This window comes from Salaquimonas pukyongi (assembly GCF_001953055.1).
Lineage (GTDB): Bacteria > Pseudomonadota > Alphaproteobacteria > Rhizobiales > Rhizobiaceae > Salaquimonas > Salaquimonas pukyongi.
In genome coordinates this window covers 283,219-339,041 of record NZ_CP019044.1, presented here as the reverse complement: position 1 = coordinate 339,041, position 55,823 = coordinate 283,219, and the positions used below count along the sequence as shown (strand labels likewise).

55 protein-coding genes, 1 tRNA gene, 1 other RNA gene and 1 pseudogene (2 of these 58 only partly in view) are annotated in these 55,823 nt (G+C 58.0%); 22 read left to right on the top strand and 36 right to left on the bottom strand.

All coding sequences use genetic code 11. The features are described 5' to 3' along the window. The 14 genes and pseudogenes from BVL55_RS01750 to BVL55_RS01685 form a co-directional block, all read right to left on the bottom strand. A protein-coding gene (locus tag BVL55_RS01750; RefSeq protein WP_075995462.1) for a zinc metallopeptidase crosses the window boundary here: on the bottom strand, positions 1-327 show its beginning. 360 nt of this gene lie to the left of the window's left edge; 327 of the gene's 687 nt are visible here — the first part of the coding sequence; it begins with the start codon at positions 325-327; the stop codon falls past the left edge of the window. 8 nt (positions 328-335) lie between these two features. Further along, positions 336-926 carry a hypothetical protein gene (locus BVL55_RS01745; RefSeq protein WP_075995461.1) on the bottom strand — a complete coding sequence of 197 codons (591 nt, stop codon included), beginning with the start codon at positions 924-926 and terminating at the stop codon, positions 336-338. Between the two features lie 47 nt (positions 927-973). Then, positions 974-1,819: an ABC transporter ATP-binding protein gene (locus BVL55_RS01740; protein WP_075995460.1), complete on the bottom strand. Its 846-nt coding sequence runs from the start codon at positions 1,817-1,819 to the stop codon at positions 974-976. Between the two features lie 153 nt (positions 1,820-1,972). Then, entirely contained in the window at positions 1,973-3,271 is a 1,299-nt protein-coding gene (locus BVL55_RS01735) for an ABC transporter substrate-binding protein (protein ID WP_075995459.1), read from the bottom strand. A 75-nt stretch (positions 3,272-3,346) separates the two neighbouring features. Beyond that, positions 3,347-4,423 (bottom strand): branched-chain amino acid ABC transporter permease, encoded by a 1,077-nt coding sequence (locus BVL55_RS01730; RefSeq protein WP_075995458.1) that lies wholly within the window; start codon positions 4,421-4,423, stop codon positions 3,347-3,349. A gap of 17 nt (positions 4,424-4,440) precedes the next feature. Continuing rightward, positions 4,441-5,440, bottom strand: a pseudogene (locus BVL55_RS01725) (branched-chain amino acid ABC transporter permease). Positions 5,441-5,455: 15 nt separating this feature from the next. After that, complete coding sequence (locus BVL55_RS01720; RefSeq protein ID WP_075995457.1) at positions 5,456-6,295, bottom strand: ABC transporter ATP-binding protein; 840 nt, start codon at positions 6,293-6,295, stop codon at positions 5,456-5,458. Further along, the gene (locus BVL55_RS01715; protein WP_075995456.1) at positions 6,292-8,301 is read right to left on the bottom strand and encodes an AMP-dependent synthetase/ligase; all 2,010 of its coding nucleotides are present in this window, start codon (positions 8,299-8,301) and stop codon (positions 6,292-6,294) included. Before BVL55_RS01715 ends, BVL55_RS01720 begins: the two co-directional genes overlap by 4 nt. A gap of 359 nt (positions 8,302-8,660) precedes the next feature. Continuing rightward, positions 8,661-9,881, bottom strand: a complete 1,221-nt coding sequence (locus BVL55_RS01710; protein WP_075995455.1) for an EAL domain-containing response regulator — start codon at positions 9,879-9,881, stop codon at positions 8,661-8,663. A gap of 66 nt (positions 9,882-9,947) precedes the next feature. Beyond that, the gene (locus BVL55_RS01705; RefSeq protein ID WP_075995454.1) at positions 9,948-12,740 is read right to left on the bottom strand and encodes an ATP-binding protein; all 2,793 of its coding nucleotides are present in this window, start codon (positions 12,738-12,740) and stop codon (positions 9,948-9,950) included. Between the two features lie 99 nt (positions 12,741-12,839). Next, entirely contained in the window at positions 12,840-14,015 is a 1,176-nt protein-coding gene (locus BVL55_RS01700; protein ID WP_156892378.1) for a hypothetical protein, read from the bottom strand. Positions 14,016-14,212: 197 nt separating this feature from the next. Continuing rightward, positions 14,213-15,865, bottom strand: a complete 1,653-nt coding sequence (locus BVL55_RS01695; RefSeq protein WP_075995452.1) for an ABC transporter ATP-binding protein — start codon at positions 15,863-15,865, stop codon at positions 14,213-14,215. Continuing rightward, complete coding sequence (locus BVL55_RS01690) at positions 15,855-16,847, bottom strand: ABC transporter permease (protein WP_083649307.1); 993 nt, start codon at positions 16,845-16,847, stop codon at positions 15,855-15,857. The genes BVL55_RS01695 and BVL55_RS01690 overlap by 11 nt, the downstream gene beginning before the upstream one ends. Continuing rightward, entirely contained in the window at positions 16,844-17,824 is a 981-nt protein-coding gene (locus BVL55_RS01685) for an ABC transporter permease (RefSeq protein WP_075995451.1), read from the bottom strand. Before BVL55_RS01685 ends, BVL55_RS01690 begins: the two co-directional genes overlap by 4 nt. A 443-nt stretch (positions 17,825-18,267) precedes the next feature. On the opposite strand from BVL55_RS01685, the gene BVL55_RS01680 reads away from it, so the two are divergent. The 3 genes from BVL55_RS01680 to BVL55_RS01670 all read left to right on the top strand — a co-directional run bounded on the left by BVL55_RS01680 (position 18,268) and on the right by BVL55_RS01670 (position 21,599). Then, the gene (locus BVL55_RS01680; protein WP_075995450.1) at positions 18,268-19,872 is read left to right on the top strand and encodes an ABC transporter substrate-binding protein; all 1,605 of its coding nucleotides are present in this window, start codon (positions 18,268-18,270) and stop codon (positions 19,870-19,872) included. 345 nt (positions 19,873-20,217) lie between these two features. Beyond that, positions 20,218-20,571: a hypothetical protein gene (locus tag BVL55_RS01675; protein WP_075995449.1), complete on the top strand. Its 354-nt coding sequence runs from the start codon at positions 20,218-20,220 to the stop codon at positions 20,569-20,571. Between the two features lie 101 nt (positions 20,572-20,672). Continuing rightward, a complete protein-coding gene (locus tag BVL55_RS01670; RefSeq protein ID WP_244530560.1) occupies positions 20,673-21,599 on the top strand; it encodes a hypothetical protein in 927 nt (308 codons plus the stop codon). Positions 21,600-21,751: 152 nt separating this feature from the next. Here the strand turns inward: BVL55_RS01670 and BVL55_RS01665 are convergent. From BVL55_RS01665 to BVL55_RS01650, 4 genes are all read right to left on the bottom strand, one after another. Beyond that, positions 21,752-21,828, bottom strand: a tRNA-Arg gene (locus BVL55_RS01665). Between the two features lie 223 nt (positions 21,829-22,051). Continuing rightward, positions 22,052-23,551 (bottom strand): ATP-binding protein, encoded by a 1,500-nt coding sequence (locus tag BVL55_RS01660; RefSeq protein WP_083649306.1) that lies wholly within the window; start codon positions 23,549-23,551, stop codon positions 22,052-22,054. 3 nt (positions 23,552-23,554) lie between these two features. Further along, positions 23,555-24,982: a dihydrolipoyl dehydrogenase family protein gene (locus BVL55_RS01655; RefSeq protein ID WP_075995447.1), complete on the bottom strand. Its 1,428-nt coding sequence runs from the start codon at positions 24,980-24,982 to the stop codon at positions 23,555-23,557. 50 nt (positions 24,983-25,032) lie between these two features. Beyond that, positions 25,033-25,845 carry a TVP38/TMEM64 family protein gene (locus BVL55_RS01650; protein ID WP_156892587.1) on the bottom strand — a complete coding sequence of 271 codons (813 nt, stop codon included), beginning with the start codon at positions 25,843-25,845 and terminating at the stop codon, positions 25,033-25,035. Positions 25,846-26,244: 399 nt separating this feature from the next. Here BVL55_RS01650 and rpmH point away from each other — a divergent pair, with 399 nt between their 5' ends. From rpmH to yihA, 5 genes are all read left to right on the top strand, one after another. Next, complete coding sequence (gene rpmH / locus BVL55_RS01645; protein ID WP_075997813.1) at positions 26,245-26,379, top strand: 50S ribosomal protein L34; 135 nt, start codon at positions 26,245-26,247, stop codon at positions 26,377-26,379. Between the two features lie 85 nt (positions 26,380-26,464). After that, positions 26,465-26,902: a ribonuclease P protein component gene (locus tag BVL55_RS16910; protein WP_244530559.1), complete on the top strand. Its 438-nt coding sequence runs from the start codon at positions 26,465-26,467 to the stop codon at positions 26,900-26,902. A 4-nt stretch (positions 26,903-26,906) separates the two neighbouring features. Continuing rightward, on the top strand, positions 26,907-28,772 hold the full coding sequence (gene yidC, locus BVL55_RS01635) for a membrane protein insertase YidC (RefSeq protein WP_075995445.1): 1,866 nt from the start codon (positions 26,907-26,909) through the stop codon (positions 28,770-28,772). Between the two features lie 182 nt (positions 28,773-28,954). After that, positions 28,955-29,626 carry a CatB-related O-acetyltransferase gene (locus tag BVL55_RS01630; RefSeq protein ID WP_075995444.1) on the top strand — a complete coding sequence of 224 codons (672 nt, stop codon included), beginning with the start codon at positions 28,955-28,957 and terminating at the stop codon, positions 29,624-29,626. Next, the gene (yihA, locus tag BVL55_RS01625) at positions 29,613-30,338 is read left to right on the top strand and encodes a ribosome biogenesis GTP-binding protein YihA/YsxC (RefSeq protein WP_083649305.1); all 726 of its coding nucleotides are present in this window, start codon (positions 29,613-29,615) and stop codon (positions 30,336-30,338) included. Before BVL55_RS01630 ends, yihA begins: the two co-directional genes overlap by 14 nt. A 13-nt stretch (positions 30,339-30,351) precedes the next feature. On the opposite strand, the gene BVL55_RS01620 is transcribed toward yihA, so the two are convergent. Together BVL55_RS01620 and BVL55_RS01615 are read right to left on the bottom strand one after the other, a co-directional pair. Then, positions 30,352-31,236 carry an anti-sigma factor gene (locus tag BVL55_RS01620; protein WP_075995442.1) on the bottom strand — a complete coding sequence of 295 codons (885 nt, stop codon included), beginning with the start codon at positions 31,234-31,236 and terminating at the stop codon, positions 30,352-30,354. After that, positions 31,229-31,783: a sigma-70 family RNA polymerase sigma factor gene (locus tag BVL55_RS01615; protein WP_075995441.1), complete on the bottom strand. Its 555-nt coding sequence runs from the start codon at positions 31,781-31,783 to the stop codon at positions 31,229-31,231. Before BVL55_RS01615 ends, BVL55_RS01620 begins: the two co-directional genes overlap by 8 nt. A 163-nt stretch (positions 31,784-31,946) precedes the next feature. Between BVL55_RS01615 and argB the strand changes: the two genes are divergently transcribed. After that, a complete protein-coding gene (gene argB / locus BVL55_RS01610) occupies positions 31,947-32,852 on the top strand; it encodes an acetylglutamate kinase (RefSeq protein WP_075995440.1) in 906 nt (301 codons plus the stop codon). A 13-nt stretch (positions 32,853-32,865) separates the two neighbouring features. Here argB and BVL55_RS01605 read toward each other — a convergent pair whose 3' ends face one another. Next, positions 32,866-33,783: an EamA family transporter gene (locus BVL55_RS01605; RefSeq protein WP_075995439.1), complete on the bottom strand. Its 918-nt coding sequence runs from the start codon at positions 33,781-33,783 to the stop codon at positions 32,866-32,868. Between the two features lie 62 nt (positions 33,784-33,845). On the opposite strand from BVL55_RS01605, the gene BVL55_RS01600 reads away from it, so the two are divergent. Both BVL55_RS01600 and BVL55_RS01595 read left to right on the top strand, forming a co-directional pair. Then, complete coding sequence (locus BVL55_RS01600) at positions 33,846-34,556, top strand: pyrimidine 5'-nucleotidase (RefSeq protein WP_075995438.1); 711 nt, start codon at positions 33,846-33,848, stop codon at positions 34,554-34,556. After that, on the top strand, positions 34,553-35,407 hold the full coding sequence (locus BVL55_RS01595) for a DUF817 domain-containing protein (protein WP_075995437.1): 855 nt from the start codon (positions 34,553-34,555) through the stop codon (positions 35,405-35,407). The genes BVL55_RS01600 and BVL55_RS01595 overlap by 4 nt, the downstream gene beginning before the upstream one ends. 30 nt (positions 35,408-35,437) lie before the next feature. Here the strand turns inward: BVL55_RS01595 and BVL55_RS01590 are convergent, their stop codons facing one another. Then, positions 35,438-35,671: a hypothetical protein gene (locus tag BVL55_RS01590; protein ID WP_075995436.1), complete on the bottom strand. Its 234-nt coding sequence runs from the start codon at positions 35,669-35,671 to the stop codon at positions 35,438-35,440. A 378-nt stretch (positions 35,672-36,049) separates the two neighbouring features. Continuing rightward, a complete protein-coding gene (locus BVL55_RS01585; protein ID WP_075995435.1) occupies positions 36,050-36,880 on the bottom strand; it encodes an LOG family protein in 831 nt (276 codons plus the stop codon). A gap of 289 nt (positions 36,881-37,169) precedes the next feature. On the opposite strand from BVL55_RS01585, the gene dapD reads away from it, so the two are divergent. After that, positions 37,170-38,036 (top strand): 2,3,4,5-tetrahydropyridine-2,6-dicarboxylate N-succinyltransferase, encoded by an 867-nt coding sequence (gene dapD / locus BVL55_RS01580; RefSeq protein ID WP_075995434.1) that lies wholly within the window; start codon positions 37,170-37,172, stop codon positions 38,034-38,036. 296 nt (positions 38,037-38,332) lie between these two features. On the opposite strand, the gene BVL55_RS01575 is transcribed toward dapD, so the two are convergent. Further along, entirely contained in the window at positions 38,333-38,596 is a 264-nt protein-coding gene (locus BVL55_RS01575; protein ID WP_075995433.1) for a hypothetical protein, read from the bottom strand. A gap of 255 nt (positions 38,597-38,851) precedes the next feature. Between BVL55_RS01575 and BVL55_RS01570 the strand changes: the two genes are divergently transcribed. The 3 genes from BVL55_RS01570 to BVL55_RS01560 are packed head-to-tail and all read left to right on the top strand — an operon-like array spanning position 38,852 to position 41,215. Continuing rightward, positions 38,852-39,316, top strand: a complete 465-nt coding sequence (locus BVL55_RS01570; protein ID WP_075995432.1) for a DUF805 domain-containing protein — start codon at positions 38,852-38,854, stop codon at positions 39,314-39,316. A gap of 60 nt (positions 39,317-39,376) precedes the next feature. Continuing rightward, on the top strand, positions 39,377-40,579 hold the full coding sequence (gene dapE / locus BVL55_RS01565) for a succinyl-diaminopimelate desuccinylase (RefSeq protein WP_075995431.1): 1,203 nt from the start codon (positions 39,377-39,379) through the stop codon (positions 40,577-40,579). A gap of 12 nt (positions 40,580-40,591) precedes the next feature. After that, entirely contained in the window at positions 40,592-41,215 is a 624-nt protein-coding gene (locus tag BVL55_RS01560) for a pyridoxamine 5'-phosphate oxidase family protein (RefSeq protein ID WP_075995430.1), read from the top strand. A 37-nt stretch (positions 41,216-41,252) separates the two neighbouring features. Here the strand turns inward: BVL55_RS01560 and BVL55_RS01555 are convergent, their stop codons facing one another. After that, positions 41,253-43,115 (bottom strand): SLC13 family permease, encoded by a 1,863-nt coding sequence (locus tag BVL55_RS01555; RefSeq protein WP_162841425.1) that lies wholly within the window; start codon positions 43,113-43,115, stop codon positions 41,253-41,255. A 126-nt stretch (positions 43,116-43,241) separates the two neighbouring features. Further along, a complete protein-coding gene (locus tag BVL55_RS01550; protein ID WP_075995428.1) occupies positions 43,242-43,673 on the bottom strand; it encodes a CreA family protein in 432 nt (143 codons plus the stop codon). Positions 43,674-43,918: 245 nt separating this feature from the next. Between BVL55_RS01550 and BVL55_RS01545 the strand changes: the two genes are divergently transcribed. From BVL55_RS01545 to BVL55_RS01535, 3 genes are all read left to right on the top strand, one after another. Next, complete coding sequence (locus BVL55_RS01545) at positions 43,919-44,566, top strand: LysE family translocator (RefSeq protein ID WP_075995427.1); 648 nt, start codon at positions 43,919-43,921, stop codon at positions 44,564-44,566. A gap of 101 nt (positions 44,567-44,667) precedes the next feature. Further along, a complete protein-coding gene (locus BVL55_RS01540; protein ID WP_075995426.1) occupies positions 44,668-45,006 on the top strand; it encodes an ArsR/SmtB family transcription factor in 339 nt (112 codons plus the stop codon). After that, positions 44,999-45,514 carry an SRPBCC family protein gene (locus BVL55_RS01535; protein WP_083649304.1) on the top strand — a complete coding sequence of 172 codons (516 nt, stop codon included), beginning with the start codon at positions 44,999-45,001 and terminating at the stop codon, positions 45,512-45,514. The genes BVL55_RS01540 and BVL55_RS01535 overlap by 8 nt, the downstream gene beginning before the upstream one ends. 7 nt (positions 45,515-45,521) lie before the next feature. Here BVL55_RS01535 and truA read toward each other — a convergent pair whose 3' ends face one another. From truA to def, 3 genes are read right to left on the bottom strand one after another with little or no spacing between them, the layout of a single operon-like run. Then, complete coding sequence (truA, locus tag BVL55_RS01530; RefSeq protein ID WP_075995425.1) at positions 45,522-46,283, bottom strand: tRNA pseudouridine(38-40) synthase TruA; 762 nt, start codon at positions 46,281-46,283, stop codon at positions 45,522-45,524. Next, positions 46,283-47,227: a methionyl-tRNA formyltransferase gene (gene fmt, locus BVL55_RS01525; protein ID WP_075995424.1), complete on the bottom strand. Its 945-nt coding sequence runs from the start codon at positions 47,225-47,227 to the stop codon at positions 46,283-46,285. The genes truA and fmt overlap by 1 nt, the downstream gene beginning before the upstream one ends. Positions 47,228-47,231: 4 nt before the next feature. Further along, positions 47,232-47,873 carry a peptide deformylase gene (gene def, locus BVL55_RS01520; RefSeq protein WP_075995423.1) on the bottom strand — a complete coding sequence of 214 codons (642 nt, stop codon included), beginning with the start codon at positions 47,871-47,873 and terminating at the stop codon, positions 47,232-47,234. 145 nt (positions 47,874-48,018) lie between these two features. Between def and BVL55_RS01515 the strand changes: the two genes are divergently transcribed. Next, positions 48,019-49,251, top strand: coding sequence for a DNA recombination protein RmuC (locus tag BVL55_RS01515; protein WP_075995422.1), 1,233 nt, complete (start codon positions 48,019-48,021; stop codon positions 49,249-49,251). Between the two features lie 112 nt (positions 49,252-49,363). On the opposite strand, the gene BVL55_RS01510 is transcribed toward BVL55_RS01515, so the two are convergent. From BVL55_RS01510 to ffs, 7 genes are all read right to left on the bottom strand, one after another. Then, the gene (locus BVL55_RS01510; protein ID WP_075995421.1) at positions 49,364-50,110 is read right to left on the bottom strand and encodes a glutamine amidotransferase; all 747 of its coding nucleotides are present in this window, start codon (positions 50,108-50,110) and stop codon (positions 49,364-49,366) included. After that, positions 50,111-50,722 carry a recombination mediator RecR gene (recR, locus tag BVL55_RS01505; RefSeq protein WP_075997811.1) on the bottom strand — a complete coding sequence of 204 codons (612 nt, stop codon included), beginning with the start codon at positions 50,720-50,722 and terminating at the stop codon, positions 50,111-50,113. Positions 50,723-50,726: 4 nt separating this feature from the next. Beyond that, positions 50,727-51,209: a PIN domain-containing protein gene (locus BVL55_RS16330; RefSeq protein ID WP_156892377.1), complete on the bottom strand. Its 483-nt coding sequence runs from the start codon at positions 51,207-51,209 to the stop codon at positions 50,727-50,729. Beyond that, positions 51,206-51,502, bottom strand: a complete 297-nt coding sequence (locus BVL55_RS01500; RefSeq protein ID WP_075995420.1) for a hypothetical protein — start codon at positions 51,500-51,502, stop codon at positions 51,206-51,208. Before BVL55_RS01500 ends, BVL55_RS16330 begins: the two co-directional genes overlap by 4 nt. A 54-nt stretch (positions 51,503-51,556) precedes the next feature. Then, positions 51,557-51,880 carry a YbaB/EbfC family nucleoid-associated protein gene (locus tag BVL55_RS01495; protein ID WP_075995419.1) on the bottom strand — a complete coding sequence of 108 codons (324 nt, stop codon included), beginning with the start codon at positions 51,878-51,880 and terminating at the stop codon, positions 51,557-51,559. A gap of 51 nt (positions 51,881-51,931) precedes the next feature. Beyond that, positions 51,932-53,809 (bottom strand): DNA polymerase III subunit gamma/tau, encoded by a 1,878-nt coding sequence (locus BVL55_RS01490; protein WP_075995418.1) that lies wholly within the window; start codon positions 53,807-53,809, stop codon positions 51,932-51,934. 192 nt (positions 53,810-54,001) lie between these two features. After that, positions 54,002-54,097, bottom strand: an RNA gene (gene ffs, locus BVL55_RS01485) — signal recognition particle sRNA small type. A 107-nt stretch (positions 54,098-54,204) separates the two neighbouring features. Here ffs and BVL55_RS01480 point away from each other — a divergent pair. The 3 genes in view from BVL55_RS01480 to BVL55_RS01470 are tightly spaced (at most 13 nt apart) and all read left to right on the top strand, a layout consistent with a single transcriptional unit that may run on beyond the window. After that, positions 54,205-54,639 (top strand): HIT family protein, encoded by a 435-nt coding sequence (locus BVL55_RS01480; RefSeq protein WP_156892376.1) that lies wholly within the window; start codon positions 54,205-54,207, stop codon positions 54,637-54,639. Further along, positions 54,626-55,585, top strand: coding sequence for an NAD(+) diphosphatase (gene nudC, locus BVL55_RS01475; RefSeq protein ID WP_244530558.1), 960 nt, complete (start codon positions 54,626-54,628; stop codon positions 55,583-55,585). The genes BVL55_RS01480 and nudC overlap by 14 nt, the downstream gene beginning before the upstream one ends. Positions 55,586-55,598: 13 nt before the next feature. Beyond that, positions 55,599-55,823 carry the start of an SDR family NAD(P)-dependent oxidoreductase gene (locus BVL55_RS01470; RefSeq protein WP_075995416.1) on the top strand. 444 nt of this gene lie beyond the right edge of the window, so the window shows 225 of its 669 coding nt (coding positions 1-225); its start codon is at positions 55,599-55,601; its stop codon lies off the right edge, out of view.

Here is a 55,823-nt window from a genome sequence, read left to right as displayed (position 1 = left end):
CAGCCGCTCACCGCGGTGATGCTGGATGGCATGGCCGATTTCATGGGCTGCGATGGCAACGGCGGCAAGCGATTTGCCCTCATGATGCTGTCGTAGAAGACGCACGGAACGGGTTTGCGGATCGTAATGATCGCCTTTTTCAGTGGTCTCGACACCAACACCGGTCAACTGCAATTCACCGGCAAGATGTTCTGCCAGTTCGCCACCGGTTCCGGGCAGATCGGCGCGGTCGGTGCCGTGTTTTGTGATGACGTGCTGTACCCAATATTGCGGCAGGAAGATCACCGCTCCGAACAACACGACGCCAATGACAACCAGTGCACCCATTGCTGTCGTTACCGTTCCATCCTGACCGGCCGATAGGCGCTGATCGCCTCCAGTACCGGCTCTGCACCGCCTTCGAGCGCAGTCAGGCTGACCTCGTGGGTTTGCGGGCCTTCGCCCCCCTTGCTACCCCAAAGAACGATCTTCAGGGAGTATTCCTGTTCACGGCGTATCAGCAGCAGTTCCCGGATCGATTCCCATGGCATGACATCATCTGCAATGCGCGCATCGAACAGGCCGGTGGGCTGTACGGCAAGAATTGTCTCGTTACGAAAATAGCGCGCCAGCATGCGTGCAGAGACGAAGGCGAAGAAGATCAGACCGGTAAAAAGTGTCAGCAGGTTCATCTGGCGCGTGCCGAAAATGCCCAGCAGCAGCCAGACCAGGCCACAAACGGCGAAGGTCAGTCCAGCGGCGATGGCCAGCGTGCGGCGAAAGCTCTCGCGATGATAACGAAATTGCGTCGTATTGCCTTCGCCGATCAATTCTGCGCCGGTTAATTCTGCATTGGGGAATGCGACCACCACACCGCCCGATCCGTTGTGTGCGCCATTGGGTCTTTTGCGGGCTGCTTCAGGCCCATTTCCCGGCTGATCCGCCATGGAGGCCCCTTTGACAACAGTGTTCCGGCGCGATCACGCGTGCTGCATCATGCCAGCCAGCGTTTGCGGCGCTTGTAGTGTTTGACGTCCCGGAAGGATTTGCGGCCCTCGCCGCCAACGCCGAGATAAAATTCCTTCACATCCTCATTCTCGCGCAATTGCTTGGCTTCACCATCCATGACCACGCGGCCCGATTCCAGAATATAGCCATAGGTGGCATATTTCAGGGCAATGTTGGTGTTCTGTTCGGCAAGCAGGAAGGAAACGCCCTCGTTTTCGTTGAGATTCTTGACGATCTCGAAAATCTCCTCGACGAGCTGTGGTGCAAGCCCCATGGAAGGTTCGTCCAGAAGGATTGTCGTGGGACGCGACATCAGTGCACGGCCGATTGCGCACATCTGCTGTTCGCCGCCGGACGTATAGCCCGCCTGGGATTTGCGGCGCTCCTTGAGGCGCGGGAAATAGCGGTAGACCATTTCCAGGTCATCGGCGATTGCGGCCCTGCCATCGGTTCGCGTGTAGGCACCGGTCAGCAGGTTCTCCTCAATCGACAAATGGCCGAAGCAATGGCGGCCTTCCATCACCTGGATGCAGCCGCGCTTGACGAGGTCTGCCGGTGCCAGATCCTGGATTTCCTCACCCTTGAACAAGATATTGCCCTTGGTGACCTCGCCGCGCTCGGCGCGCAGCAGGTTTGAAACCGCCTTCAGTGTCGTGGTTTTTCCGGCGCCGTTTGCGCCGAGAATTGAAACGATACCGCCCTGGGGAACCGACAGCGAAACGCCTTTCAACACGAGAATCACATGGTTGTAGATGACCTCGATGTTGTTGATCTCGAGCAATGGTTTTGCAGCACCAGCGCTCTTGTCGGTTTCAGGTGTTTCTTTCAGCATGACGTTTCTTTCCAGTTGGCTCAACGGTGCCGGGTTTTTGAGCGGGGCAGTTTGCTGCTGCACCGGTCGAAAATCCGGGCTGGCGAAAATCCGGGCCGGATGGTGAGCACCGGCGGCAGCCCGCCGGTGCTCGTGTTTTCAAATCCGTGCAGCCTAGTTGCAGTCGCGCGGCGTGATGTTGTTTTCCTTGGCGAATGCCTCGGAGTCTTCGGCGATCAACGGATCGATCACGTCACGGTCGGCCGCAATCCAGTCGGTAACGACAGACCAGGTTTTGGCCGAAGCATCCCACTGCTGAACCTTGCCGACGCCCGAACCGCCATGATTGCTGCAGGACACGGCGAATTCCGGTCCGAAGTCCGGCAGGCCAAGAGCAGCCATGCCATCGGCCGTGATTTCGAGCGCTTCCATGCCGTCACGCATCTGGGCAGCGGTGATCTGCGCGGTACCGTGGATTTCCTGCGCCTTTTTGGCTGCCTCAACAGCAAGCAGGGCAGCATACATGCCACGATTGTAGAGCACCGTTCCGGCGTTGGAGCCGTCGCCTGCCGCTTTGCCGGCATCGTATACGTGCTTCTTCAGATCTTCATAGATCGGATAGTCCATGCCCGGATTTGCAAGCGCCAGAGCCTTGTAGCCATTGGCACCGTCGCCGGCAGGCAGTACGTCGTTTTCAGAGCCAGACCACCAGATGCCGATGAAGTGATCCATCGGGAAGCGGATATTGGCAGCTTCCTGAATGGCAACCTGGTTCATGACACCCCAGCCCCACATCAGGACCCAGTCAGGACGGTCGCGGCGAATCTGAAGCCACTGTGACTTCTGCTCCTGGCCGGGATGGTCGACCGGAATGGCGTTGAAGGTAAAGCCGTGTTTCTTGGAAAGTTCTTCCAGGGTACGGATCGGCTCCTTGCCATAGGCGGAGTTGTGATAGACCAGCGTGATCTTCTTGCCGGAAATATCGCCGCCTTCCTGGTCCATGATGTGCTTGACCGCAATGGAAGCACCATCCCAGTAGGTTGCGGGATAGTTGAAGATCCACTCAAACACCTTGCCGTTGGCGGCAGACGTACGGCCATAGCCCATGGAATGGACCGGAATGCCGTCGGCGGTCGCCTTGGGGATGAGCTGATAGGTGATGCCGGTCGAAAGCGGCTGATAGATCAGCGCGCCGGAACCGATCCCCTTGGTCGATTCATAGCATTCAACACCCTTCTCGGTGTTGTAGCCGGTCTCGCATTCCGGGTTATCGATCTTGACGCCGCCAACGCCGCCATCGCGTTCGTTGATCAGCGTGAGATAATCGGCGTAGCCATCGGCGAACGGAATACCGTTCGGCGCATAAGGACCAGTGCGGTAGCTCAGCGACGGGAAGACGAGTTCGGCCATGGCCGGACCCACTCCCATCGTGGCAGCTACGGCAGCAGCCAGCAACATCGACTTTATTTTCATGTCATATCCTCCTGGGGTTTTAAGACACACAAATTAACCTCTCCTCCCGAGAGGGCATTTCGGATGGAGCCAACCCTAGTACGGGAAGGGCCACAACCGCAATTTCTCCTTGGTGATCCGCCAAAGCTGGGCAAGTCCGTGGGGCTCGACAATCAGGAAGAACACGATCAGCCCGCCGATCAGCATGATCTGGATATGGGCTGCAAGGTCGGTTGGCCAGCCGAACTGGTTGACCATGATGTTTTTCAAAAGCACCGGCAACAGCACCAGAAATCCGGCACCGAGGAAGGAACCGAGGATCGAGCCAAGGCCGCCAATGATCACCATGAACAGAACGAGGAAGGACTTGTCGATGCCGAAGGCCTCGGTCACTTCCGCGGCGCCCAGATAGTTGGCAAAGAACATCGCACCGGCCATGCCGATATAGAAGGACGATACTGCAAATGCGGACAGCTTGGCCTTGAGAGGCGAAACCCCGATGATTTCCGCAGCAATGTCCATGTCGCGGATCGCCATCCAGGAACGCCCGAGCCTGCCACGGGTCAGGTTGCGCGCCATCCAGGCGAAAACAAAAACAATGGTGAGTGCAAACAGATAGGTCGCCCAGGGCTGGGTGTTCGGGCCGGTCACGGCATAGCCGAAGATGGTGCGCTCAGGCGCGGTGATCTGGCCGGAAGCCGAATAATTGTAGAACCAGGCGAACTTGTTGAACATCCAGACCAGGAAAAACTGGGACGCCAGCGTTGCCACGGCAAGATAGAAGCCCTTGATTCTGAGCGATGGCAGGCCGAACAGAATACCGACCGCCGCGGTTACCAGTCCGGAAAGAATGGTGACCGTGAACATGTCCATTCCGGGGAAAGCCGTCATCAGCTTGTAGGCGGCAAAGGCGCCGACCGCCATGAAACCGCCCGTGCCAAGCGATACCTGTCCGCAATAGCCGACCAGAATGTTGAGGCCCAGTGCCGCCATGCAATAGATCAGCAGGGGCATCAGAACAGCCTTGTTCCAGTAGTCGTTGATCAGGAAGGGAACGACCAGGAAGGCAAAGGCGATGAAAATCCAGAACAGCCAGCGTTCCGACTTGATCGGAAAGGTCTGCTGATCGAGCGAATAGGTGGTTTTGAAATCACCGGCTTCACGGTAAAGCATGACTGAACCCTCCTATCCTATATTCGTTCAATGATCTTGTCGCCGAAGAGGCCCTGGGGCCTGAACAGCAGGAAGGCAAGCGCCACCACATAGGCAAACCAGTTTTCAATGGCACCGCCGACCAGCGGGCCGATATAGGCCTCTGCCAGCTTTTCGCCGACGCCGATGATCAGCCCGCCGACAATTGCACCGGGAATGGACGTAAAGCCCCCAGAATCAGCACCGGCAGTGCCTTCAGCGCAATGAGCGACAGGGAGAACTGCACGCCGGATTTCGAACCCCACATGATGCCGGCAACCAGCGCCACGAACCCGGCGATGGACCACACGATGACCCAGATGGTTCTTAGCGAAATGCCGACGGAAAGCGCCGCCTGGTGATCATCGGCCACAGCGCGCAGCGCGCGGCCTGTCGCCGTATATTGGCTGAACAGGGTCAGTGCCGCCACCAGAATGATCGCAATGCCGGTCGCCGAAACGTCGAGCAGATCGACATACATTCCCCAATATTCGGTACCCTCGGCTGCCCATTCGCGGGTAACATCCTCCCACCAGAAGGACCCGCCGGAAGGCAGACCCACATCCAGCGTCTTGACGTCGGACCCCCACATGAGGTCACCCATTCCCTCCAGAAAATAGGCAAGGCCGATCGTTGCCATGAACAGAATGATCGGCTCCTGATTGACCAGATGCTTGAGCACGAAGCGTTCAATCGCCCATGCCAGTACAACCATGATCACCATGGCGAAGAGGATGGCCAGGAAGGTGTTCATACCCTCCCCCAGTGATGAATGTCGGTGCCGAAGATCGCATTGATCAAATGGGAAAACGGTATCTGGCCGGTCTGAAGGCCAACCAGGGTAAGCGCGGCAAACAGCGCCATCACGCCCTGGGCGAAGTTGAAGATGCCGGAAGCCTTGAAGATCAGCACGAAACCAAGGGCCACCAGGGAATACATGATGCCGGCCATCAGGCCGTTGAGAAAAATCTCGATGAAATTGAGAAGGGCGGGACTCATGATCTTTTTTCTCCCTTACTCATCGTGGCTGACGCCGAGATAGGCGTCGATGACGTTCTGGTTGTTGCGCACCTCGTCGGGTGTGCCGTCGCCAATCTTGCGGCCATAGTCGAGCACGACCACACGGTCCGACAGGTCCATCACCACGCCCATGTCGTGTTCGATCAGGGCGATGGTGGTTCCGAACTGCTGGTTGACGTCGAGAATGAAGCGGCTCATGTCCTCTTTTTCTTCAAGGTTCATGCCGGCCATCGGCTCATCGAGCAGCAGCAAAGAAGGTTCGGCGGCCAGCGCACGGCCAAGTTCGACCCGTTTTTGAAGTCCGTAAGGCAGGCGGCCGACCGGCGTTTTGCGGATATGCTCGATCTCCAGGAAGTCGATGACGTGTTCGACGGCTTCGCGGTGCACGAGTTCTTCCTTTTCCGCCGGCCCGCGCCAGAGCGCCTGCCAGAAAAGGTTTCTGTTCTGCAGGGTAATGCGCCCGGTCATGAGGTTGTCGAGCACGCTCATGCCCTTGAAGAGCGCAATGTTCTGAAAGGTGCGGGCGATGCCCTGGTGGGCAGCCACATGGGGGCGCATGCGTGAGCGTTTCTCGCCTCGGAAAGTAATGGTGCCCTGCTGGGGATGATAAAAGCCGTTGATGACGTTGAGCATGGACGTCTTGCCGGCACCATTGGGGCCGATGATGGCGCGAATTTCGCCCTTGAGGATGTCGAAGGAGACTTTGGTGATCGCCTTCACGCCACCAAAGGCAAGCGAGATATCGTCAACCACCAGCAATTGCTCGCCAGGCGCAATGCCGTCGTCGGGCCGGGTCATGCGGATTTCGTGAATGGGCTTGAGATGCGCGTTCATTCCGCTGCCTCCTTCACATCCTCGGCAACGAAGCTCGGGGGATATTCCTCCATGTCGCGAATTTCGACGGTTGCGGAGATCTTGCCCTTGCGGCCATCTTCAAAGACCACTTCGGTTTCGATGTGTTTTTCCTTCGAGCCGTCATACAGCGCATTGATCAGCGGCGAGTAGCGCTCGGCAATGAAGGAACGGCGCACCTTCTGGGTACGCGTCAGTTCGCCGTCATCGGCATCGAGTTCCTTGTGCAGCACCAGGAAGCGGCGGATCTGGGAACCGGCCATCAGTTCCTCGGAAGCAAGGTCCTGATTGACCTGATCGACATGGGATTCGATGGTTTTGTAGACTTCGGGATGCTGGGCCAGTTCCTGATAGGAGGCATAGGCAATGTTGTTGCGCTCTGCCCAGCTTCCGATGGAGGTCAGGTCAATGTTGACGAAAACGGCGCAGTAGTCGCGGCCGTCGCCAAAGGCTACCGCCTCCTTGATGTTGGGGAAGAATTTGAGCTTGTTCTCGATGTATTTCGGCGCGAACAGATTGCCGTTCTTCAGCTTGCCCACATCCTTGGCCCGATCGATGATCTTCAGGTGGCCTTCCTTGTCGAAGAAGCCAGCATCGCCGGTGTGAACCCAGCCATCCCTGGTCTTGGTTTCCTTGGTTGCATCATCGTTCTTGTAGTATCCCACAAAGACCCCCGGCGAGCGGTAAAGCACCTCGCCGTTGTCGGCGATCCGGATTTCGACATCCGGTGACGGCTTGCCTACGGTGTCGGCGCGGATTTCTCCGTCGGGCTGCGCGGTGATGTAGACGGAAGCCTCGGTCTGGCCGTAGAGCTGCTTGAGGTTGAGGCCCAGCGAGCGGTAAAAAGAGAAGATTTCCGGGCCGATTGCCTCACCGGCAGTATAGCCGACCTTCATGCGGGTAAAGCCCATGCGGTTCTTCAGCGGCCCGTATACCAGATACTCGCCGAGGAAATACTTGAACCGGTCCCAGGCGCCAACGGAATCCCCATTGAGGATCGGTTCGCCGACCTTGCGCGCATGGTCCATGAAATAATGGAACATTTTCTTTTTCAGATTGCCGGCATCTTCCATGCGCACAATAACGCTGGTCAGCAGGTTCTCGAATACCCGGGGCGGCGCAAAGAAGTAGGTCGGCGATATCTCCCGGCGGTCGGCATCGGCGGTTTCCGGGCTTTCCGGGCAGCAAACACAATACCCGGCGGTATAGTGCTGGGCGTATGAGAAAATATGGTCGCCAACCCAGGCCAGCGGCAGGTAGGCGAGCGTCTCTTCCGTCTCGTTCAGCTTGTCAAAAACATTGGCGTTTTCGGCACTGATACGCAGATTGTCGAAAGACAGCATCACCCCTTTGGGGCGCCCCGTGGTACCGGAGGTGTAGAGCATGACGGCAATGTCGCTGCCCTTGCCCTTGTTGATCCCTTCGATCCAGGCCTTGTCGCCATTGGCCTCATAATCTGCCTCGCCCAGTGCCTCGACACCGTCGATGGCGTGCAGGTCAGTATGGTCGTAATCGCGCAATCCGCGGATTTCGTCATAGACGATCTTTTTGAGCTTTTTCAGCTGATTGCCCATGGACAGGACCTTGTCGACCTGTTCCTGGTCCTGGCAGACGGCAAACTTTACCTCGGCATGGTTCAGGACGTAGACCATCTCCTCGGCCACGCTGTCTGCGTAAACGGGGATCGGAACACCGCCCAGCGCCTGCACCGCGCAGAATGCCCAATAGAGGCGGGGGCGGTTCTGGCCGATAATGGCAACCTTGTCGCCACGCTTTACGCCCAATGCGGCGAGCCCCATGGAGAAGGCGCGGATTTCGGTCAGCAGTTCCGACCAGGTCCAGCTTTGCCAGATTCCCAAATCCTTGTGACGCATCGCCGGGCGATCGGCCATCTTCCTGGCATTCGAAAGCAAGAATTTCGGGAACGTGTCCATTGCCGCGCCGGTGCCTGAGCCCTTGGCGGCAGCGGTATTGGTCTGCGCGTTCATACGCCGACTATCCTCCCTAAAATGAGTGCTGTCTGCACCCTTCACCGTTTTCTGCAAGCCCCTCCCGGCATAAGCAGATCAATCCAGGCCCGTGTTGTATTGTGAATATCACACGGCCCGAAGAAACCGCGCCTATTGTGCAACCGGCACGGCTGAAGTCAACGCAAAGCGGTTGTGCAAAATTGCCCACCCGTTGTTCGCAATGCCAAAATTATTGGGCACCAATAGGCAAGCTGCGGAAATCCGGCCTTTTTCACCGATGCGCCGTTTCAACGCATCCGACTAAAGTCATAGGTGATGGTGGCCTGCAATGAGGATGGAAAGCAGTGATTTGAGCGCCAGTATCGAACTTGCCGGACTCAGGCGGCCAGAACCAGCCCTTCGGAATGGTCGCTTGCAAAGCGGACAAAGGCTTCCGGCGGCATGGGTTTTGCCAGGAAATAACCCTGCACCTTCTCGATACCCAGGCTGCATACGAAATCCCAGGTCTCGCGGTCCTCAATGCCCTCTGCAACAACCGGGATCGCCAGTTCACGGGCAAGGTCGACAGCAGACGTCACGGTTCGGCGGGAGAAGGAGTCCTTCACCGCATTCAAGACGAATGAACTGTCGATTTTCAGTTCCGAGTACGGAAAGTCCTTGAGATTGCGAATGTTGGCGTGGCCGGTTCCGAAATCGTCAATGGATATCTCGAAATCGTAGATTCTGAGACGTGACAGGACTTCAAGCGTTGCGGCATCCAGATTGAGGGTTGCCGTTTCGGTTACTTCGAAACCGACCATGGCGGCAGGCAGGTGGTATTCGTTCATCATCGCACAAATGCGATCGGGAAGGCTGGTGTTTTGCAGCAGCGAAGCTGCCAGGTTGAAGGCATAGTGCAGTTTCCGGTTGGCCGCCCGGAACTGCTGCACATCCTGCAGGAAGATATCAAAAAGCTGGAATGTGAGTTCCTCTATCAGGTCATTGTTCTCGGCATATTCGATGAACTGCGCCGGGGGAAAAGCAAATGAGCCGTCTTCGCCGATCCAGCGGGCGAGGGCTTCAGCGCCGCAGACCTGGCGGGTGCGGGTGTCGACCTTGGGCTGGTAGAACAGCTTGAACCGGCGGTCGGCGAGCGCACGCCGGAATACCGCCTCATCCAGCACCGGTTCTTCCTCCTGCGGCGCAGGTGGTGCCGGTACATCCGGTTTTCTGCCTGACAGAAAAATGTTGTCGAGCCCCTGCTTGCTGACCGGTTTTCCCAGATGCCCAATGAGGTTCAACCCCTGCAGATTGGCCAGCTTGGCTGCATGGACAAGAAGATCGCCCTTGACGCCGGACATGATTGCCAGAGCGCCGCGGTAATTGCGGTCGTTAAGATGGCGGAGAAATTCCAGCCCGTCCATCTCCGGCATCTGAAGATCGCTGACGATGAGATCGACCGGCTGCTTTGATGAATCGAGCAATTCCAGCGCAATCCTGGAATTGGTTGCGCTTTGTACCTGCGGGGTTCCCAGGCCCGCAAAATAGGAGCCCAGGATGGCGATCTGCACGGGATCGTCATCAACCAGCAATACGTTTTTGTAGAATGGTTCGTTCACGCTTTAACTCCTGGGAGAACTATCGCCGCTGGGACTTAATTTTCCTGAAATCCTCAAGGTTAACGTTCAGCCAGCGGCGCTGGCCGCTTCCTGCTTTTTACTGCCACTGCCATTGCTGATCTTGTCGAGCTCAAACATGACAAGATCGTATTCCCGAGATATATCGGCGAACATCGCCGTCATGGTCTGCTCAGCGGCAGCGTTGCCGAGGGCAGCATCCTCAAGATTCTGACAGATCGCACCGAGACGGCCGGCGCCGATGTTGAAGCTCATGGATTTCAGTGCATGGGCCAGCCGCCCGATTTCACCCGCCTTGTCATGTTCCACCGCATGAGACAATTCAGCATAGAGCCCCGATGCATTGACCTTGTAGAGGGCACGCAACTGCTGGAGCATCACTTCAAACCCGTCGCCGGCAATATCGCGCAGGTTCTGCAACATGGCAGGATCGAACACACCGTCCTGCAACACGGGAGACGTTTCCTCCGGTGTTTGTGCCGATGTTCCTTCATCAGCCGCCAGGTCTCCGCTTTCAGTGCCCTGCCCGTGCCAAGCCTGCTTCTCAAGCCAGTTTGACAGACAATCGGTTAGATCGCCGATGGTAAACGGCTTGACCATGATGGCGTCCATGCCGGCGGCATCGGCACGGGTTTCAATGGTTTCTGCCTTGTGGGCTGTCAGCGCGACAATGGGCGCAGGCGCGGTACCGGCATCGCTTTCCTGCTGCCGGATCCTGCGGGTTGCTTCAAACCCGTCCATCTCCGGCATGCTGCAATCCATGAAGATCAAATCGAATTCATTATCAGACGCCAGCTTGATGGCATCGAAACCATTGTCGGCAACGACCGGCTCGATGGCAAAGCGCGACAAGGCCAGCAAGGCCACCTCCCGGTTAACGGCGTTGTCGTCGACCAGCAGCACCCTGGCATCAGAATAGGCAGTATGATGGGAAGCCTCCGGCTTTGAGCGATAGAGCTCTGCCCCAAGAGCCTTGCCCTGGGCAACCCGTGTGGCGGTTTGAAGAATCTGGGGCGTTGAGACAGGAAGCAGGATGGCATCCTGCACCGTACCTGCAGCAACCAGTTTCTCCATCATTGCATCTTCAAGCGCACCGATGGCAACCAGCGTTGCATCAGGTGGCAGGGAGGGCAGTTCGGTAATGAGCGCTGGCAGGGTATAAATCAGTTCGGCATGCTGAATATCGCGTTCCGTGACATCGCCAGGGCTTACAGCGGTTACCGTGTGCCCGACACGGCGCAGGCCATCAACGATGACACGGCGGCTGGCCGTGGGCGGCAGAATGACCATTGCCGGTTTTTCCCCAGCGGCACTATCCTTGACCGGCAAAGCTGCCAAAGCCGCCACGGGAAGGGTAAAGTGGAAGCTTGAGCCCTCACCTTCCTTGCTATCGACTCCGATCTTGCCTCCCATTGCCTCGACCAGTTGACGGCAGATTGCCAGACCCAGGCCGGTTCCGCCGAACTTGCGGGTGGTCGTCTGATCGGCCTGGCTGAAACTGTCGAATATCTGGGCAGCGTTTTGGGGTGGGATGCCGATGCCCGTATCGGTGACGGCAAAGCGAAGAAAGGCGCCTTCCTTGGTCTGTTCACCCTTTACGCTGATCGTCACCGCGCCCTTTTCAGTGAATTTCAGCGCGTTGTTGGTCAGGTTGGTCAGAATCTGGTGAAGCCGCGTTGGATCACCGATAACCTCTTCGGGAACGTTTGCGTCCACCTGGCCGCAGATATCCAGCCCCTTGTCGCTCGCCGGCTTGAAAAACAGGTCGAGCGCGTCTTTCACCAGGCCGTGCGTGGAAACGGGGATTTTCTCCAGGTCAAGCTTGCCGGCCTGGATTTTCGAAAGGTCCAGGATGTCGTTGATGATTGCCAGCAGGCTGCGCCCGGAACGTGCGATAATATCCGCATAGCGCTGGTGACGCGCATCAAGACCGGCCGAGGCCAGCAATTCGGAACTGACCAGCATCGAATTCATCGGTGTCCTGATTTCATGGCTCATGGTGGCCAGAAACTCGGACTTGGCAGCGTTGGCGCGGTCGGCTTCTTCCTTGGCTTCGGCAAGATCGCGGGTGCGTTCCTCAACCCTTGCTTCCAGGGTTTCCTGATATTCCATCAATTGCCGGTTGCGGGTTTCGATGTCCTCAAGCATTCGGTTGAAGGACTGCGCCAGCAGTCTGATCTCGCCCTTGCCCGCTTCGGACGCCCGGGCGGTATAGTCCGACTCGCGGCCCAATCGGGTCATCAACTGCGACAGGTTGAATATCGGCAGGGTCAGGTGGCGAATGACGATGCGGCTGGCGGCTGTCGCCAAAAGGGCGAGCAACAGGGAAAGCAGCAGGTTGTAGCCAATGTTGAAGAAAAAAGCGCTGCGGACGTTCGATATGTCGGCAAGCAGGCGCACCGTACCAACCTCTTGACCGCCATGGATCACATCGTCGCTGACCCACACATCGTCGGAAATCAGAAACCCCGAAAAATCGCCTTGAGGCAGTTCGCCGCTGCGGCGTTCCAACAGGGTATCGAAACCCATTTCGGCAAAAGCGTCTCCGTTCCTGTCCAGCACTTCTGCAAAGCGGAACGATTCAAGCCGCGATATGCTCGTAAGGGCCTGTTGGACCTGGCGCCGGTCACCTTTTGCAAGCGGCTCGGAAACCGTGGACCCGAACACCACAGCCGTGTCACGCAGCACCGAGACCTGTTGGTCAAACTCTCTGCGGAACTCCAGCCAGGTAAAGGTACCGGATGTAAGGACAACCGACGTGAAGATAATCAGCCCCGCCGCCCAGGAAAGCCGGTTGCCGAGCTTTTCGCTGTTTTTGAGTGTGAATTCCGCTGTGGACATGGGGACCCTCGAATGCGCCACCACCGAAATGTCGCATGCAAACCGTAAGAAATGGTGAACAAACGGTTGCGCCGGAACAGTGGTCCGAGGTCTTGAGAGTCAGCGCATCAGATGTGCTGAGGCATTGGGGCCAACGCCGTTGGGGACCGGAATGTCCGACTTGGCGTAGTCGGAGTTGATCTGAACGTTGGGGCCCACACCGATTTCTATTCTGTTGGCGATGATAGCCGTCCAGTTGGATGCAAGTCCCAACCGGCTTTCCTTGTCGATGAACAGTTTTCCGTTGGCAAGGTAAATCGTGCCTTCGAACCGCTCGGCATCCTTGCTCTTGATCTGGAACAGCCGGTTTTTGGATGTATTGCGATCTTCAAAAAACAAAATGCCCGCCAGAGCGCCGGACTTTGGCGCAGTCAGATGAACCTGGGTGGAAGTACCAAAGTGGAAGGTGGATGACTCACCCACAAGCGAGATGCCGACATATTTGCCGATCATGGAAGCGTCACCCTCAACAATCAACGGACCGTCCTTGATGGTATAGGTGCCAGGCAGCAGAACCACCTGCGCCAGCCCCCCAATATCGATGCCGCCGCAATAGGTGCCCGGCGATAGGGTGACAACGCCGGCGGTAACCTTCAGATTGTGGGCCTTGCAGTTGCCGGGCTTGGGTTGCTTGCGGCTTGCAAGAGGATCAGTCAATTGGGGGCTGTCGGTGATCGGGCGAGGGTCAAAGGCTTCGAGCGGACCGTCATAACCGCCGCTCGAATAAGAGCTTTCGGCAGAAAGGGACGCGCCCTTGACCAGGGAAATCCCGTCGCTGGATTTTGAGTTCGAGTAGACCGAGCAACCATCCGCATTCACGGAGGATTTACCGGAAAGCGACAGGGCGCCGCTGGAAGACGGATCCAGGGCCACAACGCAGATGCTCTCCTTGCCGGTCAGCTTTGCCGTGGCATTGACCTTCAGCGGCAAGGCATCTGGCTTGATGAAATGGAGCAGCATGGGCGTCCAGTAATACGCCATGGAAACGGTGAGTTCCCTGTCGGCGGAAGCGCTTGCGCCAACGGTGACCGAGCCGTCACCATCTGCAAGACTCAGTTTTCCGAAAACTGTGGTGTTGGCATAGTTTTTGGCTACGTTCTCGGCCGTTTTCCTTGACGTGCCTGCAATGGCGAGTTCCTTGACGCCAACCAGTGCAGCGCCGTCGGCCACTTCCTGCAGCGCACCTTCTGCGTGCTGCATCATGGTATAGTCCACCGCACCGCCGGTCACGAGCATCAACGGCACCGCGGCAATTCCAAGGGTGGTGGCAAAGTTGCCCCGCCGGCAATTCAAGAAAGACCTGAGAAATTTAAACACTTCCAGCCGCCTGTTTTGAATGTCAGGCGGAAATCTAGCGAAAAAACGTTAAGGAACCGGCAATTTCAGCCGCTGCATATGGGGAAGTTGGAAAGGAATTCTTAACCCGAAACCCCTTAACCGGCAGCCCTGCTTCCGGCCAGTCCGTCCAGCCAGTCAGGGTCCATCTCGGGAACCGACGACAACAGAAGCTCGGTGTAATCGGGGTGGGGCGGGGAGAGAATCTCGCTTTTCGGCCCCTGCTCAACCACCTTGCCCTGGAACATCACGACGATCTCGTCGGAAATCGCCTTAACCGTCGCGATGTCATGGGTAATGAAAAGATAGGTGATGTTGAACTCCTTCTGCAGGCGCAGCAGGAGCTTCAGGATGCCTTCCTGGACGATCTGGTCCAGTGCCGAGGTAACCTCGTCGCAAATGATCAGTTCAGGCTCGGCAGCAAGCGCCCTGGCGATGCATATGCGCTGCTTCTGGCCGCCCGAGAGTTCGCCCGGCAGGCGGTCGATGAAAGTCTCGTCGAGCTCAATCAGGTTGAGCAGTTCGATCACCCGCTTTTCAACATCCTTGCCGCGTTTGCCGAGATAAAATTCAACGGGGCGGCCAATGATTTCGCCAACGGTCTGGCGCGGGTTCATGGCGGTATCGGCCATCTGGTAGATCATCTGGATTCGGCGCAACTGGTCACGATTGCGGTCCTTCAGGGCGCCCGGCAAGGGTTCGCCATTGAACAGCACTTCGCCTGCTGATGGTGGCAACAGCCCGGTGATGACCCGTGCTGTTGTCGACTTGCCCGATCCGGACTCGCCGACGACCGCAACGGTGCGGCCACGCGGTATCTTGATGGATACATCATGCAACACCTTGACCGTGCCGCCATAGGCCGCATCGACATTCTTGATCTCAAGCGCAATGTCGTTGGAAATATCTTCCGGTTTTTCGATCGACCGGACCGCCCACAGGGATTTGGTGTAGGGCATTTCCGGCTTTGTCAGCATTTTGCGGGTTTCAGCCTGTTCAACTTCCTCACCGTACCGCAGCACCTTGATGAAGTCGGCCATCTGGGCCACGACCGCAAGATCGTGGGTGATGTAGATGGCTGCCGTATTGAACTGCTCGACGATGTTGCGCATCGCCATCAACACCTCGACCTGGGTGGTCACATCAAGGGCGGTTGTCGGCTCATCGAAAATGATCAAGTCCGGGCGCGGGGACATGGCCATGGCGGTCATCACGCGCTGCAACTGCCCGCCTGAAACCTGGTGCGGGTATCGCTCGCCAATGGTATCGGGCGATGGCAATTGCAGGGCTTCATACAGCTCGATCGCGTCGGAGCGGGCCTTGTCACTGGGCTGCACATTGTGGCCAATGGTGGCTTCGACCGTCTGGTCAATCAGCCGGTGTGCCGGGTTGAAGGCTGCCGCTGCAGATTGCGCCACATAGGCAATGCGGGAGCCCCAAAGCCTGCGCTTTTCAGCTTCACTGGCTTTTACCAGATCGATCCCGTCGAACTTTATGGAGCCGCCCACGAGCTTGCAGCCCGGCTGGGTATAGCCCATGGCGGCCTTCCCCAGGGTGGATTTGCCGGCTCCCGATTCGCCGATCAGACCCATTACCTCGCCGCGGCGCAGGGTCAGGTCCACACCCTTGATGATTTCGTGCCAGCGTTCGTCGGAGAAGCCGTCGATGCGGATGTCCCGCATCTCCACCAGGATATCGCCCTTTTTACTGGCCTTGGTCTTCTTGCCGGCGGTCTTGGTCTTAGTGGTCATCGCGCAATCCACTTGTCTTGTGCAGGAACCAGTCAACAACGAAGTTGACGGCAATGGTCAGCAAGGCGATGGCTGCAGCAGGCAGCAGGGGCGTTAACGCCGCCGTCATGTCATACTGGGCAAATTGAATGAGGGAAGCGTTGTCGCGCACCATCGAACCCCAGTCGGCGGTTGGCGGCTGAATGCCCACACCAAGGAAGGAAAGCGCGGCAATCGTGAGGAAGACGAAGCAGAACCGCAAACCGAATTCGGCCACCAGCGGCGGCATGATGTTGGGCAGGATTTCCCTGCGCATGACCCAGCCCAGGCCCTCGCCGCGCAACCGTGCCGCCTCGACATAGTCCATCACCACCACATTGACGGCGACCGACCGGGTAAGGCGGAAAACCCGGGTTGAATCGAGCACGGCGATAATGCCGATCAGGCTCCAGACCGTGGAGCCAAAGATCGACAGCAGCATCAGGGCGAAAATCAGGCTGGGAATGGCCATGAGAACGTCAACTGCCCGGCTGATCAACTGATCGAGCCAGGAACGGTTGATCGCAGCCATCAGACCGAGCCCGCCGCCAATCAGGAACGAAAGAAAGGTGGTGACGAGCGCAATACCCATCGTGTTGCGGGCGCCGTAGATCAGCCGGGAGAATACGTCACGGCCAATCTGATCGGTGCCGAACACATGTTCGCTGCCCCATGGCGCATAGGGAACCGGGAATACCGCTGCCTCTCCATAAGGCGCGATGATCGGTGCAAACAGGGCCACGAAACAGTAGATGAAGATAACGATCAAGCCGAACCAGGCGGTGAGCGGTGCCTTTTTCAACTCGATCCAGATGCGCTCCAGCCGGGTGCGGCGCTTGCGCACCGCGCCAACTTCCGCCGCCGCCGAATAACCCTCTCCGGCAGGCTCCGCAGAGAGCTGGAACGACTCTTCCTGTGCATCGGAAGCGGCAAACTCGTCTTTTGGTGTGTTCTTGCCACTCATCGCGGATGCAAAAGCCTCGGATTGGTTACGATGCCGATGATATCGGCGATCAGGTTCAAAATGATGTAGGTTGCCGCAAAAATCAGGGCGCAGGCCTGAACGACCGGTATGTCGCGCGTGGTCACCGCATCGACCATCAACTGGCCGATACCCGGATAGACAAAGACCACTTCAACCACCACGACGCCAACAACGAGATAAGCAAGGTTGAAAGCAATAACGGTCGCAATCGGCGCCCAGGCATTGGGCAGGGCGTGCCTGAGGATGACCTGTGATGCGGAAACACCTTTCAGCTTGGCCATCTCGATATAGGGGCTCGCCAACAAGGCGATAATGGCTGCGCGCGTCATGCGCATCATATGGGCCACAATCACCAGGGTGAGCGTCAGGGCGGGAAGCGAGGCCCGGTAAACGCGCTCCCAAAACGGCGTGTCGGCAGTCACGTTTGCCAGCGAGGGAAACCATGGATTGAGCGAGGCAAGCAGCAGGATCAGGATATAGGCAACGAAGAATTCCGGGGTGGAAATCGTCGTCAGCGTCGCTGCATTGACGAAACGGTCATAGAGGGAATTGCGGTAGAGCGCAGCGGTAATTCCCAGGAACAGCGCCAGGGGCACGGAAATGACGGCCGCATAGCCGGCGAGGAAAAGCGTGTTCCAAAGCCGCGGCGCCACCAGATCGACCACTTCGCGGGAACGATCAACACCGGAAGCAGCCCGGCCGGAAAAGGATGTTCCAAAATCGCCCTGCACCGCAGAAGTGATCCAGTCGACATAGCGCAGCCATGCCGGCTTATCCAGGCCAAGCTCCTTGCGGAAGGCTGCGACGGTGTCTTCCGTAGCGGCCTGGCCAAGGACCGCTTCACCGAAATCACCGGGCAGAAGTTCTATCGATGAAAAAATGATGAGGGAGACAAAGAACAGGGTAACAAAACCCAGCGCCAACCGCTGCAAGACCGTCACCAAGACAGGATGCACGCCATTCCTCCCGATTATGTTTACGCCCCTTTCCGGCACTGCTGAAACAGCTTGCCAAGTCCAAGGGCGCCTCCTCCGTTTCGTAAGGTAGACAGCCAACTTGCCCGATGTAAAGGGCTTTTGGAAAGGTTGTGGATATGTGGACACATGCGTCCAGTAACGCCCGCAAATTTTGGAAGCGTCATAAAGATGTTCAAATAACGACATAAACTGGCAGCAGGCTGGAGCGTATCATCCAGGGTTCTGGCGTACAAACAGTCGTGACCGGGTGGAGTTGGTTGCATCTCAACATCCGGCCAGCGCCGGGAGGAAACGGCCCGCACAACCAGCCCGACCTTGACGAAACGCACGGAATTGGCTGGGATGTCAGGAACGTTCGGTGTTTGGCAGGCGATGTTTGCCCTACCGGATCAATGGTGAATGTCACAAGGAGGAAACACCATATGAAGAAGCAAACCTATCTAAAACGGCAGGCTGCCATGCTGACGGCAGGTCAGATCGACCGGCGCCAGTTCATCATGGGCGCTTTGGCTGCCGGGGTTGTTCTGCCATCGGCAATGACCATGGCAGACCATGCCATGGCGATGACAGCCAACAAGGGCGGCCATCTGAAAATCGGTAAAGGCCATGGCTCGACGACCGACTCGCTGGACCCCGGCACCTATGAAAACGGCTTCATGACCGCGACCGGCTATGTGTACGGAAACCACCTTACCGAGGTCGGCGAAGACGGCAAGTTGCGTCCCGAGCTGGCCGAAAGCATTGACGCATCGGACGATGCGACCATGTGGACTTTCAACCTGCGCCCTGGCGTGGAATTTCACAACGGCAAGTCCCTGACCGGCGAGGATGTGGTTGCTTCCTTCAATCATCACCGCGGTGAAGATTCAAAGTCGGCGGCCAAAGGACTGTTGACGGCGATCAAGGATATCAAGGCAGACGGAAACAGCGTGACCTTTACACTGGATGCGCCGAACGCCGACTTCCCCTACATCGCCAGCGACTATCACCTGGTGATCATGCCTTCAGAGGACGGCAAGATCGACCCGACCTCGGGCATCGGCACCGGCGGATACATCATCGAGAATTTCGAACCCGGTGTACGCGTCGTTGCCAAGCGCAATCCGAACTATTTCAAGGAAAACGCAGCCCATGCCGACAGTATCGAGATGATCTCGCTGCTCGACGTGACCGCCCGCCAGAATGCGCTGATGAACGGCGAGGTGCATGCGATCGACCGCGTCGATCCCAAGACCGTGTCGCTTCTCGCCCGCAATCCGAATGTCGCAATTCTGGAGAAAACGGGTACGCTGCATTACACGTTCCCGATGCGCGTAACGGCGGCGCCGTTCGACAATTACGATCTGCGCATGGCGCTCAAGCTTGCCGTCAACCGCCAGGAACTTGTCGACAAAATCCTGCTCGGCCACGGTGCCCTCGGCAACGACACGCCGATTTCTCCGGCAACCAGCTTCCATGCAGAATTGCCGCAGCGTGAGTTCGACGCCGACAAGGCCGCAGAACACTACAAGAAATCGGGTCACAGCGGAACGATCCAGCTTTCTGCTTCCGACGCCGCCTTTGCAGGCGCTGTCGATGCAGCCCAGCTCATCGCTGCGTCCGCCAAACAGGCCGGCATCGACATCGAAGTGGTTCGTGAGCCGAAAGACGGCTATTGGTCCAATGTGTGGAACAAGAAACCCTGGTGTGCCTGCTACTGGGGCGGCCGCCCGACCTCGGACTGGATGTATGCTTCGGCCTACGTCAACGACACCGAGTGGAACGATACGGACTGGCGTACCGGCGAAGCCTGCGACCGCTTCAACGAACTGGTCAAGCAGGCCCGCGCCGAACTCGATGAGTCAAAGCGTGCTGCCATGTACAAGGAAACGCAGGAAATCCTGCGCGACGATGGCGGAGCGCTTATCCCGATGTTCGCCAACCATATCATGGGCCTTTCCAAACAGGTCGGTCACAGCGAAAACGTGGCCGCCAACTGGGAGATGGATGGCAACAAGGCTCACGAGCGCTGGTGGCTCAACGCCTGATCATTCCATCGGCAAGAATATCGGGAGGCGGCGCAGGAATGCGCCGCCTTTTGCTTGAGGTGAAGAACCTCAGGTCAGCCCAGGCCGAAAACCATGGTCGGGGGACTTGCTGAAATTCGCACCCAATGGGCTGGCAGGTCGAATGTCTACATGGTCGCATCGTCCGTTGCGTCGATGCTTTCGGCCAGTTCGGGACGCAACCTGCCGTCTTCGCCATGGCATGGTCTGCCATGGTCATTGCCGATGGCAGAACAACCCCGACAGCCAAAGCGCCCCTGATCAGTACACTGAACTGAAGACAATCTGGATTGACCTTTCAGATCCGGCTTCCGCAGACAAGGTGTCATGAGCGAAGCAATTGAAACCACGCGGGAAAACCTTGGCAAGGTCCGCCGCGGCGGGCGCGGTGCACGGCGTGAATGCTGCGTGGCACTGGTTCTCGCACACCAGCACACTACCCAGCTTTCCACGGACGTGCTGGAAGCGATTTTCGGCAATGTGGGAACACTCATGGTGTTTCGAGTCGGTGCCACGGATGCTGGACTGCTCGCCAATCAACTGGCGGCAGATATCCCCACGCCCCGTGATCTCATAAATCTGCCCAACTACCGGATGTTCGTGAAGCTGATGATCGAGGGGCGACAGAGCAAGCCGTTTTCGGCGAAGACTATTGCGCCACTGATACCCAGGCACATTTGATAATTGTGCACAATCAGCTAACTTTAACCTCGTGGTTGTGCATTTGGGTGGGGATGTGACGCATGGGATGGAGAGGAACCTTACGATCAGTCAATGCCGCCATGCGCGCGGCGGAGCGAGAGGCGCAGCGGCGATACAAACAAGAGCAAAAAGAAGCAATTGCCGCTGATGCCGCCCAAGCAGTGGATGATTGGGAAGAGCACATCCGCAACTTAGTCACTATCCACACCAGCCTCTCCGACACCGTTGATTGGCACTCAGTCGCTCACCTGGGCGAACCCCAGAAACCAAACAAGTGTACGCGCCATAGGGAGAAACTTGCTCCGGCGATGAAGAACTTCAAACCCCACTTTTTCGACAAACTATTTGGCGGCACCGAAAAGCGAAAACAAAAGCTCATCAACTCCTTTTTGCAGGCAAAAGAGCGCGATACAGAAGAGGATCAAAAAGCGCTCGAAAAATACCGCAGTGATTACGCCGAGTGGGTAAGCGACAACGCCATGGCGCGAAAACTACTAGCGGGTGATCCTGAAGCGATGAAGGAAGTCGTCGCTGAAATGCAGTCGCTGTCAGCGGAAGACAGGATTGGCTCATATATTGAATTCAGATTTGCACAGGGAATAGTCCACGCAATTGCCGAGGTTCACACCGATGAGGTGGTACCCGATTTTCGCCGGAAGCAACTGGCGAGCGGCAGGCTGTCAGAAACGAAAATGCCGGTAGGCGAGTTTAACGAACTGTATCAAGACTACGTTGCGAGCGTTGCCCTTAAGGTGGCTGGAGATTTGTTTCAGATTTTGCCGCTTGGTGAGGTGCACGTCACCTGTCGAACGAACATGCTGGATAGCCAAACGGGTCATATGAGACCCACCCCAATACTCTCGGTGAAATTTGTTCGTGAGACGTTTGCCAGCCTCAATCTGGAACACATAGACCCATCTGATTCACTGCGGAACTTTGTTCACCAGATGGATTTCAAACGCACCAAAGGCTTTGAAGCAATCCAACCAATCCTGCCAATTACATAGACAAGTCAGGCTTGAAGTTTGGCGCTCTCAGGCTGCGGGATTTCAAATACCGGTTAGGCTCACCACCAATAACCAGTGGAAAACCTATCACTAAGGTGAGCCTGGAACGAGTCCAGGATTGTCACCGAAATCCGCTAAGTCCTTGAAAAAATTGGCGCACCCGAAGAGATTCGAACTCCTGACCCCCAGATTCGTAGTCTGGTGCTCTATCCAGCTGAGCTACGGGTGCGCTGGGTCCTGAAACCGCTGTGTCAGGGAACGGACCTTGGGTCCATCATCCATGCCAAACGCCGGATGTCAGGACCGGCGAACAGGTAAAGGCAATGGCAGCGAAAAGCAAGCTTGGATTCAGCAAATTTCGATCCCGAACCCGCCGGCTCCCGGAGCTTCATACGCCGCTTGGTCCCGGCAGCGGGCCGCACGAGCGGACACCCGCACCGACCCGTGCGGGACTACCGGTCTTGCGTTGCAGCCGGGTTGCCGCCGGCCGGCAGATCAATACGAAAAACCGATCCGCCTGCGCCTGTTTCTTCAAGCGCAATCGAGCCGCCATGGCCGCGCACCAGTTCCTGGGCGATGGCGAGGCCGAGCCCGGTACCGCCGGCCTTGGCAGAGCTCTGAAAAGCGTTAAACAGCGTTTCGCGGACCTCCACCGGGATGCCGGGACCGGTGTCGGTGATGCGGATGGAGGTACCTTCCGGCGCTTCGGCGGCCGTTACTTCCAGTGACAGAGAGCGGCCATCCTGCGGCAGGGATTCCATCGCCTGTACCGAATTGCGGCACAAATTGAGAATGGCACGAAACAGGTTTTCCCGGTCACATCGAAGCTGCAGTTGCTGCGGAACCAGATTGCGCCATTCGATGTGGGCGGATTTTTCCACAGACAGGGTCTCGCCAACCTCCTCCACCAGGGCATGAAGGCTGTGGTCCTGAAGGTCGGGCGCACGTTCAACCGCCTTGCCGTAGGCAAGCACCGATCTTGTGTATTCCACGGCCCGGTCAATGGTCCTGACGAGTTTGGGGGCAAGGCGCTGAACCGTGGGATCGGCAACGCCGGTCAGCCGGTCGGAAAACAGATAGGCAGAGGCCAGGATATTGCGCAGATCATGATTGATCTTGGAAACGGCCAGGCCGAGTTCTGCAAGGTGTTGTTTCTGGCGCAGGGTTGCCTGAAGATCCTTCTGCAAGGAGGAGAGACGGGCCTCGGCAATGCCGATCTCGTCTTTTCGTCCGGTCGGGCGATAGACCAGCGCCGCCTCTTCCGGATGCCTTGAAAACGCATCCATGTTGGAGGAAATACGGATGATCGGCCGGACAATCAGCCAATAGAGCGCCAGGAAGACAAGCCCGGCAGTGATCAGGGAGATGACCAGCGAGATGAGCAGAATGTTGCGCGCGTAGTTGAGCATTGCATCGCGCAGATAGCTGTCCATCTGGACCAGTTCGATGACTGCATCGCCCGACTTCATCGGCCCGGAAACATGGTAGACACGGTCACCGCCAAACAACAGCGTCGAAAGGGCCGAACGCAGCGTGTTCATCGGTTGCATCGTTCCAAGCGTGATGCGCTCCGTGACAGGGCCTGGCGCAGGACCGGAAGCCATCAGCCTGTTGACAGCGCCTTCGCGAATGGAAACCTGAAGCGACTGGGTTGCCTTCAACAGGTATTTCTGCGCCTGCGGCGACAGCATGATGTCGCTTTCGTCAAGATAGACGATGGAGGCCGCCTCGGCGGTATCAAGATGGTTCTGCAGCCAGACATTGCGGAAATTCGCCACCGAGGGAACGAAGATCAGCACTTCGGCAATCATCACGAAGATGACCGTCAGCACCAGAAGGCGGCCTGAAAGGCCACGGGCAACGCTCTGCCGGAAATGACGTCCGCGAACGGTATCATGCCCGCCTTGCTGCGGAACATCGGTTTTGTTCTTGGCTTCGGGTTTTTCGAGCATCGCCTATCCGAACTTGCGCAAGAAGCCTATCAGGCTTCTGACGAAGGGCTTGCGGGTCATGGGAGCAAAATAGGTGATTGCCGCCCTTTTCCCAATCTCTGCCATGGTAGGATAGGGCGGAATGTAACCGGCCACATCCTTGACTTTCATTTTCTGCGATATCGCCAGCGCCCACATGTTGATCATTTCTCCGGCGCCGGTGCCGGCAATGCCGACCCCCAAGATGCGGCCCTTGCGGTCCGTAATCATTTTTATCATGCCGGCTGTCTTGCCTTCTGCAATGGCGCGATCGTTCTCATGATAGGGCCAGCGCAGCACGTGGATATCCTTGTATTGTTTACGGGCCTCTTCCTCGGTCAATCCGACATTGGCAAGCTCGGGGTCGGTATAGGTTGCCCAGGGGATGATGCGGTTGTCCGGCTTTGCCGTCAGCCGGAACAGGATGCCGCGAATGACGAGGCCGGCGTGATAACCGGCAACATGGGTGAATTGAAGGCCGCCTGCCACATCGCCAATGGCATAGACGCGCCGGTTGGACGTGCGCAGGTCCGCCTTTACCTCGATGCCCTTGCGGTCATGGCGAATGCCTGCCTCTTCAAGGCCTAGGCCCTCCACATTGACGGCGCGGCCGGTGGCGATCAGCAGGTCCGTGCCATCCACACTACCCTCTTTGCCATCAAGCTTGTAGTGAACCCGCACGCCGTTCTTTCCACGGCGGGCAACGCGGCTCACCATTGCCTCTTCCACTATCTCAAGACCCTCGCCACGCAGCTTTTCCAGAACGATGGCGGAAAGTTCCGGGTCGTCCTTGCCGAGCGCCTTCAGGCCCTCGATGACGGTGACTTTGGAGCCAAGACGCAGATGGGCCTGGGCCATTTCCATGCCGATCGGCCCGCCACCGATGACAATGAGGTGGCCAGGGCGCCGGGTGTTGTCGAACAGGGTTTCGTTGGTGAAATAGTCCACTGCATCGAGACCGGGAATGGGTGGCACGAAGGCAGATGAACCGGTGGCGACAACGAACCGCCGTGCCTTGATCGTGTATTCGCCGGCCTCAATGGTACGCGGATCCGTGAAGCGGCCGGGGGCCTCAATCACCTTCACGCCAAGGGCGGTGAACCGCTCCACGGAATCGTTTGGCGCAATGGCGGCGATGGCCGACTTGATATGCTGATTGACCTTGCGAAATTCCACCTTGGGTTTGCCGGCAAAGACCCCGAACCGGGCGGACTCTTCAATCGCATGGGCGTGCTTGCCGGCTGCAAGGATGGCCTTTGAGGGCACACACCCGTAGTTGAGGCAATCGCCGCCCATCTTGCCTTTTTCGATCAGCACGACTTCAACCCCGAACGAGGCAGCGGCAGCAGCTACGGTCAACCCGCCTGAACCGGCGCCTATAACACAAATGTCGGGGGTAAGTGTTTCAGTCATGACAGTCCTTCCAGAACGCTACAGCGATCACGCCATCAGGCGGCGGCGCTTTATTGCCGTTTGCCCCGCAGTTTTTTGACGACCACCGGCAACAGGGAAATGATGCCGAGCGCCACCATGGCGATAATCACGTCGCCGGTAATCAGCGAGGCGGGATCGATTTCGCAGGTTCCCTGCGCCGCGCAGCCGGGATTAGCCCGTTCCTGCGCCATGATGACGCTGTCGAGGCCCGAGCCGATATAGGAATAGGCAAGGGTGCCCGGAATGATGCCGATAAACGTCGCCAGCACATAAGGCGCCAGCCGCATCTTCAGCAGTGCCGGCACGATGTTTATAACCCAAAAGGGAAACACCGGCGTGAGACGCAGGGTCAGCAGATAAAGAAAGCTGTCCTCCTGAAACCCCTTGCGCATTTTCTCGACAAACCGGCCGGTGCGCTTTTCCAGTGTGTCGCCGAAAGAGGATCTGGCAACCTCGAAGATAATCGCCGCCCCAAGCGTGGCGCCGACAACGGTCGCCATGCCGCCAACAAGGCCGCCAAACAAGAAACCTGCCGCGATGGTCAGAAGCGAGGCACCCGGAAAGGAGATCGCCACCAGACCGGCATAAAGAAGAATGAAACCGGCAATGCCCAGAATGAAGTTCCTGCTGACGAAATCGCCCAGTGCTTCGCGGTGCATGATGATTGAGGAAAGAGAGATGTAGTCGAACAGCCCGGCAAACCATGCACCTCCCAGCAGGGCAGCGATTACCCCGACCGGCAGCCATTTACGCACGGAAGAAGGGCCGGCAGGGCCGGCTTCGCTCCCGCCATGGCCGGAGGCCGGGCTATCTGTCTTTGAGTTAGGTTCCGTGGAAGCCATCATCTCTCGCCATTGTGGTGTTCATAACATTCAACCTATGCGTGCTCCATGGCATTTGTGCTATTTTGTGTGGTTATGCTTAAAATAGTCCGCCTGAACACACCGGGTGGCGTTAAATCACCGTAAATCAGCGCGGATGCAAGGCTTCACGCCCATTCTCACTGCCATTTGACGTTGCCGTTACCTGCCATCACGGCGGCGTTACCGCTGCACAAATCCGTTGGCTGCGTAGGGTCGAGTTCGATTGACTTTCGCCCGGACTGACACTATAAGCCGCGCAACTTCGGAAATCTGCAAGCCATGCTGCGCAAAACAGCGATGGACAACCGGCCAGGTGCCGGGATTTCCGCTCCCGGAACGACAAACAAACCGAGGCCTGCCAGCGGGCAGGAAGAAGCGATGAAACGGACCTTTCAACCCAGTAAACTGGTGCGCAAGCGCCGCCACGGATTCCGCTCACGCATGGCAACCACCGGCGGCCGCAAGGTTGTCGCCTCACGCCGTGCCAAAGGCCGCAAGCGGCTGAGTGCCTGACGCCGAGCGGCGTTAACAGTGCTGCGGACAAACACGCAGACAAGTTTTAAGCCCGGCCCGTCCGGGCTTTTTGCTGGAAGAAGCGGTGACATCTGAACATCAACATCCCAGGCTTTTGCCAACCGTTCGCAAACGGGCCCGTTTTATCGCAAACCGGCGCTCGCCAAAAACCGTGCTGGAAAGCTGCACCCTGCTGGGCAACATAAAGCCATGCGAGGACGAAGACGGGCTGCAAGCCGGCTATACGGTAACTGCCAAGACGGGAAATGCCGTCGAGCGCAACCGCATGAAGCGCAGGCTGCGCCACGCAGTGGCAGCGGCGGCAGACAATGCAAAGCGTGAAATGCCTGGTCCGCAAAAGGCGATCTGCGGCGAGATTATTCTCATTGCACGGCGCCGTGCCTTGGACATTTCCCATCAGGCAATGGTTTTAGAACTGACAAAAGGCATTGACCGCCTGCTGTCAAAAAGCAAAAAGGCTGCAACGAGCAGCCAGAAGGCCCCGCGGCCCGCCAACGGATAATATCATGGACAGCCAGAACAAGAACACGATCCTTGCAATCGCGCTTTCAGTCCTGGTGCTGATTGCCTGGCAATTCCTCTATGTCAGCCCGAAGCTGGATGCCGAACGCAAGGCCGCAGAACTGGAAGCCCAGCGCCAGCAGGTTGAGCAGAGTCAGGCAAGCCAGAAGGATGAAACGGCTGGCAGTGAGAACATATCGGATGCGGGCGATCTGCCCAATGCCGGCACCTCCGGGGACATTCCTGCCGTTAATCCTGCCGATGGCGCTGTTCCGGGCGTATCGGCCACCACGCGGCAGGCAGCAATCGCCAATTCAGCCCGCATTGCCTTCGAAAACGATCACATCATCGGGTCGATCAATCTGAAAGCCGGGCGGATCGACGATCTGCGACTGAAGGATTACCACCTGACCATCGACAAGACGAGCCCGCTGGTCACCCTGCTCTCTCCCTCTCAGACATCGGAAGGTTATTTTGCCGAGTTCGGTTTTGTCGGATCGGCTGAATCGGGTGATGTACCGGGACCGGAAACCGAATGGCAGGTTTCCGGAAACGACAAACTCTCTCCCGGCAACCCGGTCGTGCTTGAATGGCGCAATGCAAAGAACGTCACCTTCCGCCGTACCATCAGCCTTGACGATATCTTTCTGTTCACGATCGAGGATACGATTGAGAACAATTCCGGCAATGCGATTTCCCTTTCGCCCTATGCCCGGGTTACCCGTTTCGGCACGCCCCAGACGGCCAACATCTTTGTGCTGCATGAAGGGCTCATTGGCGTCTTCGGCGAGGATGGCCTGCAGGAAGTCGACTATTCCGACGTAAAGGACGACAAACAGGTATTGAGCGAGACCCATGAACGTGGCTGGCTCGGCATTACCGACAAATACTGGGCGACGGCGCTTATTCCAGATGGCAGCTTCAAGCCGCGCTTTGCCTATTTCGATTCCGGCCGCGAGCGTTATCAGGCCGACTATCTTGGTGAAACGCTGACCGTCAATGCGGGCGGCACACAGCAGGTCGGGCACCGTTTCTTCGGTGGCGCGAAGAAAACCGAAGTGGTCGACGCCTATCAGGAGTCGGAGAACATCGAGAGCTTCGATCTGATGATCGACTGGGGCTGGTTTTATTTCATCACCAAGCCGCTCTTCAAGCTGATGAACTGGCTCTACCACCAGGTCGGGAATTTCGGCGTTGCCATCCTGCTGACGACAGTGGTCATCAAGGCAGTCCTGTTTCCGCTGGCCAACATGTCCTACGCCTCGATGGCGAAGATGAAAAAAGTCCAGCCGGAGATGGAAAAGATCAAGGCCAAGGCAGGCGATGACCGGCTGAAGATGCAGCAAGAGATGATGGCGCTCTACAAGCGGGAGAAGATCAATCCGGCGGCGGGCTGCTGGCCGATGCTGATCCAGATCCCGGTTTTCTTTGCACTCTACAAGGTCATCTACGTGACCATCGAGATGCGCCATGCACCCTTCTTCGGCTGGATTCAGGATCTTTCGGCGCCTGACCCGACCTCAATCCTCAACCTGTTCGGCCTGTTGCCCTTTGAAAGCCCGGCCATTCTGGCGATCCTTGCCATCGGCATCTGGCCGCTGATCATGGGCATTACGATGTTCCTGCAGATGCAGATGAACCCCGCCCCGCCAGATCCAACCCAGGCGATGATCTTCAAATGGATGCCGATTGTCTTCACCTTCATGCTGGCGACGTTCCCGGCCGGTCTGGTCATCTACTGGGCCTGGAACAATACCCTGTCGATTGCCCAGCAGGGTGTGATCATGCGAAAGCACGGCGTCAAGATCGAGCTATGGGACAATCTGAAAAGCATGTTCAACCGCCAGAAGGGCGACACACCCAGCAAATAGCCTGGGCATGATCGTGATTGCGGTTTAGACTTGGTACTTGAAAGCCCCAATTTCAGGAGTGTCCTGCCAATGAACCAGTAACGCTCGGCCCCATACCCTTCCCTGCCAGTTCAAAAGCCGGCATTGATCGCGGTTGGCCGCTTTTCATCTTTCGTGAAATGCAAGCGTTGCGGAGTTCCCAAATGCACGGACCTGACCCGAATACTCTCTACCCCCTGGAAGGCTTTGCCAGAACGGCATTCCTGAAAAACTTCATCACCCGTTCCAACATCGAGGTTGGCGACTACACCTATTACGACGACCCGCACGGCGCCGAACGGTTCGAGGACCGCAATGTGCTGTATCACTATGACTTTTATGGCGATCGGCTGATTATCGGGAAATTCACGGCCATTGCGACAGGGGCAACCTTCCTGATGAACGGTGCCAACCATGCCATGGGCGGTTTTTCCACCTATCCATTCAACATTTTTGGTGGTGGATGGGAAAAAGGCTTCGACCCGCGAGCCTGGGTTTCCCAGAGCCGCGGCGACACAGTCATCGGCAATGACGTGTGGATGGGCCGGGAATGCCTTGTCATGCCGGGCGTTACCATCGGGGACGGGGCAATTGTTGCAGCGCGCTCGGTTGTCGTTTCCGACATTCCGGCCTACGCCATTGCAGGCGGCAATCCTGCGAGGGTGCTCAAATTGCGGTTTGACAAAACCGGCATCGCCCGGCTGCTTGACCTGGCGTGGTGGCATTGGCCCGCTGACAAAATTTCGGCAGCCATTGACGCCATCCGGGGCGCAGATATTGATGCACTGCAGAAAGCCGCACCAGCAAAGGGCGACACCAACGATGGCGGAAGATAAACAAGCAGCGGCCAATGCTGCTCCAGCTGCCGTATCCCGGGCGGCGTCTGGTGCCGTGCCCGGCCCCGATCCGGTCCTTGCCGAGAAGGGCCGGCAGCTTTTCGCCAGGCCCTGGGTCTTCATTCGCGGCGTACCGTCAATGCCCTTCCTGCCACCGGAAGGCCCGGCGGAAATTGCCTTTGCGGGACGTTCCAATGTGGGAAAGTCCTCGTTGATCAATGCCCTTCTCGGCCAGAAGGGGCTGGCCCGCACCTCGAACACGCCGGGCCGCACCCAGGAGCTGAATTTCTTCGTTCCCGACGGTTACAGCGGCGAAGCGGGCGATCTGCCGCCACTGGCACTCGTCGACATGCCGGGATACGGCTTTGCCAAGGCGCCCAAGGCGCAGGTCGAACAATGGACGAAACTGGTTTTCGACTATCTGCGCGGCCGGGCGACGTTAAAGCGCGTATTCGTGCTGATCGATGCGCGCCATGGCATCAAGAAGAACGATGAAGAGGTCATGGCGCTGCTCGACAAGGCGGCCGTTTCCTACCAGGTGGTGCTGACCAAGACCGACAAGATCAAGCCACCTGCCGTTGCCAGGCTGGAGGCGGAGACCCTTCAAGCGCTCAAGCGCCATCCCGCCGCCTACCCCGAAATCATCGCGACCTCATCGGAAAAGAAAACAGGACTTGGCGAATTTTATGCGGCGATAGCGGGATTGCTCTAGGCTATATCGGCATTCAGAGCTTTTGCGGCGCCCCGACCGCTACCACCGGGCCCTGGGCAATGCCTGTGGGCGAACCACCCTTCTGCTCAATGGAAACGGCAAGCAGGCCGCCTTTTTCAAGAACGCCAGCATGTTCGGGCGCCAGCACCACCGCCGATTTGCCCTCACTGATGACGCCAAGCGACACGGTCTGTTTATCCGGCTCAACCAGCCACAGTTCAAAGTCCTTGCCTGCCTGGGCGTCGCCAGAGACCAGCGTCATGCGCATTTCGTCAGAACCTTCCTCATGGACGGCCAGAAAACGGTAATCGGTATCGCCCGATTCAAGCGAAACCACCAGGATCGGCTGACTGCGTTCGGCCATTTCGGCCAATTCCGCTTGCGCGGTTTCAAGCCCTGACCGGGTCTGCGCCAGTTCGCTTTCCAATTCGGCAAGACGCCCGGCACGGGCTGCCAGTTCTCCTTCATAGGCCTTGAGATTTCGCTGGGCTTCGGCGGCGGATTTCTCCGCATCGATCAAGGCAATGCGGCTTTGGGAAACCTCGCCGGAAAGGCCGGCCGCCCAAAGGGCGAGCGCAACGGCAGCTGCCGTGCCGACGAGACTGAAACCGCGCCAGAAGGCAAGCGACTGCCACAGCCCGCCGCTGTTTTGACGGGCATCGGGAAACAGGCGCTTGTCGATGTGTTTTTTGATCGAGGCCGGGGGCTGCTGCGAACCATAGCCTTCATTAAGACCGTGCAGGCGGTTCTCCCACCGCTGCAGCGCCTGGGCAGCTTCGGGAGACGTCTTAACCAGCGCCTCGAAACGGCGGCGTTCATCAGCTTCCAGCACGCCGACAACGTATTCGGCGGCCAGCGCTTCCAGATCATCGCGGTCTTTTTCCTGCCGCTTAGCCATCGTCCAGACACTTCCTCAAACTGATGAGGCTGCGGCGCAGCCAGGTTCTCATCGTGTTCAGCGGTACCGAATAGCGGTCCGCCAGTTCCTGATAGCTGTAGCCTTCCATATAGGCGGAGACCACCGCTTCCGCCTTTTGGGGTTCCAACTCCTCAAGGCAGTTATCAATGCGTTCGCGTTCACTGGCCGCAACGGCGGCCTGCTCGGGGTCAGGCTCCGGGCTCGACAATTCCTGATGATCGTCGAGATCATCATGGAGACGTTTTTGCGCACGGATGGTGTCAATGGCATGGTTGCGCGCAATCGCATACAGCCATGCCATCGGCGCCTGACTGCCGGAGCGAAACCCGTCCGCCTTTTGCCACACCTTTACAAACACTTCCTGCAAAGCGTCCTCAGCCATGCTCCGGTCTCTCAGAATACGGATCAGCACGGCGAAAAGTTTCGGGCTTGCCGCAGCATAGAGCGTGTCAAAGGCGGCGCGGTCAGCCAGCGCGACGCGGGACAACAGTTCGTGCAAATCCGGTGCATTGGGTTCGTTCGGCAATTCAGCTTCCCATATCGGTGGCAAACCGCCGCGAGCGCCCCGGGCACCGGCAACCGATTGCTATTTCAAACATAGACGGTAAACAGGACCAAAACTAGGGCTGCGGCAAGCCCAGGCAAGGGCCGAACCAGCTAGAGCGCCACTTTCATTCAGCAAGGATACCATGAGCGAAAACTTCGACAATCTGAGTGAACCTGAAAAACAGGCGAGGCTGCTGTCCAAGGCCCTGCCCTACATGCAGAAATACGAAAACCACACGGTTGTGGTGAAGTATGGCGGGCATGCCATGGGGGATGCGCTTTTGGGCCAGGCCTTTGCGCGCGACATTGCACTGTTGAAACAGTCGGGCATCAACCCGATCGTCGTCCATGGCGGCGGGCCGCAAATCGGCCAGATGCTGGAAAAGATGCAGATCCAGTCGCGCTTCGAGAGCGGCTTGAGGGTTACCGATGAAAAGACGATGGAAATCGTCGAGATGGTGCTGGCGGGATCCATCAACAAGGAAATCGTCGCCATGATCAATGCCGAGGGCGAATGGGCGATCGGCCTCTGTGGCAAGGACGGTAACATGGTGTTCGCGGAAAAGGCGAAGAAGACCGTCATTGATCCGGACTCCAACATCGAAAAAATGCTCGATCTGGGGTTTGTCGGCCACGTCACTGAAGTGGATCGCACCCTGCTCGACCTGCTGGCCCGTTCGGAGATGATCCCCGTGATTGCGCCGGTGGCGCCGGGCCGGGATGGCCATACTTACAACATCAATGCCGATACCTTTGCCGGCGCGATTGCCGGGGCGCTGAGCGCCAAGCGGCTGCTGTTTTTGACCGATGTCCCCGGCGTGATGGACAAGGACAAGAACGTCCAGAAGGAACTCACGGCTACCCAGTGCAAGGCAATGATCAGGGACGGGACCATTGCCGGCGGCATGATCCCCAAGGTGGAAACCTGTATTGAGGCGATTGAAAAGGGCGTGGAGGGCGTCGTCATTCTAAACGGCAAGACGCCCCATGCAGTGCTGCTCGAACTGTTCACCGAGCACGGCGCGGGAACGCTGATTTTGCCGTCCTGAGTGTCAATACAGCCTAACCAAACCACAACAGGGCGAGTATCCCGGCGGTAACCAGAAAAACGCCCATGAGTTCGGTTGCCGTAATGCGCTCGCGAAAAACGAACCAGGACGTCGCCATGGTGAAAAGGATTTCCACCTGGGCCAGGGTCTTTACCACTGATGCCTGCTGAAGGGTCATGGCGGCAAACCAGCCGAAGGAGGCGAGCGCGCCGACAAGGCCGACCAGCGCAGAGGGCTTCCAGGCGCTTGCGATGGCGGAAAACTCCCCGGGATTGCGCCAGGCAATCCATGCAGCGAGCAGAACCGACTGCAGGGTAATCGCCACACACAGGGTCACGGCTGCCTGGATCATGTAACCCGGCCCTTCAAGGGACAGGGAAGCACCGCGATAACAGACCGCAGCAAGGCCGAAGAAGGCGCCGGAAAGCAGCCCCATTCCCGCCCCGGGTGACAGGAGGCCCGTGACAAGGGAAAGCGGCGTTACCCGGGTTTTTGCCACCGACATCAACATGACACCGGCCATGGCAATCGCGATGGCAATCAGGACGCCGGTGGTTGCAAATTCCCCCAGAAAAACGAGACCGAAAAGGGCAGCCTGTATTGGCTCGGTGCGCGAATAAGCAGAGCCAACGACGAAATTCTGGTAGGAAAAGACGGCTATCAACAGCGCCTGAGCGATGATTTGCGCCAAGGCGGCCACGGCTACCCAGGCGGCAAAGGAGGCACTAAGTGCAGGGAGCGGTTTGCCCTGCACTTGCAGCAGCAAGAACAACAGCAAGAACGCCACCGGAACACCGAAACCAAAGCGCACGAAGGTCGCGCCTGCCGTTCCCATCACGCCCTTCAGGTGCTTTTGCAGCGAGGAGCGAATGTTCTGCAGAAACGCCGCGCAAAGCGTGATCAGCACCCAGGGCTCGTAGAGTATCTCCATTTGGACAATAACCGGGAATGGGCTTCTGGCGGGTTGGTGGACGATCGGTTATAGCACCGATCATGAAAGACGCTTTCAGTAATATCACCGAGTGGGTGTTCGACCTCGACAACACGCTCTATCCCCGCCACACCGATCTGTTCAAGCAGATCGACTGGAAGATGACCGACTATGTGGCGTCATTGACGGGGCTGGCAAAAGACGAGGCACGCAAGCTGCAAAAGCAGCTTTATCGCGATCACGGCACCACCCTCAACGGGCTGATGATGGAATACAGCATCGACCCCCATGACTATCTCGCCCATGTGCATGACATCGACTATGGTGAGGTGGAGGCAAATCCGGCGCTGGGCGAACTGATCGCCTCTCTGCCCGGACGCAAACACATTTTCACCAATGGCGATGTGCGGCATGCCGAAAACACCCTGCGCGCCATTGGCATTGAGCCGGTTTTCGACAGCATGTTTGACATTGTTGCTGCCGATTTCGAGCCGAAGCCGGCACGCGGCCCCTACGAGAAATTCCTGAAGGCCCATGTGGTCCACCCGGTTGAAGCGGTCATGTTCGAGGACATGCCGCGCAATCTTGAAGTCCCCAAGGATCTGGGCATGGTAACCGTGCTCATCGTGCCGCGGTCAGGTTCGACCCACTCGGCCGAACAATGGGAACTTGCAGGCGGCGACGCGCCTCACATCGATCATGTGACCGACCACCTTGATGATTTCCTCGCGGACGTATTGGAAGCCATCGGGCCTGCCAGAAATCCTGCATGAGGCGCTTCACCTCCCTTGAAAAGGCGATAGACCAGCAGGCACACCGGCTGCTCGATGCACTGCCGGAGCGTGGCATCTACGGCGCGCTGGTTGAGTTTTTGGTGTTCGGGTTAAAGCAGGCATGGGCCTGTCTCTTTGGCGGGCTGATGCTGGCTCTGATCATCGGCACCCATCTTGCCTACCCGGACAGTGCGTGGCTGACACGCTACGATTTTCTGTTTTTGGCAGCGCTCACCATCCAGCTTGTCATGGTGTTGGGCAGGCTGGAGACCTGGGATGAAGCGAAGGTAATCCTGATTTTTCACATCGTCGGCACGGCCATGGAAATCTTCAAGACTCATGCCGGATCCTGGATTTATCCGGAAGAAAACCTGTTTCGCATCGGCGGCGTGCCGTTGTTTTCAGGCTTCATGTATGCCGCCGTCGGCAGCTATCTTGCACGCATCAGCCGCTTGTTCGACATGCGCTACACGCACTATCCAAGGCATTGGCACACGATGGTGCTTGCCATAGCGATTTACGTGAACTTTTTTGTGCATCATTTCATTTGGGATTTCCGCTGGCTGCTGTTTGCCGCAACCGCAGTGCTCTACTGGCGCTGTTTCGTTCATTACCGGGTCTTCCGCCATACCCATAAAATGCCGTTGCTGCTCGGATTCGGACTGGTCGCGCTGTTCATCTGGTTTGCGGAAAACCTAGGCACCGTCTCAAAAGCCTGGCTGTATCCCACGCAATTGCAAGGCTGGACCATGGTTTCCCCGGCCAAGCTGGGTGCTTGGTACCTGCTGATGATCATTTCCTTCGTGCTGGTGACAATCGTTCACAGGCCGAAGGAACCCGCCCAGCCCTAGGTTGTATCCAACTCAGGTTTTTGTGAAAGCTCAGTTCCAGGCAGGCAGTTCGAGGACTTCGCCCTCGAAGACGAGTGCACCGGTGCCGGCCAGCTGCTGGCCATCCTTCACCCGGGCATGCTTGCCGAAGGCGAGAACAACACAGTCACGGTTGAACGGCTGGACGCCCAGTTCAGGGGTGCAGGAAGCACGTTCACCAAAGCCGTTCCGGCGTTCGCCTTGCGAAGCGGAATGATTTTTTGGAATGTAGAACTGCGAGGCCATGCCTTGCTCCCTGTATTTAACGCCCGTGGTAACCGTTGTACCGTTGGCAGAACATTTCGGTTCCGTCCTTCCGGTAACGCATATGGCCACCGGTTGGTTGCAATTTAAGGCCTGAAAATTGTTAGGAATGTGTATTTTGTCACGAAACGTGAGTGTTTTTTATTCTCTTTTTGTTTCTGACAGTTAGCGGACTATCTTCAAAAACAAGACAATTTTAGCAGCCCTCGTATTGCCCGCCAAAGGGGCCAAATGGGACACAATAGTGGCAAGGTTACCCTTGGTTACGAAATCAGGGATTCGGCCGTTTCGCCCGATCCGGGGAAATCCGGGCAAGCTTTCCCGGTAATCCGGTGCGGCAGGCTTCGAACCGGGGAACGATCAGGCCCGGGGAAGCTCGTAGTGATTTACGATCAACTCCCAGCCTTCCTTTGCGGTATCGACGAAATGGAACAGATCGAGGTCTCCAGGAGAAATGGTGCCCTGGCGTGCAAGCTCGTCGAAATGGATGATCGAGGTCCAAAATGATTTGCCGAACAGCAAAAAGGGCACCGGATCCATGCGCTTGGTCTGGATCAGGGTCAGCGCCTCGAACATTTCATCCATGGTTCCAAACCCGCCGGGGAAGACGGCAATCGCCTTGGCGCGCATCAGGAAATGCATCTTGCGGATCGCAAAATAGTGGAAGTTGAAGCACAGATCGGGGGTGACGTATTCATTGGGTGCCTGCTCGTGGGGCAACACAATGTTGAGTCCGATCGAGGGTGCACCCACATCATCGGCGCCGCGCGAGCCTGCCTCCATCACGCCGGGCCCGCCGCCGGTACACACCACCATTTCCTTGTTGTAGGTTTTTGCTGAATAGAGCGAGGCCAGGCGGGCAAACTCCCGCGCTTCAACATAATATTGGGCATTGGCCTCCAGGTTTTTCTTCTGAACCTCATTCTTGGCCGCCCAAGCTTCCTTGCCGGGTTCGGGAATGCGCGCACCGCCGAACAGGACCACGGTCGAATCCACGCCGCGCTCGGAAAGGATCATTTCAGGTTTCAGCAATTCAAGCTGCAGGCGGACAGGGCGTAGCTCCTCACGGCAAAGAAAATCCTTGTCATCAAAGGCAAGACGGTAGGCCGGGGCACGGGTCTGCGGCGTATCGGGAACCTTGTGGGATTTCTCGACATCTTCCGGTGAAGGGACCAGCGGCCCGCGATGCATCTTTCGGGTGGATTGACTCATTTTGATCCTGTCATTGTTGCCGAAGCGCCAAACGTTGACGGCGCAAGCCCAGTCGATGTCGTTTTGCAGGCTCCGGCGGCTGGTTTATCGGGTACATAAGGTCATTGTCGAAACATTTTCCGGTCCGCAACCCGCTTGATTGACCCTTCGGCAGAGTTCGCATAGCTTCGCCGCGAATTCAAACCGATCCGGTTCACGTCACAGTGAAATCAGGACGGCGAATCTGTGCAGCAAAGCCGCAGGAATCTACCGAAGCAGGAGTTAAGAAATGTCCCAATCCGCCACCGCGGCTGATCATTCCGCTCTGGAAAGCATCATTGAGAAGGCCTTTGAGGAACGCGACGCGATTACCATCAGCACCACCGGCGAGGTGCGCGAAGCGGTCGAGGAAGCGCTCAACCTGCTCGACAGCGGCCAGGCGCGGGTTGCCTCGCGGGCCGGGGACGGTGCCTGGACGGTGCATCAATGGTTGAAAAAGGCGGTGCTTTTGTCCTTCCGTCTCAACGATATGGAAGTCATCCCCGGCGGCAATGGCAACGCCACCTGGTGGGACAAGGTACCGTCAAAATTCGAAGGCTGGGGGGAAAACCAGTTTCGCGCAGCCGGTTTCCGCGCCGTGCCGGGCTCGATCGTGCGCCGGTCTGCCTATATCGCCAAGGGTGTGGTGTTGATGCCTTCCTTCGTCAATCTCGGGGCCTATGTGGACGAGGGCTCCATGGTGGATGGCTGGGCGACAGTCGGCTCGTGTGCCCAGATCGGCAAGAATGTGCATCTTTCCGGCGGTGTCGGCATTGGCGGTGTGCTTGAGCCCATGCAGGCCGGGCCGACCATTATCGAGGACAACTGCTTCATCGGGGCACGTTCTGAAGTGGTCGAGGGCTGCATCGTGCGCGAGGGCTCGGTGCTCGGCATGGGTGTTTATATCGGCAAGTCGACGAAGATCGTGAACCGGGCAACCGGCGAAGTCCTGTATGGCGAAGTGCCGCCCTACTCGGTGGTGGTGGCCGGTGCGATGCCAGGCAAGGCGCTGCCCAATGGCGATGCCGGCCCGTCGCTTTACTGTGCGGTGATCGTCAAGACCGTCGATGAGCAGACCCGCTCGAAAACCGGCATCAACGAGTTGCTGCGGGACTGAACCGGCCCAATGTTGCCTGCAACGTAAAACCCCCGGACGAAAGAACATCCGGGGGTTAATTGGCATTCCTCTCGCATCGGAGAGAGAGAAAGCTGCGAGAGGCAATCCCACTTTGTCTACACCGGAGGCTTTGGCGGGTGAAGCAGTCTGCGCTTCTGCCGGCAAAGCTTCCCTGGGTGTTGCGAACCCGAACTTTTCCGTCCGTTTGGGGCGTTATCCGGCCAGTCCGGTCCGGGTCCGCAATGGGGGTGCCGTGCTACCGCGGGTCTTCAAGTCCCGCGGCAGGGCAGCTGTTCTTACTGGCAGATGGTCTGATAGCCGACGACCTGGCCGTAGGCGTTGCGGACCGGATACTGGCCGCAAACCGGCTGCTGCTGGACAACAATCGTCTGGGGGCGCGGCTGGAAGATGGCGCCTGCGATGCCCAGGCCAACACCGAAGCCGAGGCCTTTAACGAAGGGCTTCTGCCAGGCGGGCGGGCCGGCATAGGCAGGTGCTGCGGCAACCGCAAGGGTGGATGCGGCGGCGATGGCGACGATGGTTTTCTTGAAAGTGTTCATGACTCTCTCCTGTTGTTTTCGTTCCGGTTTCATCTTGGCGGTTCTGCTTCCGCCTTCGATGACTGCAATCTAGCTTTGGCGGTGGCCTGATGATGTGCATTCCGTCACAAGGCTTGTTTTTTCCCTATTTTTCAACAGGTTGAATTGATCGTCCCGTTTTGCGCCACGGTTTTCACTCCGGTTCGGTCCTGCTATGTTGTCCTGTAAACACAAACCATTCAGTGTTACGGCCATCCAGGGTTACGGGGAGGTTTCATGGCGGCGCAAAAGCGCAAACCGGGTTATGCGCCGGAAGACAAACGGGATGACGCCCCCGGTCTGTTATGGCTGTTTTTCGGCTTCTCCGGCCGTATCGCCCGGCAGTCCTACACCCTATCCATCCTGTTCCAGATCATCCTGTTCTGTTTGAGTGTTTACTGGGCGGTGGTTGCCGGAGAAGACCAGGCAAGGCTGACCTTTGCGGGCTTCGCCTTTATGGCGGTGGGCTTTTTCAATCTGTGGAGCAGCCTTGCCCTCAGCGTAAAGCGCCTCAACGACGTCAACCTGCCCTGGCCGCTGGCCATACTGCTCTTTGTGCCGGGCATCAACGTGTTGCTGATCCTGTTCCTTGCCCTGCGCAAAAGCCATCCGCAGACAAACCACCATGGCCCGCCACCATTTGGTGAACCTGATGATATCTCCCGCGATCCACCTTCGCAAAGCAGCCGTTTCGGGCGATAGCCATGTTGGCCACGCTGCTTTGTACTTTTCATTTTACAGCAAATAAGGCAGTGAAGCGGCATGAACGATTACACCGGTTTTCCTGCCGCCGCCCGGCATCTTGCCGCCATGATCCGCTGTCCTTCGGTGACTCCCGACACGGCGGGAACGCTCGATTATCTTGAAAAGGTTCTGGCGCCGCTGGGCTTTAACTGCCAGCGCGTCACTTTCAGCGAGGCCGGCACTGCGGATGTGGACAACCTGTATGCCCGTCTTGGCTCCGGCAGTCCCCACCTCATGTTTGCCGGCCACACCGATGTGGTGCCGGCGGGTGAAGAAGCTGCCTGGGCTTTGCCGCCCTTTGGCGCGGAGGTAAAGGACGGGGTGATGTATGGCCGCGGAGCGGTCGACATGAAAGGCGGCATTGCCTGTTTCATCGCGGCGGTGGAAGCATATCTGGAAAAACACGGAAAGCCTGACGGCTCGGTCTCGTTTCTGATTACCGGCGACGAGGAAGGCCCTTCGGTCAACGGTACCGACAAGCTGCTGCAATGGGCCGCCGGAAAAGGCGAGCGCTGGGACGCATCCATTGTCGGCGAGCCCTCCAATCCCGAGGCCATTGGTGACATGATCAAGAATGGCCGCCGCGGTTCTCTTTCCGGCCGCATCACCGTGCATGGCGTGCAGGGACATTCTGCCTATCCCCACCTTGCCGACAACCCCGTGCGCGGCCTGATGGATCTTCTCGACGCGCTGCTGGCAACACCATTCGATGAGGAGACCGATCACTTCCAGCCAACCAATATGGAAGTGACAACGGTGGATGTGGGCAATCCCGCCGTCAACGTGATCCCCGCAGATGCAACAGCCGGTTTCAACATCCGCTTCAACGACACATGGGACGGCGACAGCCTGAAGGCCGAAATCCTGTCACGGCTTGAAAAGGGGGCGAAAGCTTCCCGCATCCGCCATGGCAAGGACGCACCCGTCAACTATTCGGTCGACTGGGTGGGGCGGGTAAGCCCGGTGTTCCTGACCCGTGAAACGGAATTGGTCGGCAAGCTTTCCGCCGCCATCGCGGATGTTACCGGCAGGACGCCGGAACTTTCCACCGGCGGCGGCACCTCGGATGCCCGTTTCATCAAGGACTATTGCCCCGTGGTGGAATTCGGCCTGATCGGCCAGACCATGCACCAGGTGGACGAGCGCATTGCGCTTTCTGATCTCGATACACTCACCGCCGTTTATCTCAGATTTCTCGAAGGCTGGTTTTCCGGCCATTGAGGGGAGAAACCCATGTCCCACATCGAAACCCTTGAAGAACTTCAGGCACTCTATGGCGAACCCGGCCAGGCTTCGCTGGTAAAGGAAACTGCGGAAGTGATCCCGCAATACCGCGCCTTCATCGAGGCATCCCCATTCTGCACAATCGCAACCATGGGCGATGCGCGCGATGGCGGCATGCTGGATTGTTCTCCGCGCGGCGACCTGCCTGGCTTCGTACGGGTTCATGACGAGCGCACGTTGATGATGCCGGACCGCAAGGGCAACAACCGCACCGACACGTTGCGCAATGTGGTGGCGGACCCGCGTGTTGCATTGTGCTTTCTGGTGCCGGGCTCTCTCAATGCCTTGCGCGTCAACGGCGAAGCGCATCTTTCCGCTGATTCTGAACTGCTTTCCTCCTTTGCGGTGGAGGGCAAGGCGCCGCGCTCGGTGATGATCATCCGCACCCGTTCGGTTTATTTCCAGTGTGGCCGGGCTGTGGTGCGCTCAAAGCTCTGGGACAGGGATGTGCAAGTCGATCCGGCCAATCTGCCGACACCCGGCGAAGTGCTTGCCCATGTCAGTGACAATGAGGTGGGCGGCCCGGACTACGATGCGGAATGGAGCGGAAGGGCTCTGAAGACGCTTTGGTAGATCATGGCCAGCGGACCGTGTTGCAAGCCGTAAACTGCTAAAAGACGACGTTCAGCATAATCAGCGAAACGACCAGGAACAGGATGGTCATGATGCCGCCGGACTTGATGAAGTCGGTGACCTTGTACCCTGCCGGCCCCATGATCAGCGCGTTTACCTGATGGGTTGGAATGATGAAGGAATTGGACGTCGAGATTGCCACTGTCATGGCAAAAACTGCCGGATCGGCCCCAACTGCAACGGCAATCGACACGGCAAGCGGAACGAGAAGCACCGTCGCGCCGACATTGGACATCACCAGCGAAAACACCGTTGCCAGGATTGCCACGCCTGCCTGAAGCGCCCATGCCGGCCAGCCATGCAGAACAAAGAGAATTTGTTGCGCGATCCATTCCGCCGTGCCGGTGTTCTGTACCGCCTGGCCAAGCGGAATGAGGCTGGCGAGCAGAAAAACCGTGTTCCAGCCGACCGCCCGGTAAGCCTCCTCGATGTTGAGCACCCTTGTCAGGATCATGCCAACCGCACCTGTGAGTAGGCACAGGGACAGCCGCACATCGGTAAACAGGATGAGGGACAAGGATACGACAAAGAAAAACACCGCCCAGCCCACCTTGTGGGGCCGCAGTTCATCCTGCGGAAAATCCGCTGTCACGACGACGAAATCGCGATCGCGTTTCAGGCGCATCAGATTGTCCCAGCGGGTGTGGGCAACCAGCATGTCCCCTGCCTGAAAAGCCACCAGCCCGATCTGCGTTGGCTCGTGTTCTTCCGTTTTTACATGGCTGAGCGTTTCCTCGCCGCGATGAATTGCAAGCAGGCTCAATCCATAGGTCTTGCGCAGCAGCAGGTCGCGGGGGCTTTTGCCAATGAGTTTTGAATCGGGCGGGATGACCAGTTCGGCAATGCCGGCATTGGTCGGCGCGAATTCTTCGGCGAAGACATCCAGTTCCGGCCGCATTGTGAGGCCGAACCGGTCAGCGAATTGTTCCACCTCGGATTTGCCGCCAATGATTGCCAGACGACAGGGTGCGGCAATCTCGGCCGTCAATATCTGAATCATCGACGCCTTGCCGCGGTAGAAGGTCGAAATGATGTATAGATTGTTCTCGTTGTTGATGTCGGCGAGAATCTGCCCGACCAGCGGGCTGTCCTCCGGAACATCGACCTCGAACACATTGGCATGCAGACCATAAACGCGCTGCAGATATTCAGCGGTGCCACGCCCGGTCGTGACCTCCGACGCACCGGAAGACCCAGGCAGCACCCAGCGGCCGAGCAGAAGAAAATACAATATGCCTGTGGCGATCAGTGCGGCGCCGATGGGTGCGACGGAAAACAGGCTGAAGGGCGCCATTTTCTGGCCGTCGGGCAGGCTGGTGTTGGCCGTCAAAACAAGATCGTTGAGGAGGATGAGGGGCGAAGACCCCACCATGGTCATCGTGCCACCCAGGATGGCGCAGAAGCCCATTGGCATCAGCAAGCGGCTGAGGGGGATGCCGGAGCGGGTCGAAATCCGGCTTACCACCGGCAGAAAGAGTGCTGCCGCACCGACATTCTGCAGGAAGCTGGAAATCACGCCGACAGTACCCGATACAATCGGGAGCACGCGGCCCTCGGTCGTTCCTCCATATTTGAGAATGGCAGCCGCGACCTTGTTCATGATGCCGGTGCGGTCGAGCCCCGCTCCCACAATCATGACGGCTATGATGGAGATGACCGCGTTCGAGGCAAAACCGTCAAACAGGTGTGTGACATCGGCCAGCCGCTCGAGGCCCGGCAGGTAGGAGAATATGCCGACCAGAACCAGAACCAGCAATGCCGCCAGATCAATGCGAATGATTTCGGAGACAAACAGGAACACCGTGAAGGCCAGCAGGCCGATCACGACGCCCATTTCCATGGTAAAACCAATCGGTTCCAGCTGGTTACCTCCCCCGAATGCCCTTCCAGGGATGATCTTGCACCTGTCCGGCAGGCCGCTGCAAGGGTCAGGGCAACAAGATTCTACGCCCAGTCTGCGGACTGGCTACTGCACCACGGCACTGTCCGGAAGTTTGACTGTCGAAATCGACATCTTTGCGGAACCCTGACTGACCTCCCGCGAATGGGCCAGATAGACCAGCATGTTGCGCTCGCGATCATACAACCTCTTGACCACCAGCTTCTTCCATATCAAAGACCGCCCGCTCTTGAAGATTTCCTCACCATTGCTGTCCTGCTCGATTTCGCCCACTTCGATGGGGCCGGACTGCCGGCATTCAATGGCGGAATTCGACGGGTCCTCGAACCAGTTGCCCTGCTGCAGACGGTCGATGATACCACGCTCGAAATAGGCAAGGTGGCAGGTAACCCCCTTCACGTCTGGGTCATCCACCGCCTCAACGACAATATCGTTGCCGAGCCAGTCGACGCCGATCTTGCCGATCTCGTCGGCAGCGGCTGATGCCTGATGCAACATGAAGCCTGCTCCGGCGACCGCCGACAGCGCTGCAATACGTAACGTGTTAGCCAAGATTTGTTCCTTCCGGTAATTGCAATATCAACAAGCCAAACGCCCCTGGGCGAAAAACGTTCAATGCCGAAGGCGCCAGCATCAACCTGCAGGTGGCAGAGGGCAAATCGGTCTAAAGATACCCAGGGCGTGTATTGTCTCTTCCTATAGTCCAGTGACATTATGCTCTGCACGACAAACACGGAATACCGATGACCCTTACCAGTTCCTTCGCATTATTTTTTATCATGTGTGCGCTCGCCGCGCTTCCCAGTTCCAGCGTGGCGCTGGTGGTGGCCCGTTCGGCAATCTACGATGTGAAAAACGGATTGGCGGCGGCAGCGGGCATCGTGGCCGGCGACCTGATTTTCATGACCATGGCAATTTTGAGCATGACGGCCCTTGCCAGTCAGCTCGGCGCACTGTTCGCCATCATCAAGTATCTGGCGGCAGCTTATCTGATCTGGTTCGGCATCGGTCTGATTCGCAGCCAGCTGGGAAAACAACCTTCCGCACCCGCAACACAAATCGAGGCCGGCGGAAAGCAGGCATCAGGAAGCGGTACGCTGGCGGCCAGCTTCGGGGCGGGGCTGTTGCTGACGCTGGGCGATGTGAAGGCCATCTTCTTTTATGCGAGCCTGCTGCCGACCTTTCTCGATCTTGCCAGTCTGACCGCCGTCGATATCGCCATCATTTCGACCATCACCATTGTATCGGTCGGCCTTGTGAAAGCCGTCTATGCGGCCGCAGCAAACCGGATATCGGCGGCTTCAAAGGGCTTTTCCCGCGAGCGGGAGGCCAAGCTCCTGACCGGCGGCTTTTTCGTGTGCATTGGCGGCTATCTGGCAGTCAAAGGCTGACACCCGGCCTGCTGATCTTCAGACTTTCCGACTATGGCCCCTTTTAGCAGCGGGAAATTCACCCTGCTTGACATGCAACCATTTGGTTGCATAATGACTGCATGAGTGATTTGTTTCAGGCGCTAGCCGATCCCACCCGTCGCCGGTTGCTGGACTGTCTTTACGAAAAGCGCGGTCAAACGCTGAATGAGTTGTCGGCGGGCGCGTCCATGTCACGGCAGGGCATTGCCAAGCATCTGGCCATACTGGAGCGCGCCAATCTTGTTACCACCCAGTGGGACGGCCGCTGCAAGCGTCATTTCCTCAACCCGGTGCCGATTTCCGAGATCGTGCATCGCTGGGTCGGCAAGTTCGAGGATGCGCGTCTTGAAGCGCTGGCCGATCTCAAAACCCAATGCGAAACCGATCTTCAGAACAGGAAACACAAACGCCATGGCTGAACACACAAGCTCCGATTTTGAAACCCGGGCCTCAACCGGCAAAACCTGCGCCCCGGATTTCGTCTATGTGATATTTATCCGTGCTGATGTGGACACGGTCTGGAATGCCCTGATCGATGGCGAGTTCACACGGCGCTATTGGGGCCATGAAAACGTTTCAAGTTGGAAGAAAGGCGCGCCCTGGGAGCACATACGCGCGGACGGCAGCGGCAAGGTGGATACAAAAGGCCACGTTATCGAAATGAACCCGCCGGCCAGAATGGTGTGGAGCTGGGCCTTCGAATCCGAAGCGGGAGATCCAGCAAAGCGCTCGCTCGTCACCTATGAGTTGGAGGCCCTCGGCCCCGACACGCGGCTGACCGTAACCCACAGCGAACTGGAACCGGGCTCCAACATGGACAAGGGCGTGCGCGAAGGCTGGCCGGCAGTGCTGTCGAACATGAAATCGCTGCTGGAAGCCGGCACTGTGCTGCGTGAAGACCAGTGGCCAAAGTCGGCCAATGGCTAGCGAGTGTCTAATAATCCACCCGCTCGAAATAAAGACCGCAGGCCGGGGCGACGGGACCGCAGGCCTTGCGGTCCTTTGCTTCAAGCGCGGCCCGCAGATCATCCGGCCCCCATTTGCCCTCGCCAACGAGCTTGAGTGAACCGGCCATGGAGCGCACCTGATTGTGCAGGAAGGCGCGCGATGAGGTAACAATCTCTATTTCCCGCCCGCCCGGGCCACGATCGGCAGCAAGGCGAACATTGAGGGTGTCCAGCGTGCGCTCGGGATTTTTTGCCTGACAATCGGTGGAACGGAAAGTGGTAAAGTCGTGATGGCCCACCAACACCTTTGTCGCCTCATCCATGGCATCGATATCGAGCGGCTTTTTCACGTGCCAGGCACGGCCGGCATCGACCGTCAGATTGGCCTGGCGGTTGAGAATGACATAGCGGTAATGGCGGCGTTTGGCGGAGAAACGGGCGTCGAACTCCGCCGCAACCGTTTCGCAGGCAAGGACTGAAACGGGATGTCCGGAAATTTTCAAAAGCCCGTTTGCGGCCTCGCAGACTTTTCCCGGGCGCCATTCGGCTTCAAGGTCCACATGGGCGACCTGACCGAGCGCGTGTACACCGGCATCGGTTCTGCCTGCGGCAAACAGGGTTACCGGATGGCGGGCGAATTCGGCAATCGCCTCCTCAAGCGCCTGCTGAACCGAGGAAAAGCCATCCTGCCGCTGCCAGCCATGATAGGGTGTACCGTCATACTCTATGATCAGCTTGTAGCGGGGCATCAGGAAAGAACCGAACCTTTTTCCACCCGGTTGCCGCGCAGGAATTCAGCCGCGTCCTGTGCGCCCTTGCCGGCGCGCTGGACACGCATGAGCCGCACCGCACCCTCGCCACAGGCAATTGTCAGTTGATCGTCCAGCACCATTCCCGGCGCGCCGGAACCCCGTGCAATCGCCGAGCGCAAAACCTTTACTCGCACCGGTTTCTTGGCTTCCTGGCCGCCCAGTTCGAATTCCGTCCAGGCACCGGGAAAGGGTGACAGGCCGCGAACATGATTGTGCACCTGGCGGGCCGGCACGGACCAGTCAATGCGGGCTTCTGCCTTGTCGATTTTTTCGGCATAGGTAACGCCCTCTTCTGCCTGGGGCACCGTATCCAGCTGGCCGCGCTCCAGTGCGCCCATGGCGCGAACCATCAAATCGGCGCAGGTGGCGCTCAACCTATCGTGCAACTCGCCAGCCGTCATGTCGGGACCGATCGCCACTTTCTCGGCCATGGCGAGCGGGCCGGTATCGAGGCCTTCCTCCATTCGCATCACCATGACGCCTGTCTCTTCGTCCCCTGCCATGATCGCCCGCTGGATGGGCGCTGCCCCCCGCCAGCGCGGCAACAGGGAGGCATGGCCGTTCCAGCATCCGAGGGACGGCGCATCGAGGATTGCCCGGGGCAGGATCAACCCATAGGCAACAACCACCGCTGCATCAGCCTCATGAGCCGCAAATTCGGCCTGTTCGGCCTCGCCCTTGAGGGATTTCGGGGTAAAAACCGGAATGGCAAATTCTTCAGCCGTTTCGTGAATGGGGGATTTTTTTTCTGCCATACCGCGGCCCGCCGGTCGCGGCGGCTGGGTATAGACGGCAACGATATCATGGCCATGGCCGATCAGCGCGGTAAGAACCGGCACGGAAAACTCCGGGGTTCCCATAAAGACAAGTCGAAGCGGCATCGGTCTACAACACCAGCGGCGAGACGTTGTCCCGGCCTTCCTGTTTGGCGATCTTGGTGAATTTCTTGACCACCATGTTGCGCTTGAGCGCCGAGATGTGGTCGATGAACAGTTTTCCGTCGAGATGGTCGATCTCGTGCTGGGCACAGGTCGCCAAAACGCCAGTCGCTTCCATCACCGCGGGCTTGCCGTTGCGGTCGGTATATTCAATGGTCACCGAAGCGGGACGTTCCACATCGGCAAAATATTCGGGGATCGAAAGGCAGCCCTCCTCATAGGTGGAGAGCGCATCGCTGGCGGCGACAATCCGCGGGTTGATCAGCACATGGGGAACTTTTTTCGACGGCTTGCGCTCCGGGCGCTCCGGCGGTTCCTCGCCCTTCTCCTGCGCTTCGGCAACGGCCTGTTCCCAGGCAGCCAGTTCCGCGGCACGCTCGGCCTCGTCCCTGGGATCGCCGCAGTCCATCACCAGCAAGCGATAGGGAAAGGCAACCTGAATGCCGGCAAGGCCGATGCCCGGCGCCTCGTACATGGTCTCAAACATCGCATCAATCAGCTTTTGATGACGTTCATCAAAGCCTTCGAGCGGGGCTGAGACCCGGCGCAGCATGGGGTCCGGCAGGTTTACGATATCAAGGACGGGCATTGCATCTTGTCTTCTATGGATGTGTGCCTGAGATATGGGTTCCGGCCTGCCGCGTCAACGCGCCAAATGGGCGCGAATTCTCCCCGGTATTCCTGTTTTGTTCTTTTTGTTCGTTTTCGCGCTGCGAATCTGCTAGGCATCGGTGATGGAAACGCAAAACGGATTTGATTTCACCGCGCTGTTCGCCACGCCGCTCTTCGTTCTTGGCGGGAGGAGTTTCACCTTCGGCGAGGTAGTACTTGCCGCGCTCGCCCTGCTGACCCTTTTCGTCCTGCTATGGACCATGCTTTCCTGGCGGACTGCGAAACGCCGGGCAGCCAACGAAGCGGCAGCGCTCGAACGGGCGCGGGAAGCCGAAGCCCGCATGGCGGAACTGGTGGCAACGCAAAATGAATTGACCGGGCGGCTGACGGCGATGAACGAGAACCTTGCCTCGCGGCAGTCGGATCTGGCACGCACCGTCAATGAGCGGCTGGAATCGATGACCGGGCGCATCGGCCAGTCGATCACCGAGACGACGAAAAACACCCAGGAAAGCCTTACAAAACTGCAGGAGCGGCTGGCCGTCATCGATACGGCGCAGACCAACATCACGGCGCTGACCGGACAGGTGGTCGAACTGCAGGCGATTCTTGCCAACAAGCAGACGCGGGGTGCCTTCGGTGAAGCGCGCATGCAGGCGATCGTCGAGGACGGATTGCCCCAGGGTGCCTATGCCTTCCAGCCGACGCTGTCTAACGGTTCGCGGCCCGATGCAATCATCCACATGCCCAACGACACGCCCCCGCTGGTCATAGACGCGAAATTTCCGCTGGAAAGCTATCATGCGATCCGCGATGCGGAAACGCCGGAGCGGGCGAAGATTGCCGCCCAATCCTTCCGCCGCGATGTGGAAACCCATCTCAAGGCGATCCACTCGAAATATTTCATCAAGGGCGAGACCCAGGACACCGCCTTCATGTTCGTGCCGTCGGAATCGATTTTCGCCGAGATTCACGAAAAGCACGAAACCCTGGTGCAGAAGGCACACCGGGCGCGCGTCGTCATCGTTTCGCCTTCGCTCTTGATGCTGTCGATCCAGGTCATTCAGTCGGTGCTGAAAGACCACCGCATGCGCGAACAGGCGCATCTCATCCAGGGTGAGGTGGCCCGGCTGATGGAGGATGTCGGGCGGCTCGACGAAAGGGTACGCAAGCTGGCCACCCATTTCGGCCAGGCGCAGAAAGACGTTGACGAGATTCTGACCTCTTCCGGCAAGGTTTCAAAACGCGGCACCAGGATCATCGATCTGGAGTTCGACGAGGCCAAAGCCGTGGAAAGCGGAAAACGGGATGGTGCAAAAACCTCCAGCCGCCGCGGGTTGAAGGTCGTGGAGTGAGACCGGATGCAATGTGCCGTTCCCTCTTTCGTCATTCTCGGGTCCTGAGCTTGTCGAAGGACGGAGGACGAGGGAAGCCCCGCCAATCATAGCCGGAGACAAACACCCCGTTTCAACCGTACCGGACTACGAAGTTGCGCAGGATTTTTGCCGCGTGCTGCGGATTACCCTTGTGGGCTGCCTCAATCAGCGTGTCGGCTTCCTGCGGATCGAAGTAGCCGCGATGACGGTAGATGTTGATCCGCAATTCAAAGACATCGCCATCAGCCTCGGGGTGAAACTGCGTGGCGTAAACGCTCTTGCCATAACGAATCATCTGAAAGGGGCAGGCAGGCGAGGAAACAAGGTGGGCGCAGCCTTGCGGCAGGGCCTGCACCGATTCCTTGTGACCGACAAAGGCATCGAAGGTTTGCGGCAGACCGGCCAGCAGCGGGTCGTTGCTCCCCGCCTCTTCAAGCTGGGCGGTGGTGACGCTGACCGGTTCACTGTAGCGCCCCTTGGCGACCGGCGCGCCAAGATGATGCGCCAAAATGCCGATGCCGTAGCAGCAGCCAAGGAAGGGAAAATCCCGTGTTGTTATTTCCGGCATCAAAGACAGCACGGTGTCCTCGATGCGTTTTTCGACCGGTGACTTTTCTTCCGGCGGATCGGAAACGCAACCCGGTCCGCCGCCCACGATCACACCGGCATAGTCATCAAGCGAGAATGTTCCTGGCAACGGGTTTTGTTCCAGCCGCAGGCGATCGAAAGCAGATGGCGGCAAGCCGGATTTTCTGACAATTGCTTCGAACTCGTTGTCGGAGGCTTCGGTTTCCGGGCGAAGCTGCAGAACCAGAAAGGGCTTTGTCTGTTTTGCCATCTAAAAATCGCTTCTGCTCTTGATGGCGGCAGAGAGCGTGCCCTCGTCGAGATAATCCAGTTCGCCGCCAACGGGAACGCCATGGGCAAGGCGGGTGATCTTGATGTCCACGCCTTCCAGCCGGTCGGTAATGTAATGGGCGGTGGTCTGCCCCTCGACCGTGGCATTGACCGCAATGATGACCTCGGCGACGGACGAACCTGCCTGCGTGATACGGTCTATCAGGGCGGAAATGTTGAGGTCGTCCGGGCCGATACCGTCAAGGGGGGACAGCGTTCCGCCGAGCACATGGTAGCGGCAGTTGATGGCGCTGGCCCGCTCCAGTGCCCAAAGATCGGAAACATCCTCCACCACCACCAGCGTTGCAGCATCGCGGCGCGGATCGGTGCAAATCGTGCAGGGGTCCGCGCTGTCGACATTGCCGCAAGTCGAACAAAGGCGCACATGCTCGGCTGCATCGCGGGCAGCAACAGCAAGCGGCTCGAGCAGGCTTTCCTTCTTCTTGATCAGATGCAGCGCCGCACGGCGGGCCGAGCGGGGACCGAGTCCGGGAAGGCGGGCAAGAATCTGGATAAGGCGCTCGATCTCCGGGCCGGTGACGGATTTTGCCATGAAGCTAACCAACATTGCGTAAATGATTGAAATTCACGGCATTGAGTCTCAACTCACAGGCCGCCAGATATAACATTACATCTGCCGTCAAAAGAACATGATCGCCCTTATCTTCCAGCGCGCACAAACAAGCAGCATCCGTAGCACCGAGCCTTGGAAATGCCACATGCTCAACTACCACTTCCGCATTAGGGGTAAATTCTGTAGCGGCGTGAACTACATCCGCGAATGCGCCATGTAGGCCGGAAAGCAATGGTTCATCACAATAACGATAAAGATTGGAGGTTTCAGCCAGAACATAGCTGCAGGTTACTAAGCGGTCAAAAGTTGCTATCCAAGATTCAAGAAGCACGTAGTCGGCTACCGTGAAATCTCTTAGTCGACGGTGCCTCCCCACATACCGCTGCCGAACCCTCCCTACCAAAAGCAGTACCAGCAAGTTGGAGTCGATCACCAACGACTGCTTGGCAAAATCCTTCTTACTCATGCAGCTTCGCGCAATATCCGGTCCTTTACGTAGAGAACTCGCCCGGACTTATCGTCGATGGCTACCTGCTTGAATGTTCGATTCTCGTAGGGGTTTGGGCCGACAACCGTGGGCAGCGATGCACCACCGATCTTCGTGGGATTCCACTTGCGGGCAAAGCCGATGGTGATAAGCCAGACATTCTTCGACTCATCAAACCCGGTTTCTTCCAATCCCAGATGATCGATTTTCTCATCCGAAAAAATATCAGCCACGTAAGTTTTCGCAATTTTGATTGCCTTTTTGACGTCCATTGCAATCTCCGATTCCAAGCATACCAGCAAGCGGTGAAGAATAATCCGAAATCATCAGAACGGCAATTTCATGCCGGGCGGGATCGGCAGGCCAGCCGTCAATTCCTGGGTCTTTTCCGCCATTACCGCCTCGGCTTTCTGCTTGGCATCGCCATGGGCTGCCACAATGAGGTCCTCGACCATCTCGCCTTCACCATCCTTGATCAGCGAAGGATCGATCCTGACCGCCTTCAAGTCGCCCTTGCCGGAAAGCGTCACCGTCACCATGCCGGCACCCGCGGTCCCCACCGCTTCCACTTCGGCCAGGCTTTCCTGCATTTCGGCCATCTTGGCCTGCATTTCCTTGGCTTGCTTCATGATGTTGAGAATGTCTTTCATGACGGGTTCCGGCGCTGTTGAAGGTATGGTGTTTCAGAAAGCCAGATGGGCTTATTCAAAGAAATCGTCAAGGTTGCCATCGTCATTGGCGGGTTCATCGCCCGCCTCCTCTCCGGCAGCAGGCAGGCCTTCGTCAGCGGTTTCGCGGATACGCACATCGACAATGCGCGCACCTTCGAAGGCTTCCAGCACCGCCCTTACAGTGGGATGGCTGCGTGCCTTCTCGATCTGGCTGGATTTTTCGGCAAGCTCGATCTCTTCAAGAGTCGGCAAGCCTTCCTTGTCGGAAATGATGAAATTCCATCTCAGCCGCGTCCAGCGTTCGAGCCGTTCCTTGACATGCTGCAGGATTTCGTGCGGCGGATCGCCGACAAGATTGAACTCCAGGGTGCCTGATTTGAAAGCGACAAGACGCACATTGCGCCGCAGGAACAGTTTGACGCGAATGTCGCGCTTGTCCTCGGCAAGAAAAACCAGCTGCTCGAACCCGTCTAGAACCAGCGGCGGCTCTCCGGCTTCGCGAAATTCAGGCCTGGGTTGCGGGTCGGCGGCGGTTTTGCCGCTCCGGCCAGGCTGGGGGGTATGTTGTGCCGGCTTTTCTTCACGCGGTGCAAAGGCAATGGGAGCATTGGCCGGTGGGGCCAGGTTCGGTCCATGGCGGGTTTCTGAGGTTGCAGAAACAGCAGCACCCGGCCCGCCGGACGGTACCTCGCCGCCTCCTGCGGAAGCTGCCGGCTGCGGCGCATCGGACTTGCCGCCTTCAGATGCCATGCGCACAAGCTCCTCATGGGAGGGCAGGTCAACGGCATGGGTAAGGCGCACGAGCACCATGTCGGCAGCGGCAAGCGCGCGCTCGGAGGCACGTACTTCAGCCAGCCCCTTGAGCAGAATCTGCCAGGCGCGGCCAAGAACCCGTACGGAGAGTTTTCCGGCAAACTCCTTTCCCCGCACCCGTTCCGCCTCGGAAAAGGCGGCGCTGTTTCCGGCAAGCGCTGCCCCGTCGGCGGAGCCGGCATATTTCAGCCTGGTGACGTAGTGAATGAAGTCGGCAAGGTCGGTCAGCACTACATAGGGGTCAGCGCCGACATCATATTGGCTCTTCATTTCGGTAAGGGCAGCCGCGATGTTGCCGCTCATCACATGCTCGAACAGATCGATGACACGGGCGCGGTCGGCAAGACCAAGCATGGAGCGGATTCCGTCGGCCGTCACCTTGCCATCAGCATGGGCAATTGCCTGATCGAGGATCGACAGGGCATCGCGCACCGAGCCTTCCGACGCCCGCGCAATCATGCCAAGGGCTTCGCCTTCGGCTTCGGCGTTTTCAGCCCCGGTGATCTTCTGCAGGTGCGCCACCATGTCGCCCGCCTCAATGCGGCGCAGGTCGAAGCGCTGGCAGCGGGAAAGAACGGTGATCGGCACCTTGCGGATTTCGGTGGTGGCGAAGATGAACTTCAGGTGTGAGGGAGGTTCCTCAAGTGTTTTCAGCAGGCCGTTGAAGGCGCTGCGCGAGAGCATGTGCACTTCGTCGATGATGTAAACCTTGTAGCGTGCCAGCGCCGGAGCATATTGCACCGATTCAATGATCTCGCGAATGTCGTCGATGCCGGTATGGGATGCAGCATCCATCTCGATGACATCGACATGGCGGCCTTCGATGATGGCGCGGCAATGCTCGCCTTCGGCTTCCAGCGAGATATCGGGTTGATCCACCGAATCGGTCTTGTAGTTGAGCGCACGGGCAAGAATGCGGGCAGTTGTGGTTTTGCCAACCCCGCGTACACCGGTCAGCATATAGGCTTGTGCGATCCTGCCCGAGGAAAAGGCGTTGGAAAGCGTGCGCACCATGGGTTCCTGGCCGATGAGATCGTCAAATCTCTGAGGCCGGTATTTGCGCGCGAGAACCCTGTATTCGCTCTTTTCAGACATGCCGTCCCGATAATTCCTTGGGAAACTTCAGCCGGTCGCCCGGCCTTCAGGCGCCACTATACCGCAAATGACGGGAGAGCAAACCGCAGGGGCGGCGGCGAACTGCCTGTACACAGGGATAACCGCAGAAACAAACGCCAATCCCGCCGGAGCACCGGTGCGTCATCGGTTTGTAGAGGAGAAATTGAAGGTGGAAGACTGGCTTAAGGTGACCCGAGCAGAAACTCGTTGTGGCTGCTTCCTTCCGGACCTGACCAGGTTGGCGAGGAACTCGTCCACCACCAGCCTTCCAAGGCGGAATATCGTCTTTCGAAAGGCAAATTGCAAGCCATCCCCATCAATCTCCGCCAACATGCTGATGGACGGGCTGATTTCTGTTTTCCGGCAGGCTGGATGTGATAGTTGTTGGCGCCATGGCGCCCTGGAAACTCGACCCGCGGCTGGAAAACGATACGATGCTCATCGCTTCAGGCGATGCCTGGCAAACGCGGCTGATGAACGACAACCGCTGGCCCTGGATCATCGTGGTGCCGCATGCCGGCGATGTGCAGGATATCGATGACGTTCAGCAGGACAGGCTGGCCGCACTTTCCGATTATCTTGCGGACATTTCCCGGGCACTGAAGAAAATGGGCGTTTGCACCTCCACCAATGTCGCAACCCTGGGCAATGTGGTGACACAGATGCACTGGCATGTGGTGGGAAGGCGCGAGGGCGATGCCAACTGGCCGGGGCCCGTATGGGGGTTTGAAACGCCCCTGCCCTATGGCAAGGAGGAGGCTGAAGCCTTTATCGACTCCTTCCGGAAAGCCCTTCGTGCCCGCCCCTGACAAGCTGTCCAGCGACCCGTTTTTCAACACGGCCTTTCCCGAGCCGTCCCACTTCGTTGGCTTTGGCCGGAACGAGCTTGTGCGCGATGCCGAGAACAGGGACGAAACAACGCTCAATGCAGCGCTGGCCGAAACCGGATGCCGTTTCTATCTTTACAGCGGCAACAAGGTGCTGATCGACAAGGGGGCAGAATCCCGTGTCCTTTTCGATCTTGAAGAAGCGCGCCGGTGGGGCGGCAAACCGCAAGACGGTGTATTGCTTGGCCATGTCGGTGACGGCCCGCGCATTGCCTTGCAGGCGAGGATTGCCGAAGAATGCCTGACCGACCCTTACAGGCTCTACGATTTCCGCTCCCTGCTTTATTCATCCTCGGTGAGAGAAGAAGACATGGGCGCGATCGCCCAGGGCGGCAGCCTGTTGCACTGGATATCCGTGCATCGCTTCTGCGGCAGATGTGGAAGCCCCACCAGAACCGAAATCGGCGGTTATCGGATTTCCTGTACCAAATGCCATCACACGGTGTTTCCGCGCACCGATCCGGTTGTCATCATGCTGGCAGTGCGCGGTAACAAGTGCCTGCTTGGCCGCTCGCCGCATTTTCCGGAAGGATGGTATTCGACACTGGCGGGCTTTGTGGAACCGGGTGAAACCATTGAAGATGCGGTGCGGCGCGAAACCCTGGAAGAATCCGGTGTTTTGGTGCGGCGCGTGCGCTATTTTGCAAGCCAGCCCTGGCCGTTCCCACACTCGCTGATGATCGGCGTGCATTGCGAGGCGGTGTCGGAGAACATCACCTTTCAGCAGGACGAATTGGAGGATTGCCGCTGGTTTTCCCGTCAGGACGTTCGCCAGATGATCGCCGAAACGCATCCCGAAGGCGTCAGGTGCCCGCCGACACGGGCCATTGCCCATGCCCTGATCAAGGCCTGGGTTGAAGCAGGGTAGGAGAAACGAGCTGATGGATGTATCCGGCAAGACGGCGCTGGTCACCGGAGCAAACCGCGGCATCGGCCTTGCCATTGCTGAGGGGCTGAAGGCAGAGGGCTGCCGGGTGATAATCGGTGCAAGGGACCTTGAACTTGGCCGGCAGGCGGCGGAGAAAGCCGGCGTGGAAGCCGTTCATCTTGATCTTGAATCAGCAGACAGGTTTGAGGCAGTGCTCTCAAAGACCGGCGGTGTGGAC

What these genes read in the sequence shown, in the direction of transcription:
- BVL55_RS01700 (WP_156892378.1), bottom strand. Translation starts at nt 14,015, where the DNA reads ATGCTCGTGACCGGCGGTGCGGTGGACTATACCATGATGCAGCACGCA.
- BVL55_RS01490 (WP_075995418.1), bottom strand. Translation starts at nt 53,809, where the DNA reads ATGTCTGAAAAGAGCGAATACAGGGTTCTCGCGCGCAAATACCGGCCT.
- recR (WP_075997811.1), bottom strand. Translation starts at nt 50,722, where the DNA reads ATGGCAAAATCCGTCACCGGCCCGGAGATCGAGCGCCTTATCCAGATT.
- BVL55_RS01545 (WP_075995427.1), top strand. Translation starts at nt 43,919, where the DNA reads ATGACCCTTACCAGTTCCTTCGCATTATTTTTTATCATGTGTGCGCTC.
- BVL55_RS01740 (WP_075995460.1), bottom strand. Translation starts at nt 1,819, where the DNA reads ATGCTGAAAGAAACACCTGAAACCGACAAGAGCGCTGGTGCTGCAAAA.
- BVL55_RS01590 (WP_075995436.1), bottom strand. Translation starts at nt 35,671, where the DNA reads ATGGCCTCGCAGTTCTACATTCCAAAAAATCATTCCGCTTCGCAAGGC.
- BVL55_RS01495 (WP_075995419.1), bottom strand. Translation starts at nt 51,880, where the DNA reads ATGAAAGACATTCTCAACATCATGAAGCAAGCCAAGGAAATGCAGGCC.
- BVL55_RS01535 (WP_083649304.1), top strand. Translation starts at nt 44,999, where the DNA reads ATGGCTGAACACACAAGCTCCGATTTTGAAACCCGGGCCTCAACCGGC.
- yidC (WP_075995445.1), top strand. Translation starts at nt 26,907, where the DNA reads ATGGACAGCCAGAACAAGAACACGATCCTTGCAATCGCGCTTTCAGTC.
- BVL55_RS01715 (WP_075995456.1), bottom strand. Translation starts at nt 8,301, where the DNA reads ATGAACGCGCAGACCAATACCGCTGCCGCCAAGGGCTCAGGCACCGGC.
- BVL55_RS01705 (WP_075995454.1), bottom strand. Translation starts at nt 12,740, where the DNA reads ATGTCCACAGCGGAATTCACACTCAAAAACAGCGAAAAGCTCGGCAAC.
- BVL55_RS01570 (WP_075995432.1), top strand. Translation starts at nt 38,852, where the DNA reads ATGGCGGCGCAAAAGCGCAAACCGGGTTATGCGCCGGAAGACAAACGG.
- BVL55_RS01510 (WP_075995421.1), bottom strand. Translation starts at nt 50,110, where the DNA reads ATGGCAAAACAGACAAAGCCCTTTCTGGTTCTGCAGCTTCGCCCGGAA.
- BVL55_RS01695 (WP_075995452.1), bottom strand. Translation starts at nt 15,865, where the DNA reads ATGACCACTAAGACCAAGACCGCCGGCAAGAAGACCAAGGCCAGTAAA.
- fmt (WP_075995424.1), bottom strand. Translation starts at nt 47,227, where the DNA reads ATGCCGCTTCGACTTGTCTTTATGGGAACCCCGGAGTTTTCCGTGCCG.
- BVL55_RS01730 (WP_075995458.1), bottom strand. Translation starts at nt 4,423, where the DNA reads ATGCTTTACCGTGAAGCCGGTGATTTCAAAACCACCTATTCGCTCGAT.
- BVL55_RS01630 (WP_075995444.1), top strand. Translation starts at nt 28,955, where the DNA reads ATGCACGGACCTGACCCGAATACTCTCTACCCCCTGGAAGGCTTTGCC.
- BVL55_RS01605 (WP_075995439.1), bottom strand. Translation starts at nt 33,783, where the DNA reads ATGGAGATACTCTACGAGCCCTGGGTGCTGATCACGCTTTGCGCGGCG.
- BVL55_RS01690 (WP_083649307.1), bottom strand. Translation starts at nt 16,847, where the DNA reads ATGAGTGGCAAGAACACACCAAAAGACGAGTTTGCCGCTTCCGATGCA.
- rpmH (WP_075997813.1), top strand. Translation starts at nt 26,245, where the DNA reads ATGAAACGGACCTTTCAACCCAGTAAACTGGTGCGCAAGCGCCGCCAC.
- BVL55_RS01660 (WP_083649306.1), bottom strand. Translation starts at nt 23,551, where the DNA reads ATGCTCGAAAAACCCGAAGCCAAGAACAAAACCGATGTTCCGCAGCAA.
- BVL55_RS01745 (WP_075995461.1), bottom strand. Translation starts at nt 926, where the DNA reads ATGGCGGATCAGCCGGGAAATGGGCCTGAAGCAGCCCGCAAAAGACCC.
- BVL55_RS01650 (WP_156892587.1), bottom strand. Translation starts at nt 25,845, where the DNA reads ATGGCTTCCACGGAACCTAACTCAAAGACAGATAGCCCGGCCTCCGGC.
- BVL55_RS01575 (WP_075995433.1), bottom strand. Translation starts at nt 38,596, where the DNA reads ATGAACACTTTCAAGAAAACCATCGTCGCCATCGCCGCCGCATCCACC.
- BVL55_RS01540 (WP_075995426.1), top strand. Translation starts at nt 44,668, where the DNA reads ATGAGTGATTTGTTTCAGGCGCTAGCCGATCCCACCCGTCGCCGGTTG.
- BVL55_RS01595 (WP_075995437.1), top strand. Translation starts at nt 34,553, where the DNA reads ATGAGGCGCTTCACCTCCCTTGAAAAGGCGATAGACCAGCAGGCACAC.
- def (WP_075995423.1), bottom strand. Translation starts at nt 47,873, where the DNA reads ATGCCCGTCCTTGATATCGTAAACCTGCCGGACCCCATGCTGCGCCGG.
- BVL55_RS01560 (WP_075995430.1), top strand. Translation starts at nt 40,592, where the DNA reads ATGTCCCACATCGAAACCCTTGAAGAACTTCAGGCACTCTATGGCGAA.
- BVL55_RS01550 (WP_075995428.1), bottom strand. Translation starts at nt 43,673, where the DNA reads ATGTTGCATCAGGCATCAGCCGCTGCCGACGAGATCGGCAAGATCGGC.
- argB (WP_075995440.1), top strand. Translation starts at nt 31,947, where the DNA reads ATGAGCGAAAACTTCGACAATCTGAGTGAACCTGAAAAACAGGCGAGG.
- dapD (WP_075995434.1), top strand. Translation starts at nt 37,170, where the DNA reads ATGTCCCAATCCGCCACCGCGGCTGATCATTCCGCTCTGGAAAGCATC.
- dapE (WP_075995431.1), top strand. Translation starts at nt 39,377, where the DNA reads ATGAACGATTACACCGGTTTTCCTGCCGCCGCCCGGCATCTTGCCGCC.
- truA (WP_075995425.1), bottom strand. Translation starts at nt 46,283, where the DNA reads ATGCCCCGCTACAAGCTGATCATAGAGTATGACGGTACACCCTATCAT.
- BVL55_RS01500 (WP_075995420.1), bottom strand. Translation starts at nt 51,502, where the DNA reads ATGGACGTCAAAAAGGCAATCAAAATTGCGAAAACTTACGTGGCTGAT.
- BVL55_RS01670 (WP_244530560.1), top strand. Translation starts at nt 20,673, where the DNA reads ATGCGCGCGGCGGAGCGAGAGGCGCAGCGGCGATACAAACAAGAGCAA.
- BVL55_RS01515 (WP_075995422.1), top strand. Translation starts at nt 48,019, where the DNA reads ATGGAAACGCAAAACGGATTTGATTTCACCGCGCTGTTCGCCACGCCG.
- BVL55_RS01585 (WP_075995435.1), bottom strand. Translation starts at nt 36,880, where the DNA reads ATGCATCGCGGGCCGCTGGTCCCTTCACCGGAAGATGTCGAGAAATCC.
- BVL55_RS01555 (WP_162841425.1), bottom strand. Translation starts at nt 43,115, where the DNA reads ATGGAAATGGGCGTCGTGATCGGCCTGCTGGCCTTCACGGTGTTCCTG.
- BVL55_RS01680 (WP_075995450.1), top strand. Translation starts at nt 18,268, where the DNA reads ATGAAGAAGCAAACCTATCTAAAACGGCAGGCTGCCATGCTGACGGCA.
- yihA (WP_083649305.1), top strand. Translation starts at nt 29,613, where the DNA reads ATGGCGGAAGATAAACAAGCAGCGGCCAATGCTGCTCCAGCTGCCGTA.
- BVL55_RS16330 (WP_156892377.1), bottom strand. Translation starts at nt 51,209, where the DNA reads ATGAGTAAGAAGGATTTTGCCAAGCAGTCGTTGGTGATCGACTCCAAC.
- BVL55_RS01655 (WP_075995447.1), bottom strand. Translation starts at nt 24,982, where the DNA reads ATGACTGAAACACTTACCCCCGACATTTGTGTTATAGGCGCCGGTTCA.
- BVL55_RS01600 (WP_075995438.1), top strand. Translation starts at nt 33,846, where the DNA reads ATGAAAGACGCTTTCAGTAATATCACCGAGTGGGTGTTCGACCTCGAC.
- BVL55_RS01720 (WP_075995457.1), bottom strand. Translation starts at nt 6,295, where the DNA reads ATGAACGCGCATCTCAAGCCCATTCACGAAATCCGCATGACCCGGCCC.
- BVL55_RS01620 (WP_075995442.1), bottom strand. Translation starts at nt 31,236, where the DNA reads ATGGCTAAGCGGCAGGAAAAAGACCGCGATGATCTGGAAGCGCTGGCC.
- BVL55_RS01735 (WP_075995459.1), bottom strand. Translation starts at nt 3,271, where the DNA reads ATGAAAATAAAGTCGATGTTGCTGGCTGCTGCCGTAGCTGCCACGATG.
- BVL55_RS01675 (WP_075995449.1), top strand. Translation starts at nt 20,218, where the DNA reads ATGAGCGAAGCAATTGAAACCACGCGGGAAAACCTTGGCAAGGTCCGC.